Origin of the sequence: Desulfuromonas sp. CSMB_57 (assembly GCF_020194955.2) — a bacterium.
GTDB lineage: Bacteria > Desulfobacterota > Desulfuromonadia > Desulfuromonadales > Syntrophotaleaceae > JAFCIY02.
Window position 1 is genome coordinate 1 of the sequence record NZ_JAFCIY020000055.1, and the last position, 55,285, is coordinate 55,285.

The 55,285-nt window shown below is 62.3% G+C and carries 58 protein-coding genes and 1 tRNA gene (1 of these 59 cut by a window edge); 39 read left to right on the forward strand and 20 right to left on the reverse strand.

Annotation, left to right across the window (positions count from 1 at the left end; genetic code table 11):
* From JQN68_RS13235 to JQN68_RS13300, 14 genes are all read left to right on the forward strand, one after another.
* The coding region (locus JQN68_RS13235) for an ATP-binding protein (protein WP_225073568.1) at positions 1-864 on the forward strand (864 nt) is incomplete at its 5' end.
* 105 nt (positions 865-969) lie between these two features.
* Positions 970-1,308, forward strand: coding sequence for a NifB/NifX family molybdenum-iron cluster-binding protein (locus JQN68_RS13240; protein WP_225073569.1), 339 nt, complete (start codon positions 970-972; stop codon positions 1,306-1,308).
* Positions 1,292-1,723, forward strand: coding sequence for a PaaI family thioesterase (locus JQN68_RS13245; protein WP_225073570.1), 432 nt, complete (start codon positions 1,292-1,294; stop codon positions 1,721-1,723). The genes JQN68_RS13240 and JQN68_RS13245 overlap by 17 nt, the downstream gene beginning before the upstream one ends.
* 2 nt (positions 1,724-1,725) lie before the next feature.
* Positions 1,726-2,559: an MBL fold metallo-hydrolase gene (locus JQN68_RS13250; RefSeq protein ID WP_225073571.1), complete on the forward strand. Its 834-nt coding sequence runs from the start codon at positions 1,726-1,728 to the stop codon at positions 2,557-2,559.
* A 316-nt stretch (positions 2,560-2,875) separates the two neighbouring features.
* Positions 2,876-3,871, forward strand: coding sequence for a 4-hydroxythreonine-4-phosphate dehydrogenase PdxA (gene pdxA / locus JQN68_RS13255; protein WP_225073572.1), 996 nt, complete (start codon positions 2,876-2,878; stop codon positions 3,869-3,871).
* 126 nt (positions 3,872-3,997) lie between these two features.
* A complete protein-coding gene (uvrA, locus tag JQN68_RS13260; protein WP_225073573.1) occupies positions 3,998-6,808 on the forward strand; it encodes an excinuclease ABC subunit UvrA in 2,811 nt (936 codons plus the stop codon).
* A 104-nt stretch (positions 6,809-6,912) separates the two neighbouring features.
* Entirely contained in the window at positions 6,913-8,280 is a 1,368-nt protein-coding gene (locus tag JQN68_RS13265) for a TrkH family potassium uptake protein (protein WP_225073574.1), read from the forward strand.
* A 23-nt stretch (positions 8,281-8,303) separates the two neighbouring features.
* Positions 8,304-8,960: a potassium channel family protein gene (locus JQN68_RS13270; protein WP_225073575.1), complete on the forward strand. Its 657-nt coding sequence runs from the start codon at positions 8,304-8,306 to the stop codon at positions 8,958-8,960.
* Positions 8,961-9,077: 117 nt separating this feature from the next.
* Entirely contained in the window at positions 9,078-9,587 is a 510-nt protein-coding gene (locus JQN68_RS13275) for a rubrerythrin family protein (RefSeq protein WP_225073576.1), read from the forward strand.
* 127 nt (positions 9,588-9,714) lie between these two features.
* A complete protein-coding gene (locus JQN68_RS13280; RefSeq protein WP_225073577.1) occupies positions 9,715-10,047 on the forward strand; it encodes a hypothetical protein in 333 nt (110 codons plus the stop codon).
* Positions 10,048-10,104: 57 nt separating this feature from the next.
* Positions 10,105-10,830 carry a carboxy-S-adenosyl-L-methionine synthase CmoA gene (gene cmoA, locus JQN68_RS13285; protein WP_225073578.1) on the forward strand — a complete coding sequence of 242 codons (726 nt, stop codon included), beginning with the start codon at positions 10,105-10,107 and terminating at the stop codon, positions 10,828-10,830.
* Between the two features lie 8 nt (positions 10,831-10,838).
* Positions 10,839-11,810 (forward strand): tRNA 5-methoxyuridine(34)/uridine 5-oxyacetic acid(34) synthase CmoB, encoded by a 972-nt coding sequence (gene cmoB / locus JQN68_RS13290; RefSeq protein ID WP_225073579.1) that lies wholly within the window; start codon positions 10,839-10,841, stop codon positions 11,808-11,810.
* A 47-nt stretch (positions 11,811-11,857) separates the two neighbouring features.
* Positions 11,858-12,046 carry a 4-oxalocrotonate tautomerase DmpI gene (dmpI, locus tag JQN68_RS13295; protein WP_225073580.1) on the forward strand — a complete coding sequence of 63 codons (189 nt, stop codon included), beginning with the start codon at positions 11,858-11,860 and terminating at the stop codon, positions 12,044-12,046.
* Between the two features lie 192 nt (positions 12,047-12,238).
* Complete coding sequence (locus JQN68_RS13300) at positions 12,239-12,805, forward strand: flavin reductase family protein (RefSeq protein WP_225073581.1); 567 nt, start codon at positions 12,239-12,241, stop codon at positions 12,803-12,805.
* A 45-nt stretch (positions 12,806-12,850) separates the two neighbouring features.
* Here the strand turns inward: JQN68_RS13300 and JQN68_RS13305 are convergent, their stop codons facing one another.
* Positions 12,851-13,279: a gp16 family protein gene (locus JQN68_RS13305; RefSeq protein WP_225073582.1), complete on the reverse strand. Its 429-nt coding sequence runs from the start codon at positions 13,277-13,279 to the stop codon at positions 12,851-12,853.
* A 133-nt stretch (positions 13,280-13,412) separates the two neighbouring features.
* Between JQN68_RS13305 and JQN68_RS13310 the strand changes: the two genes are divergently transcribed.
* Positions 13,413-13,952, forward strand: coding sequence for a THUMP domain-containing protein (locus JQN68_RS13310; RefSeq protein ID WP_225073583.1), 540 nt, complete (start codon positions 13,413-13,415; stop codon positions 13,950-13,952).
* A 12-nt stretch (positions 13,953-13,964) separates the two neighbouring features.
* Here the strand turns inward: JQN68_RS13310 and JQN68_RS13315 are convergent, their stop codons facing one another.
* Entirely contained in the window at positions 13,965-14,840 is an 876-nt protein-coding gene (locus tag JQN68_RS13315; protein WP_225073584.1) for a LysR family transcriptional regulator, read from the reverse strand.
* 137 nt (positions 14,841-14,977) lie between these two features.
* Here JQN68_RS13315 and JQN68_RS13320 point away from each other — a divergent pair, with 137 nt between their 5' ends.
* Positions 14,978-15,292, forward strand: coding sequence for a MoaD/ThiS family protein (locus JQN68_RS13320; RefSeq protein ID WP_225073585.1), 315 nt, complete (start codon positions 14,978-14,980; stop codon positions 15,290-15,292).
* Between the two features lie 223 nt (positions 15,293-15,515).
* On the opposite strand, the gene JQN68_RS13325 is transcribed toward JQN68_RS13320, so the two are convergent.
* Entirely contained in the window at positions 15,516-16,154 is a 639-nt protein-coding gene (locus tag JQN68_RS13325; protein WP_225073586.1) for a DUF3793 family protein, read from the reverse strand.
* 293 nt (positions 16,155-16,447) lie between these two features.
* Between JQN68_RS13325 and JQN68_RS13330 the strand changes: the two genes are divergently transcribed.
* Positions 16,448-16,903 carry a CBS domain-containing protein gene (locus JQN68_RS13330; protein WP_249621241.1) on the forward strand — a complete coding sequence of 152 codons (456 nt, stop codon included), beginning with the start codon at positions 16,448-16,450 and terminating at the stop codon, positions 16,901-16,903.
* Positions 16,904-16,944: 41 nt separating this feature from the next.
* Here the strand turns inward: JQN68_RS13330 and JQN68_RS13335 are convergent, their stop codons facing one another.
* Entirely contained in the window at positions 16,945-17,841 is an 897-nt protein-coding gene (locus JQN68_RS13335; protein ID WP_225073106.1) for a patatin-like phospholipase family protein, read from the reverse strand.
* 170 nt (positions 17,842-18,011) lie between these two features.
* Between JQN68_RS13335 and radC the strand changes: the two genes are divergently transcribed.
* From radC to JQN68_RS13355, 4 genes are all read left to right on the forward strand, one after another.
* Entirely contained in the window at positions 18,012-18,695 is a 684-nt protein-coding gene (radC, locus tag JQN68_RS13340; protein WP_283775545.1) for a RadC family protein, read from the forward strand.
* A 139-nt stretch (positions 18,696-18,834) separates the two neighbouring features.
* Positions 18,835-21,213: a peptidase U32 family protein gene (locus tag JQN68_RS13345; RefSeq protein WP_225073107.1), complete on the forward strand. Its 2,379-nt coding sequence runs from the start codon at positions 18,835-18,837 to the stop codon at positions 21,211-21,213.
* A gap of 136 nt (positions 21,214-21,349) precedes the next feature.
* Positions 21,350-21,550 carry a hypothetical protein gene (locus JQN68_RS13350; protein ID WP_225073108.1) on the forward strand — a complete coding sequence of 67 codons (201 nt, stop codon included), beginning with the start codon at positions 21,350-21,352 and terminating at the stop codon, positions 21,548-21,550.
* Positions 21,551-21,573: 23 nt separating this feature from the next.
* Positions 21,574-21,747, forward strand: a complete 174-nt coding sequence (locus JQN68_RS13355; RefSeq protein WP_225073109.1) for a hypothetical protein — start codon at positions 21,574-21,576, stop codon at positions 21,745-21,747.
* A gap of 75 nt (positions 21,748-21,822) precedes the next feature.
* Here JQN68_RS13355 and JQN68_RS13360 read toward each other — a convergent pair whose 3' ends face one another.
* The 5 genes from JQN68_RS13360 to JQN68_RS13380 all read right to left on the reverse strand — a co-directional run bounded on the left by JQN68_RS13360 (position 21,823) and on the right by JQN68_RS13380 (position 26,822).
* Entirely contained in the window at positions 21,823-23,286 is a 1,464-nt protein-coding gene (locus JQN68_RS13360; protein ID WP_225073110.1) for a B12-binding domain-containing radical SAM protein, read from the reverse strand.
* On the reverse strand, positions 23,283-24,341 hold the full coding sequence (locus JQN68_RS13365) for a nucleotidyltransferase domain-containing protein (RefSeq protein WP_225073111.1): 1,059 nt from the start codon (positions 24,339-24,341) through the stop codon (positions 23,283-23,285). Before JQN68_RS13365 ends, JQN68_RS13360 begins: the two co-directional genes overlap by 4 nt.
* Positions 24,338-25,360 carry a phosphoenolpyruvate carboxykinase (ATP) gene (locus JQN68_RS13370; RefSeq protein WP_225073112.1) on the reverse strand — a complete coding sequence of 341 codons (1,023 nt, stop codon included), beginning with the start codon at positions 25,358-25,360 and terminating at the stop codon, positions 24,338-24,340. The genes JQN68_RS13365 and JQN68_RS13370 overlap by 4 nt, the downstream gene beginning before the upstream one ends.
* Positions 25,361-26,100: 740 nt before the next feature.
* A complete protein-coding gene (locus JQN68_RS13375) occupies positions 26,101-26,541 on the reverse strand; it encodes a lasso peptide biosynthesis protein (protein WP_225073113.1) in 441 nt (146 codons plus the stop codon).
* Complete coding sequence (locus JQN68_RS13380; protein WP_225073114.1) at positions 26,541-26,822, reverse strand: PqqD family protein; 282 nt, start codon at positions 26,820-26,822, stop codon at positions 26,541-26,543. The genes JQN68_RS13375 and JQN68_RS13380 overlap by 1 nt, the downstream gene beginning before the upstream one ends.
* Before the next feature lie 224 nt (positions 26,823-27,046).
* Between JQN68_RS13380 and hemL the strand changes: the two genes are divergently transcribed.
* A complete protein-coding gene (hemL, locus tag JQN68_RS13385; RefSeq protein WP_225073115.1) occupies positions 27,047-28,357 on the forward strand; it encodes a glutamate-1-semialdehyde 2,1-aminomutase in 1,311 nt (436 codons plus the stop codon).
* A 57-nt stretch (positions 28,358-28,414) separates the two neighbouring features.
* On the opposite strand, the gene JQN68_RS13390 is transcribed toward hemL, so the two are convergent.
* From JQN68_RS13390 to JQN68_RS13405, 4 genes are read right to left on the reverse strand one after another with little or no spacing between them, the layout of a single operon-like run.
* Positions 28,415-29,638, reverse strand: a complete 1,224-nt coding sequence (locus tag JQN68_RS13390) for an ABC transporter permease (protein WP_225073116.1) — start codon at positions 29,636-29,638, stop codon at positions 28,415-28,417.
* Between the two features lie 18 nt (positions 29,639-29,656).
* Complete coding sequence (locus tag JQN68_RS13395; RefSeq protein WP_225073117.1) at positions 29,657-30,913, reverse strand: ABC transporter permease; 1,257 nt, start codon at positions 30,911-30,913, stop codon at positions 29,657-29,659.
* Positions 30,888-31,571 (reverse strand): ABC transporter ATP-binding protein, encoded by a 684-nt coding sequence (locus tag JQN68_RS13400; protein ID WP_225073118.1) that lies wholly within the window; start codon positions 31,569-31,571, stop codon positions 30,888-30,890. Before JQN68_RS13400 ends, JQN68_RS13395 begins: the two co-directional genes overlap by 26 nt.
* Positions 31,568-32,851 (reverse strand): efflux RND transporter periplasmic adaptor subunit, encoded by a 1,284-nt coding sequence (locus tag JQN68_RS13405; RefSeq protein WP_225073119.1) that lies wholly within the window; start codon positions 32,849-32,851, stop codon positions 31,568-31,570. The genes JQN68_RS13400 and JQN68_RS13405 overlap by 4 nt, the downstream gene beginning before the upstream one ends.
* Before the next feature lie 261 nt (positions 32,852-33,112).
* Between JQN68_RS13405 and JQN68_RS13410 the strand changes: the two genes are divergently transcribed.
* Positions 33,113-34,648: a capsule assembly Wzi family protein gene (locus JQN68_RS13410; protein ID WP_225073120.1), complete on the forward strand. Its 1,536-nt coding sequence runs from the start codon at positions 33,113-33,115 to the stop codon at positions 34,646-34,648.
* Positions 34,649-34,660: 12 nt separating this feature from the next.
* On the opposite strand, the gene JQN68_RS13415 is transcribed toward JQN68_RS13410, so the two are convergent.
* Complete coding sequence (locus JQN68_RS13415) at positions 34,661-35,752, reverse strand: phospholipase D-like domain-containing protein (RefSeq protein ID WP_249621242.1); 1,092 nt, start codon at positions 35,750-35,752, stop codon at positions 34,661-34,663.
* Between the two features lie 339 nt (positions 35,753-36,091).
* Complete coding sequence (locus JQN68_RS13420) at positions 36,092-37,690, reverse strand: DUF445 family protein (protein WP_225073122.1); 1,599 nt, start codon at positions 37,688-37,690, stop codon at positions 36,092-36,094.
* A 159-nt stretch (positions 37,691-37,849) separates the two neighbouring features.
* Between JQN68_RS13420 and JQN68_RS13425 the strand changes: the two genes are divergently transcribed.
* A complete protein-coding gene (locus JQN68_RS13425; RefSeq protein ID WP_225073123.1) occupies positions 37,850-38,371 on the forward strand; it encodes a GNAT family N-acetyltransferase in 522 nt (173 codons plus the stop codon).
* On the forward strand, positions 38,352-39,521 hold the full coding sequence (locus JQN68_RS13430; RefSeq protein ID WP_225073124.1) for a M20 family metallopeptidase: 1,170 nt from the start codon (positions 38,352-38,354) through the stop codon (positions 39,519-39,521). Before JQN68_RS13425 ends, JQN68_RS13430 begins: the two co-directional genes overlap by 20 nt.
* Here JQN68_RS13430 and JQN68_RS13435 read toward each other — a convergent pair.
* Positions 39,494-40,489 carry a sugar phosphate nucleotidyltransferase gene (locus JQN68_RS13435; RefSeq protein WP_225073125.1) on the reverse strand — a complete coding sequence of 332 codons (996 nt, stop codon included), beginning with the start codon at positions 40,487-40,489 and terminating at the stop codon, positions 39,494-39,496. The two genes, JQN68_RS13430 and JQN68_RS13435, sit on opposite strands and share 28 nt — an antisense overlap.
* Positions 40,490-40,726: 237 nt before the next feature.
* On the opposite strand from JQN68_RS13435, the gene hslO reads away from it, so the two are divergent.
* From hslO to JQN68_RS13455, 4 genes are all read left to right on the forward strand, one after another.
* The gene (hslO, locus tag JQN68_RS13440) at positions 40,727-41,593 is read left to right on the forward strand and encodes an Hsp33 family molecular chaperone HslO (RefSeq protein ID WP_225073126.1); all 867 of its coding nucleotides are present in this window, start codon (positions 40,727-40,729) and stop codon (positions 41,591-41,593) included.
* 121 nt (positions 41,594-41,714) lie between these two features.
* Entirely contained in the window at positions 41,715-43,001 is a 1,287-nt protein-coding gene (locus tag JQN68_RS13445) for a glycosyltransferase (RefSeq protein WP_225073127.1), read from the forward strand.
* Complete coding sequence (locus JQN68_RS13450) at positions 42,998-43,681, forward strand: lysophospholipid acyltransferase family protein (protein WP_225073128.1); 684 nt, start codon at positions 42,998-43,000, stop codon at positions 43,679-43,681. Before JQN68_RS13445 ends, JQN68_RS13450 begins: the two co-directional genes overlap by 4 nt.
* Positions 43,682-43,703: 22 nt before the next feature.
* Positions 43,704-45,353 carry an alpha-keto acid decarboxylase family protein gene (locus tag JQN68_RS13455; protein ID WP_225073129.1) on the forward strand — a complete coding sequence of 550 codons (1,650 nt, stop codon included), beginning with the start codon at positions 43,704-43,706 and terminating at the stop codon, positions 45,351-45,353.
* 206 nt (positions 45,354-45,559) lie between these two features.
* On the opposite strand, the gene JQN68_RS13460 is transcribed toward JQN68_RS13455, so the two are convergent.
* Genes JQN68_RS13460 through JQN68_RS13470 form a run of 3 tightly spaced genes read right to left on the reverse strand, consistent with a single transcriptional unit; the run spans position 45,560 to position 47,230 of the window.
* The gene (locus JQN68_RS13460; protein ID WP_225073130.1) at positions 45,560-46,087 is read right to left on the reverse strand and encodes a DUF6691 family protein; all 528 of its coding nucleotides are present in this window, start codon (positions 46,085-46,087) and stop codon (positions 45,560-45,562) included.
* A 3-nt stretch (positions 46,088-46,090) separates the two neighbouring features.
* Complete coding sequence (locus JQN68_RS13465; protein WP_225073131.1) at positions 46,091-46,606, reverse strand: YeeE/YedE thiosulfate transporter family protein; 516 nt, start codon at positions 46,604-46,606, stop codon at positions 46,091-46,093.
* A 54-nt stretch (positions 46,607-46,660) separates the two neighbouring features.
* The gene (locus tag JQN68_RS13470; protein ID WP_225073132.1) at positions 46,661-47,230 is read right to left on the reverse strand and encodes a thioesterase family protein; all 570 of its coding nucleotides are present in this window, start codon (positions 47,228-47,230) and stop codon (positions 46,661-46,663) included.
* Positions 47,231-47,455: 225 nt separating this feature from the next.
* On the opposite strand from JQN68_RS13470, the gene JQN68_RS13475 reads away from it, so the two are divergent.
* From JQN68_RS13475 to rnk, 7 genes are all read left to right on the forward strand, one after another.
* On the forward strand, positions 47,456-48,343 hold the full coding sequence (locus tag JQN68_RS13475) for a SprT family zinc-dependent metalloprotease (protein WP_225073133.1): 888 nt from the start codon (positions 47,456-47,458) through the stop codon (positions 48,341-48,343).
* Positions 48,344-48,534: 191 nt separating this feature from the next.
* Positions 48,535-48,846, forward strand: a complete 312-nt coding sequence (locus tag JQN68_RS13480) for a cupin domain-containing protein (RefSeq protein ID WP_225073134.1) — start codon at positions 48,535-48,537, stop codon at positions 48,844-48,846.
* A gap of 81 nt (positions 48,847-48,927) precedes the next feature.
* Complete coding sequence (locus tag JQN68_RS13485) at positions 48,928-49,272, forward strand: cupin domain-containing protein (protein WP_225073135.1); 345 nt, start codon at positions 48,928-48,930, stop codon at positions 49,270-49,272.
* 14 nt (positions 49,273-49,286) lie between these two features.
* Positions 49,287-50,477, forward strand: coding sequence for an anaerobic nitric oxide reductase flavorubredoxin (locus JQN68_RS13490; RefSeq protein WP_225073136.1), 1,191 nt, complete (start codon positions 49,287-49,289; stop codon positions 50,475-50,477).
* A 171-nt stretch (positions 50,478-50,648) separates the two neighbouring features.
* The gene (locus JQN68_RS13495; RefSeq protein ID WP_225073137.1) at positions 50,649-51,116 is read left to right on the forward strand and encodes a Fur family transcriptional regulator; all 468 of its coding nucleotides are present in this window, start codon (positions 50,649-50,651) and stop codon (positions 51,114-51,116) included.
* 156 nt (positions 51,117-51,272) lie between these two features.
* Positions 51,273-51,848 carry a rubrerythrin gene (gene rbr, locus JQN68_RS13500; RefSeq protein ID WP_225073138.1) on the forward strand — a complete coding sequence of 192 codons (576 nt, stop codon included), beginning with the start codon at positions 51,273-51,275 and terminating at the stop codon, positions 51,846-51,848.
* Positions 51,849-52,078: 230 nt separating this feature from the next.
* Positions 52,079-52,495, forward strand: a complete 417-nt coding sequence (rnk, locus tag JQN68_RS13505; RefSeq protein ID WP_225073139.1) for a nucleoside diphosphate kinase regulator — start codon at positions 52,079-52,081, stop codon at positions 52,493-52,495.
* 73 nt (positions 52,496-52,568) lie between these two features.
* Here rnk and JQN68_RS13510 read toward each other — a convergent pair.
* Positions 52,569-52,644, reverse strand: a tRNA-Phe gene (locus tag JQN68_RS13510).
* Positions 52,645-52,796: 152 nt separating this feature from the next.
* Between JQN68_RS13510 and JQN68_RS13515 the strand changes: the two genes are divergently transcribed.
* The 3 genes in view from JQN68_RS13515 to JQN68_RS13525 are tightly spaced (at most 24 nt apart) and all read left to right on the forward strand, a layout consistent with a single transcriptional unit that may run on beyond the window.
* Positions 52,797-53,480: a DUF5752 family protein gene (locus tag JQN68_RS13515; protein ID WP_225073140.1), complete on the forward strand. Its 684-nt coding sequence runs from the start codon at positions 52,797-52,799 to the stop codon at positions 53,478-53,480.
* Positions 53,480-54,745 (forward strand): glycosyltransferase, encoded by a 1,266-nt coding sequence (locus JQN68_RS13520; protein WP_249621243.1) that lies wholly within the window; start codon positions 53,480-53,482, stop codon positions 54,743-54,745. The genes JQN68_RS13515 and JQN68_RS13520 overlap by 1 nt, the downstream gene beginning before the upstream one ends.
* A gap of 24 nt (positions 54,746-54,769) precedes the next feature.
* Positions 54,770-55,285: the beginning of an alpha,alpha-trehalose-phosphate synthase (UDP-forming) gene (locus JQN68_RS13525; protein ID WP_225073142.1), read on the forward strand. Its footprint extends 927 nt past the window's final position; 516 of the gene's 1,443 nt are visible here — the first part of the coding sequence; its start codon is at positions 54,770-54,772; its stop codon lies off the right edge, out of view.

Sequence of the window (55,285 nt, forward strand, 5' to 3'; positions counted from 1 at the left end):
TTGGTCATCATCAGCGGCAAGGGCGGCACGGGCAAGACCAGCGTCACGGCCTCCTTCGCCGTCCTGGCCGAGCGACCGGTCATCGCCGACTGTGACGTCGACGCGGCCGATCTGCACCTCATTCTGGCCCCCGGGGTCAGGGAGCGGCACGAATTCCGCGCCGGCCATGAGGCCGTCATCCGTCCGGAACAATGTATCGCCTGCGGGGCCTGTTTGCGGCTGTGCCGTTTCGACGCGGTGCGAACCGAGACCGGGCGCGACGGGGAATTTAGCTTTGCCATCGATCCCGTTGCCTGCGAGGGGTGCGGCGTTTGCGTGCGTTTCTGCCCTGAGCAGGCCATCGATTTTCCTGAGAGAGTTTGCGGCGAGTGGATGGTTTCCGACACCCGATGCGGTCCCATGGTGCATGCCCGTCTGGGCGTGGCGGCGGAAAACTCCGGCAAGCTGGTTTCCACCGTGCGCCAGGAAGCGCGCCGCCTCGCCGAACAGAATGGTCACTCGCTGATTCTCGTTGACGGCCCGCCGGGCATCGGTTGTCCGGTGATCGCTTCGGTAACCGGCGCCAGTCTGGTGCTGGCCGTTACCGAACCGACGGTGTCCGGCGAGCATGACCTGGAGCGGGTCTTGTCCCTGACCCGGCATTTTCGCATCCCCACAGCCGTCTGCGTCAACAAGTGGGACCTCAATCCGCGGATGACGGAAAACATCGAAGCCAAAGCCCGTCAGGCGGGAGCCCGCATCGCCGGGCGCATCCGCTATGACCGTGCCGTCACCCTGGCGCAGATGCAGGAAAAAGCCGTGGTGGAAACGGACGCTCCCTGCGTCGAAGATATTTGCGCCATCTGGAACCGGCTTGAATTGTAAAACAGCCCCTGTCCCGGCCTGTTTCGGCTGCCGACAGGGAAAGGGATCTGCCCGACAGGCCGGGCCCTGACTCCAACCACCTTCACAGCACAAGGAGAACCACTCATGAAAATTGCAATCCCTCTGGCGGACGGCAAACTTTCCCTGCATTTCGGGCACTGCGAATGCTTCGCTCTGGTCGATGTGGATCCGGCCGCTAAAAAAATCGTGCAGCGACAGGACATCGACGCCCCGCCCCATCAGCCCGGCCTGCTGCCGCCCTGGCTGGCCAAACAGGGCGCCACCATGATCATTGCCGGCGGCATGGGACAGCGCGCCCAAGGCATGTTCAACGATCACGGCATTCGGGTGCTGGTCGGCGCACCGGCCGAAACACCGGAGGACCTGGTGACCAGTTTCCTGTCAGGCACCCTGCAAACCGGCGTCAATGTCTGCGATCACTGACACTGCCGAGGGGATGGGAGTCCGCAACGGTCACAGTCAATGCCTGCTGTGCGGCACCCTGAACCCGCGATCCCTAGGATTGGCTTTCCAGCCGCTGCCTAATGGGGAAGTCCGAGCTTCCTTTCAGGCCCAGCCGGAATTGCAGGGCTATGACGGCATCCTGCACGGAGGTGTCATCGCCTCCGTGCTGGATGCGGCCATGACCCACTGCCTGTTTCACCATGGCGTCCAAGGGGTGACGGGCGACTTGCAGGTGCGTTATGTGCGAAGCGTAGCCTGCGATGCGGCGCTGGAAATCCGTGCCCGTCTGCTGCATGCCAGGCCGCCTTTATATCGGCTCAAAGCGGAACTGTGCCGGGATGAACAGATTCTGGCCTGGGCGAAAGCCACCTTCATGCAACGGCGGAGGCCGTGATCATGGCGGCCAAATTACGCCTCACCATTCTGGTCGACAACCTGGCGGCCGCCGGCCTGGCCGCCGAACACGGTCTGGCTTTCTGGATTGAAAACGAAGCCCGGCGACTGCTGTTCGACACCGGCCAGACCGATGCCCTGCAGCACAACGCGCGCCAGCTTGGCATCGACCTGGCCCGCACCGAGACGCTGGTGCTGAGCCATGGCCATTACGACCACACCGGCGGCCTGCCCCTGGTCCTGTCGCAGGCCCGTGATGCCCGGCTTTTCGCCCATCCCGGCATTGTCCAACCGCGCTACAGTATCGAGAAAGAAACGGTACGACCGATCCACATCCGCCGGCCGGCCATGCTGGCCCTCGATCGCCTGCCACCCTCCCGAATTCAATGGGTGACGCAACCGGTCACCCTGACCACAGACATGGGCCTGACCGGACCCATCCCGCGCGAAACCGATTTTGAAGACCCCGGCGGCCCCTTCTTTCTGGATCCGGCCGGCACCCGCCCCGACCCCGTCGACGACGATCTGGCTCTCTGGCTGCGCACCGAACAGGGCCTGGTCATCGTCGCCGGATGCGCCCATGCCGGGCTGGTGAACACCCTGCAGTACATTCAACAACTGAACGACGGGCTGCCGATTCACGCTGTCATCGGCGGCTTTCACCTGGTCAACGCCCACCGCGAGCGGCTGGACCGCACCCTGGCCGCCCTGCAGCAACTCAACCCGGATTTGATAGTGCCCTGCCACTGCACCGGCGAATCCGCCGTGGCACAACTGCGGGACGCCCTGGGGGACCGGGTTACGCCCGGCGCTGCCGGCATGAGCTGGCAGTTCTGAAGTAAATCGTCAGGTGGAAAAATATACTGCAGCCGCGACCGGAGCACCAGCCGCGGCTGTTTTGCTGATTCAGGTTGTCGCCGGCATGGCGCCGGGATTATACTGCCGGATTGAACCTTGACCACGGACGTTCTCCCGGCCCGGAAAGTGTTCCCTATAGGGTCTCGGGGCGCCCACGCCGAGGGTGTCTGGCGCCCGGATGGCGCCGGCCAAGCCCCAGGGATGGGTTCATGCGGCCCTCGGAGTGGGAGGCGCGAGACCCTTCTCCACCGCCGCTGAATAGTTACCCCGGCCCAAGGCCCTGAAGGCAAAAACCATGGAAAAGCCCATCCTTATCACCCAGGGCGATCCCACCGGGGTCGGCCCGGAACTCATCATCAAGGCCTGGCTCGACGGGCAGTTGGACGGGCCCCGACCGGTGGTGGTGGCGGGCGACGCCGCCGTGCTGCAGCGCGCCGCCGACATCTTCGGCGTCGAGTTGGAGTGCCGCTCCGAGTCCAGGGGCTTGGCGGATCACGTGCTCTGTCTTGGCCATCGGCATCTGCCGCTACGCGCCCTGTCCCGCTTGGCGACGGACGAACTGGTCTACGGCCGACCGGACCGAGCCTGTGGCCAGGCCATGATCGACTACATCACCTGGGCCGCCGAGGCCTGTCTGGCCGGGGCAGCGGCGGCCATGGTCACCGGACCCATCAGCAAGGCGGCGATACATGCCGCCGGCTGTCCGGCGCCGGGCCATACGGAGTTGCTGGCACAACTATGCGGCGTCGACAAGGTAGTGATGATGCTGGCCGGCCAACGCCTGCGGGTCTGCCTGGTCACCACCCACCTGGCCCTGGCCGAGGTCCCCGCTGCCCTGACCACGGACGAGATTCTCGTCACGATGCGCATAACCCACCGCGCCCTGCGGCGTTTCTTCGGCCTGGAACGGCCGCGCCTGGCGGTGCTGGCCCTCAATCCCCATGCCGGCGAGGGCGGTCAGTTCGGCGATGAAGAGGCCCGCCTCATCGCGCCGGCCATCGCCGCCGCCCGCGGGGAAGGCATCGCCGCCAGCGGCCCCCACAGCGCCGACACCCTGTTCCATTTCGCCGTGGGCGGTGCTTACGATGCCGTGATCTGCATGTACCACGACCAAGGGTTGATCCCCCTGAAGCTGCTGCATTTCGAGGACGGCGTCAATGTCACCCTGGGGCTGCCCATCATCCGCACCTCGGTGGATCACGGCACCGCCTACGACCTGGCCGGCAGCGGCCGGGCCGGCACCGCCAGCCTGGTGGCGGCCCTGCGCCTGGCGGAGGAAATGGCTACGTAGGGGCGGACCCATGTGTCCGCCCGGCTCAGGCGATCGCCTCAGGCTTGCGGCCCGCAGGCAAACACATGGGTTTGCCCCTACAGGCCCCAACAGGGTTTTACCCCCGAAAGAATCGATGAACGCATCATGAACAAAATCATCATCAAGGGTGCCTGCGAGCACAATCTGAAGGGGATCGACGTCGAGATCCCGCGCGACAAGCTGGTGGTCATTACCGGGGTCTCCGGCTCCGGCAAGAGCACCCTGGCCTTCGATACCCTGTATGCCGAGGGCCAGCGTCGCTACGTGGAAAGCCTCTCGGCCTATGCCCGGCAGTTTCTGGAACAGATGGACAAGCCGGATGTGGAAAGCATCGAGGGCCTGTCGCCGGCCATCTCCATCGAACAGAAAACCACCTCCAAGAACCCCCGCTCGACGGTCGGCACGGTCACCGAAATCTACGACTACCTGCGCCTGCTGTTCGCCCGCGTCGGCCATATCCATTGTCACGCCTGCGGCAAGGAGATCGCCTCCTGGACGGTACAGCAGATGGTCGACCGCATCATGACCCTGCCGGAGCAGAGCAAGTTGCTGCTGCTGGCGCCCATCGTGCGCGGCCGCAAGGGCGAATACCGCAAGGAACTGCGGCAACTGCAGGCCGACGGCTTCGTGCGCATCCGCATCGACGGCGAAATGCGCGAACTGGGCGAGGACATCGTGCTGGACAAAAACCGCCAGCACACCCTGGAGGTGGTGGTCGACCGTTTGGTGATGCGGCCCGGCATCGAGTCGCGCCTGGCCGATTCCCTGGAGACCGCCCTGCGTCTGGCGGGCGGCATCGTCCGGGTCGAAGTGGTCGACGGCGAAAGCCAGTTGTTCTCCGAGCAGCATGCCTGCGCGGACTGCGGCATCTCCTACCCGGAGATTACACCGCGCATGTTTTCTTTCAACAACCCCTACGGCGCCTGCCCGGACTGTTCCGGCCTCGGTACCCGCATGTACTTCGATCCCGAGGAAGTGGTGCCCAATCCGGCCCTGTCCCTGCGGGAAGGGGCCATCGTGCCTTGGGAGACGCGCACCGGCTTCTACTACCACCAGTTGCTGGAAGCTCTGGCCGATCATTACGGCTTCGACATCCGCACCCCTTTCAACCAGCTGCCGGAGCGGCTGCGCCAGATCCTGCTGTACGGTTCCGGCGAGGAACCGGTGCGCTTCTTCTACGACCAGGGCCAGAAACGCCATTTTTACGAAAAACCCTTCGAGGGAGTGATCCCCAACCTGGAGCGGCGCTTTCGCGAAACGGACTCGGACCGGGTGCGGGAAAACCTCGAGCGCTTCATGAACGTCATGCCCTGCCCGACCTGCCACGGCGCCCGGTTGCGCCCCGAATCCCTGTTCGTGCGGGTCGGCGGCCGCAACATCCAGGAGGTCTGCGCCCTGTCCATCCATGAGGCGGAACGCTTCTTCGCCGAACTGCGCCTGCCGGACAAGGAATTCGAAATCGCCCGCCGCATCCTCAAGGAGGTGCGCCAGCGGCTGTCCTTTCTGACCTACGTCGGCCTCGATTACCTGAGCCTGGACCGCGCTTCCGGCACCCTGTCCGGCGGCGAGGGTCAGCGCATCCGACTGGCGACCCAGGTCGGCTCGTCCCTGGTCGGGGTGCTGTACATCCTCGACGAACCGTCCATCGGCCTGCACCAGCGGGACAACCGCCGCCTGCTGGATACCCTTAAACGGCTGCGCGATCTCGGTAACACGGTTCTGGTGGTGGAGCACGACGAAGAGACCATTCTCGAAGCCGACCATGTCATCGACATGGGTCCCGGCGCCGGGGTGCACGGCGGCGAGGTGGTCAGCCAGGGCACGCCGCAGCAGATCCTGGCCGATCCCAACTCCCTTACCGGGCGCTACCTGTCCGGCCAGCTGAGCATCCCCTTGCCGGCGCAGCGCCGCAGCAGCGACCGGACCCTGCGCATCGTCGGTGCGAAGGAGAACAACCTGCAGAATATCGAGGTCAGCATCCCCCTCGGCGTCATGACCTGCGTCACCGGCGTCTCCGGTTCGGGCAAATCGACCCTGATCATCGACACCCTGTTCAAGGCCCTCGCTCAGCGCCTGTACCGCGCCCGGGACAAGGCCGGCAAAGTCGACGCCATCGAAGGCCTGGAGCACCTGGACAAGGTCATCGACATCGATCAGTCGCCCATCGGCCGCACGCCGCGCTCCAATCCGGCCACCTATACCGGGGTGTTCACCGACATCCGCGACCTCTTCGCCCAACTGCCGGAAGCCAAACTGCGCGGTTATGCCCCCGGACGGTTCTCCTTCAACGTCAAGGGCGGTCGCTGCGAGGCCTGCCAGGGCGAGGGCATCCTGCGCATCGAAATGCACTTTCTGCCCGACGTCTATGTGCAGTGCGAGGTCTGCAAGGGCGCCCGCTACAACCGCGAAACCCTGGAGGTCAAATACAAGGGCCACAATATCGCCCAGGTACTGGACATGACCGTCAATCAGGCCCTGGCCTTCATGGAAAACCTGCCGAAAATCCGCAACAAGTTGGAGATGCTGCGCGACGTCGGCCTCGGCTATATCCACCTCGGTCAGAGCGCCACCACCCTCTCCGGCGGCGAGGCGCAGCGCGTCAAGCTGGCCAAGGAACTAGGCAAACGCGCCACCGGGCGCACCATCTACATTCTCGACGAGCCGACCACGGGCCTTCATTTCGCCGACATCCAGCATCTGCTCGGGGTCCTGCAGCGGCTGGTGGAATCCGGCAACACGGTGGTGGTCATCGAACACAATCTGGACGTCATCAAGACCGCCGATCATCTTATCGATCTGGGTCCCGAAGGCGGCAGCCGCGGCGGCACCGTGGTGGTCAGCGGGCCGCCGGAGGAAGTGGCCCGCTGTTCGGCTTCCCATACGGGCCGCTACCTGCGCCCCTATCTGAACCTGTAGCCATGACCTGCTGAATTTTTGGCCTTGCGTCGGCCAGGCCTTGGGACTAGCATCAGGAGCGGTCGCAACTCGATGGCACTCTGTCTTCCCGAATCACGGACATCATGAAACGCATGCTGTTACGCACCCACAACCTGGCTCCCGGCTGGATTCTGATCATCTATTACGGGCTGTCCATCCTGCTGGGCGCGGCCCTCTTGTCTCTGCCCATGGCCGCCCATGGCACCCCGCTGTCCTGGCTGGACGCCCTGTTCACCGCCACCTCGGCCCAATGCGTGACCGGACTGGTCGTCGTCGACACGGGCACCAAGCTGACCCTGTTCGGTCAACTGGTGGTGCTGCTGCTGATCCAGATCGGCGGCCTGGGCATCACCACCTTTTCAGTCTATCTGTTCTTCTACCTGGGCATGGGCGTCGGCATTCGCGACCGCTGGGTGGTCCAGGAAACGCTGCTGCACACTCCGGTGGACTCCCTGCGCGATCTGGTGCACAACATCTTCATCGTGACCCTGACCATCGAGGCCATCGGCGCGGCTCTGCTGGCGCTGGTTTTCGTGCCGGAAATGGGCTTCGCCCAAGGGCTTTACATGGCCGTGTTTCACAGCGTCTCGGCCTTCTGCAACGCCGGTTTCGCCCTGTTCAGCGACAGCCTCATCGGCTACCGTTCCCATCCGCTGGTGAATATCACCATCATGGCGCTCATCATCCTGGGCGGCATCGGCTTTCTGGTCATCAAGGAAGTCATCGACCTGTGGCGCCGGCCCCAGGGGCGGCGCCGCCTGTCCCTGCATTCACGCATGGTGTTTCTGACCAGCGGCGTGCTGATCCTCGGCGGGGCACTGCTCATCGGCCTGCTGGAATCCGGCGGCGCCCTGGCCGGCATGAGCGGCGCCGAAGGTTTCTGGACCGCAATGTTTCAATCGGTCACGGCGCGTACCGCCGGATTCAACACCGTCGATCTGAACCTGCTGCAGATTCCGACCCTGTTTCTAATTATGTTTCTGATGTTTGTCGGCGCCTCGCCCGGTTCCTGCGGCGGCGGCATTAAAACCACCAGCCTGGGCCTGTTCGTAGCCATCCTGCACAGTCGCCTGAAAGGCAACCCCCATACCAATGTCGCGCATCGCACCCTGCCGGATGCCGTCGTCAGCAAGACCCTGACCCTGGTGATGACCGCTCTGATGTTCATGTTCCTGGCCATCTTCGGCCTGCTGGCCGTGCAGTTGCGCGGAGTTCCGGCGGCGACCAGCCAGGGTGGTTTTATCGAGTACGTCTTTGAAGCCATTTCCGCCTTCGGCACCGTCGGACTGTCCCTCGGCGCCACCACCAAACTGCAACCCGCCGGCAAGCTGATCATCATCCTGTTGATGTTCATCGGCCGCGTCGGCCTGCTCACTGTCGCCTTTACCATGATCGGCCGTTCCCGCGGCAACGCGGTGCAATATGCCGAAGAAAACATCATGATCGGCTGACTTCTCTCTACGGAGACATATCCATGAAACGGTTTTGCGTCATCGGCCTGGGCAATTTCGGCTTCCATGTAGCCAAGACTCTCTATCAGGAGGGCCATGAAGTCATCGCCATCGATCTGGACCGGGACAAGATCCAGCGCATCAAAAATTTCACCTCCTATGCGGTCCTCGGCGATGCTTCCAACAAGGAGTTTCTGAAAGGCCAGGGCATCGGCGAAATGGAGGCCGTAATCATATCCACCGGAGAGCGGAGCCACCTCTCCACCCTCATCACCCTGCACCTGCGGGAAATGAGCGTGAAGCGCATCCTGGTCAAGGCCGTCGACGAGGATCACGGCCGCATCCTCGAGAAAGTTGGCGCCACGGATATCATTTTTCCGGAAAAGGACATGGCCATCAAAACCGCCAAGGGGTTGTGCATTTCCAACATCCTGGAATTCATTCCCATCGCCGAGGACTATTCCATCAGCGAGGTGGCGCCGCCCAACCATTTTGTCGGCCACAACCTCATCGACCTGGATCTGCGACGCAAATACAACGTCACGGTCATCGGCATCCGGGATATGCTGACCGGCGAATTCAATACCCTGCCGGATCCGACCCACATCATCAAGGACAGCGATCTGATGGTCATGATCGGCAAGACGGATGACGTGGAAAAAGCCTGCCGACTCAAGTGACGTCGGCGGTTGACATCGCCGCCCAATTTCCTAATATGTTCATATCGATTGTATTTATGGGCAGATGCGCCCAGCACGCCGGAGCCCGTTAACCCCTAACAAGGAGATGAGGGAATTATGTCCGATGTACGCGGTACCAAAACCGAGGCCGATCTGCAGGAATCTTTTGCCGGGGAATCCCAGGCCAATCGCAAATATCTCGCCTTTGCCGAAGCCGCCGACTGTGAAGGCTTCGCCCAGGTGGCCAAGCTGTTCCGCGCCGCGGCGGCAGCGGAAACCATTCATGCCCATGCCCATCTGCGCGCCATGGGCGGCATTGGCAGCACCCTGGAGAACCTCAAGGAGGCGGTCAGCGGCGAAACCCATGAGTTCAAGGAAATGTATCCGCCCATGATCGAGGAAGCCAAGGCCAAGGGCTTCAAGGCCGCCGAGCGCACCCTGGCTTATGCCAACGAGGTGGAAAAAGTGCATGCCGGTCTCTATCAGAAGGCCCTGGACAATCAGGGCAAGATCGAAACCGTCGACTACTATGTCTGCAAGGTCTGTGGCAATACCCTGGAAGGTCCGCCGGAAGGCCCTTGCAGCGTCTGCAAGGCTGCCAAGACGGCCTTTTTCAAAGTGGACTGATTTTCGACCTGCCTGGTAAAATCTTGAGGTAACCACAATCCGACGCAGGCGGTTCCCGGAAGAAGGAATCCGCCTGCGTCGATTGTCTTTGGTCTCTTCTTCATCTGCATGTTTAACGGAACCGATCATGGAAAAATGCCCGCGCTGCAAAGCGGAAAAAAAAGGAAAATACTGGTGCAGCGCCTGCAAGGCGGTGTTTGTTTGCCCGATGCCCAATTGCGGCGCCACCATCTCCAATCCCGATGCCGAGGAATGCCCGCGCTGCGGCCTGCTCTTCGAAGATTACGTCAAACAGCGAAAAATTTACCGTAAGTGCCCGAAATGTAAAAAGAAACAAGGCCTCAACGAACAACGCTGCCAGCACTGCCGGTTCTGGTTCTATTGTCCGACCTGCGGCCACGCCGTAACCAGCACCAGCGCTCTGAGCTGCCCGCGCTGCGGCACCAACCTGCAGCGCTGAGCTGCCGGGCGTTCTCAACCCTTGTCCGCTGTCCGCCCATCCGCGGCCCCATTGCCCATGACCCGAGATGATTTGTTTTCCCGGCCGCAACAGCCGGTACCCCCATTCGAATTCAACGAGGCTGTCGTCCAGGTCTTCGACGACATGATCCATCGTTCGGTGCCCTGCTATCAGGAACTGATATGCCGCCAGGCGCAACTGGCGGCGCACTTCCACCAGCCGGGCACGGTCATCTATGACCTGGGTTGTTCCACGGGAAATCTGCTGCGGGCCCTGCACGCTGCAATGGCCGGGCGCGCCTTCCATCTGGTGGGGGTCGACAATTCGGCAGCCATGCTGGGGGTCTGTCGAGAACGACTGCCGGCCTGCGATCCCCACCAGCAGATCGAACTGCTGGAGGCGGATATTCGGGAAATCGATTTTGCGCCGGCCTCGGTGTTCATTCTCAACCTGACCCTGCAATTCATTCCGCCGCAGGACCGGGATGGGCTGCTGCGACGCATCAGCCAGGCGCTGCGACCGGGAGGCGTGTTGCTGTTGACGGAAAAGGTTCGGCACGAGGATCCCCGCCTGGATGTACTGCAGCAGGATTTCTATGTGCGCTTCAAGGAAGAGAACGGCTATTCGGCCCTGGAGATCAGCCAGAAACGGGCTGCCCTGGAAAAGGTGCTGGTCCCTGAAACCGTGCCCACTCACCAGCAGCGCCTCCGTCAGGCCGGGTTTTCCGGCATTGACATCTGGCTGAAATGGTTCAATTTCGCCGCCTTCATCGGCCTGCGATGACGGTCCTGATGGAAACCCTGCAAAACGCCGCGGCGGCCCTGGGGTCCGGCTCCTGGCAACCGGAGCTGGCGGCCCGCCTCGAACAACGGGGCGCGCAACTGCGGCACCGGGACGGCAACGTGCGGCGGCTGCTGGGGCGCCTGGCCGAGGCGCCGAGGTTGCAACCCAGCCGTCTGGATCTGGCTGCAGGGCGGGTGGTCATCGGGGCGCCGGAGGATCTCGGCGCATGGCCGCAAGCGGCCCTGCATGATCTGCTGATGGCCTTCCGCCCCTGGCGCAAGGGCCCGCTGCGACTGTTCGGCATCGACGTGGACAGCGAATGGCGTTCCGACCTGAAATGGAACCGTTTCAAGGATCATATCGCCCCCCTGGCCGGCCGGCGGATTCTGGACATCGGCAGCAGTTGCGGCTACTATCTGTTTCGGATGGCGGCGCACCAGCCGGACCTGGCTCTGGGCCTGGAACCCTACCCGCCCTTTTTCTGCCAGTACCTGCTGCTGCAGGGCTGGTTGCGGCAGCCTCGGGTCCACTGCCTGCCCCTGAAGCTGGAGGAGCTGCCGGCCATGGACGGCCGTTTCGATACGGTCTTTCACATGGGGGTGCTCTATCATCAACGCTCGCCCCACGATGCCCTGAATCGCTTGGCATCCCTGCTACGTCCCGGTGGCGAGTTGGTGCTGGAAACCCTGGTGCTGGACGGTGAGGACGATTTGGCCCTCTGCCCCCGCAACCGTTACGCCAAGATGGGCAACGTGTTTTTCCTGCCGACGGTGCCCCTGCTCATGACCTGGCTGCAGCGAGCCGGATTTCAGCGGGTGCGCTGTCTCGACAAGAGTTGGACGACGGCCGAAGAGCAGCGTCGCACTCCCTGGATCAACACCGAGTCCCTGGCCGACTTTCTCCATCCGGCCGATGCGCGGCGCACCGTGGAGGGCTACCAAGCCCCCCTGCGGGCGGTGCTGCTGGCCGAGCGGCGCTGACCCGTTTTTCCGGTAATCCCATTGCAACCCGAACCAAGGAGCCCATCATGCCCATCATCACCCTCGGTATTTCCCCCCAGTCGACGGAAGTCAAAGAGCAGCTCATGGCCCGGCTGACCGCCGCCGCCGCCGAGGTCACCGGCATCCCGGCCGAGAAGTTCATCGTCATCATCGATGAAAATTCCAAGGAAAACATCGGTGTCGGCGGGGTGCCCCTGTCGAAGCTGCAGCCCTGAGGACCGTTTTCGCCCTGTTACCGTTCAGCAAACCTGGACAAGGGTCTCGGGGCGTTCAGGCAAAGGGCCGCATGAACCCATCCCTGGGGCTTGGCCGGCGCCATCCGGGCACCAGACACCCTCTGCCTGAACGCCCCGAGACCCATTAGCGCCCCAGTTACTTCACCGAAGTTTTTGCTCAAGGAGGAACCCGTGAAACAGTCCCTGGGAGCCAACACCCTGGCCCAGCCCGCCCCCGTTTGGCTCATCGGCAGTTACGATGCCGCCGGCCGCCCGAACCTGGCGACCATCGCCTGGGGCGGCATCTGCTGCTCCAAGCCGCCCTGCGCCGCCATTGCCCTGCGGCCGGCCACCTACACCCACGGCAACATCCTGCAGCGCAAGGCCTTCACCATCAACATCGCCACCGAGGCTTTCGGCCGCCAGGCCGATTACTGCGGCATCGCCTCGGGTCGGGATACGGACAAGTTCGCCGCCACCGGCTTCACGGCAGTAAAAAGCGAACTGGTAAACGCGCCCTATGTCGAAGAGCTGCCCCTGATCGTCGAATGCCGCCTGGTGCAGACCGTCGAAGTCGGCGGCCACACCCAATTCATCGGTGAAATCGTCGACGTCAAGGCCGACAGCGCCATCCTTTCCGACCAGGGTATTCCCGACATTGAAAAGGTCCGGCCCATGATCTTCACCCCCGTGATCCGCACCTATCACGGCGTCGGCCCCTACCTGGGCCAGGCCTTCCAGATCGGCAAGGAGCTCTGAACACCAGGGGCGGAATCATCGCCCCTGGCTTTTCCATTGCCATCTTCAAACCCGCTCCAGCCACTGCTTCAGGGCTTCGATTACCACCGTGGCCTGGCGGACGTCGAGACGGCGCAGATCGCCGACGCCGGTCATGCGTTTGGCAAAACGCGCCAAGGCGCTCCAGCCGGGGTTGCGCACGGCTCCGCGCCGGTGCAGCTCCAGCCACAGCTCGCGGGCCTTCCAGACCATGGGCGGCAGGGGCCGCTGGGCGGTGCGCGGCAGGCGCGGGCGCCAGCCGAGTTCGCTCAACCGTTCCAGCAATTGCTGCAATTCGGCATCGCTGAGTTGGGCCGCCGACTCCCGGCCTTCGGCCACGGAGCGGACCACCGCCCGGTAATCGGCATCATCGAGCCCGAGTTCCTTCTTGGCGATATGGATCTTGGCCAACGCCCGCCGGCGGAATTCCGGATCCTGGCTGCGCTGTTCGCTCATCAATGACTCCCTTGTCTGGCCCAGTTGCCCAGCGGAACCTCACTACCAGGCAATTCTCCGAGACCAACCGCCTGCTCTCCTTGCCAAACCAGAACCTTTGGCTAAACTCCAACAAAGCAAAGGAGAGTTATCCATGTGGCAATTCAATGTGCTGGTCACCATGGCTCAGGACGGGCGCTACAGTCATATGCTGGCGGAGCTGGCGCCCTGGGGGGAATTCCACAAGACCGAGTTCCATGGCGTGGCCTTGGGGCGAGTCGCAGACCCGGAAGCGTTTCTGGAAACCATCCGCAGCCGTCGCGCGGAATCCCCCGCGGCCTTTCGCAACCTGGGGCGCGTGGTGCCCTTTGTCAGGACCTTCGTCTTCGACCTGGACGATTTTCTGGCCCGGGCCTGCGAAACCATCCGGGATTTTTTACCGCAGCTGGCAGAGCAGTGCTTTCACGTCCGCCTGGAGCGGCGCGGACTGAAAGGCCGCATCGTTTCGCCGGACATTGAACAGGCCCTGGATACCTACATCATCGACGAACTGGCCGATCTGGGCCATGACGCGCGCGTGGATTTCGACTACAGCGATGTGGTCATCGCCATCGAAACCGTCGGCACGCGCTGCGGCATCGGTTTCATCACCCGCGACATGAGCGAACGCTTCCCCTTTGTCCGGGTGGATTGAGGATGTGTCGAATTATCCCTGGTCGCCGGGTGCCAGCCCGTTTCGAAGCAGGCGCAGAAACAGTTCCAAGGCTTCGGGCGGCGCCACCCCGCGGCGTTGCACAAAAAAGATCGGCAGCTGGGCAAATGGGCCGGGCAGGGGATGCAGCGAAACCAGGGAACGATAGGGTTCGCGATCCACAAAGGAGTACGGCAGCACTGTCACGCCCATGCCGGCCGCCACGCAACTGAGGATGGCATCCAGGGTTCCGAACTCGATGACGTTGTCCGGAACGCAACGCGCGGCGGCCAGCCAGTCTTCAAACCGTCGTCGGCAGGAACATCCCTGCCGGTAAACCAGCACCGTGCGACAGTCCTTGGGCTGCAGCCGGCAGTTGGTGGCACAACTGATGGCTACCAGCTCCTCCACCAGGATCTCTTCCCCGACGATGTCGTTGTGATGTACAGGCCCTCCGACCAAGGCCCCTTCGACCGTAAAATCGAGGACCTGACGAACCATTTCGCTGCTGGCACCGGTGGCCAGACGCAATTCCACCTCCGGATAGTGGCGATGGTAACTGGCCAGTATCGCCGGCAGATGCACCGCGGCCGCCGTATCCATGGCCCCCAGACGCAGCAGGCCGCTGGGACATCCCGCCGGCCGGAGTGCGGCCTGGGCTTCCTCCAGCAGACGTTTCACCGAACGGGCGTAGGGCAGCAACTGCAAACCCGCCGCCGTCGGCACCATGCCACGGCGATTGCGGTGAAACAGGACCACGCCCAACTGCTTTTCCAGTTTGCGGATATGCGAAGTGACGTTGGACTGGACGCAATGAAGCTTTTCCGCGGCCCGGGTCACCCCACCTTCTTCAGCGACCGCCAGAAACATGCGCAAAGCCGTCGAATCCATGCTCGCCCCTTAACATCTGTTATTTTGATGGCATGAATCGATTATATTCATTTGACGTGATTTTTCCAAGCCCCTTATAATAGGCAGGTATCGGCCCTATTGGCTCTCTGCCCGCATCCTTACGGAGGTTGTCACCCATGAGCCCGACCCCCAACACCAAGATCCGCATGTTCGGCTTCCTCGACGCCGCCCGCAAAGCCGCCGGCCTGCCCACTCCGACGGAGGTCTATATTCCCCCCGAGGGCGTGGTCGCCGAGGACCTCGCCAGGGAACTGCAATTGCCTTTCGACAAAATCGAGGGCGTGTTCGTCAACCATTTCGTTTATCCCCTGGACAAACTCATCATGCCCGGAGATCGGGTGGGCTTCGTCTCCACCGGGGTGCCCGGCCCGCACCGATACTCCCTCGGCATCCATCGCGCCGGCAAGGAAACGGTCAAAAAACACGACTGATCTTTCCGTTGTGGACAAAAAAATACGCGCTGCTCAGGAGGCCGGGCAGCGCGCCAATTTGGGGATGGGTTTGGTACGGCCGGCACGACCCGCCGACCGTATGGTTGAAGTGTAATAGTCCGGCTGTCCTTTTGCCATGTACCTTTTCGCACAATTGATGGGATACGCCCACAGGGCAGGCTGTGGCTTTGAACAGACTGCCCTGTGGACAGAGCTTTGACTGTCAGGCGCTGGCCGCCCAAGGCTGCGGAAGAGGCTCCCAGCCTAGCCGGCTCTCCATCAGACAACGACAGGGATCGTTCCCATTTTCCAATTCCTGCGCCATGCGTCGCCGGCAGGCGCGATGGCAGGCCGCAAGTTCAAGGCTCCTATCCGGACGACCATATATCTTCCACGGACCGGGACTGCTGAAGGGAATCGCCGCCCAGCCCATGAAGCCTGCCACATCCTTCAGGGGATAACCCAGGAAGATGCCTATTTCATGGGGAAAATCCTCCTGCTCAAAGCGCCGGGACAATAAATCCAGAGCATCCCGGCTGTTGCCGAAGGGCGCATAACCGGCCCGCCTCAGAAAATTCCTGACCCTCCCGCTGCACAACAAGGTCTCCAGCAAATCCGGACGATAAAGATATATCAGCACGCTGCCGGTACCGTGGCGCAGTTCCTCTGCGGCCAAAGGGCTGTTTTTCAGCAACCCGGTTCCGTATCGCCGCCAGAGTCGCAGCAGATTGCGACCGCAGGGATGAACCTTGTCATGAATCGTCACCAGGTTGCCAGGCTTGACCCCTGCCAGGACCTCGGCGGCGTGAAAGGCAATAAAGGCGGAGAGACAGGCACGGTCATCCGCCAGACGGCTCGCCATTCTTGTCCAGAATCCGGGACTGCAGGGACCTTTCATTTTTTGTTTGTCCATGGCCCAACCTTTTTGGTTTTGAATTTCCTTTTCAATATCATGGTTGACAAAAGCCGTCAAGTACCAAGATTTGGATCATGGCCACTGCCTACCCGCCCAGCGATGCCCGGATAAAACCCATCACCATCCGGTTGACGAACGGTGATGGGATGATAACCATTTAAATATGAAAGCAGTGACGCCCTTCCCCCTTGGAGTGGAGGGTGCTGCTGACCATATCCACCTATCCAGGGAGATTCCATATGCGCGTGGGGGAATTGTGCAACCGGGAGGTCGTGGTCGCGGATCGGTCCATGTCGGTACCGGAGGGAGCCCGGCTGATGCGCCAGCATCATGTCGGCGATCTGGTCATTGTTGAGGAACATGGAGAGCGGTGTTTCCCGGTCGGCATCGTCACGGACCGGGATCTGGTGGTGGAAGTCCTGGCCAACAACCTGGCGCCGGAGACCCTGTCCTTGGGCGATATCATGACCTTCGATCTGATCACGGCAAGGGAGGACGATGACCCACTGGACATCATCAAGCGCATGCGGGACAAGGGCATCCGGCGGATGCCGGTGGTGACGGAATCGGGTTGCCTGGTCGGCATCCTCACCATGGACGATGTGCTGGACCTGATTGCCGAGCAACTTGCTGATTTGGTCATCCTGGTCGGCCGGGAACAGCGTCGGGAAGTGGACCGTCAACCCCCGGAGTGACCGACATCCTGGCACGCATCCGCGCGGCATCAGGATGCCCTTCAGCACCCCAGCCAGGCCCAGCGACGTTGGCGCCGCAACAGTCTCTGGATTTCAGCCATTTGGGCTTCGGCTGCGCGACGCCCGCTCGCCACCGCTTCTTCCATCTGCGAAAAATCGGCCCAATGGGCCTGTTCGTTTTCCGGCCGCAGCAGCAAATCCGCGGCCCGCGCCCGCTCGAGTCCCAGCGCCCAACGTGTTATGGAGTCGGCACGCCCGGCGATTTCCAGAGCTCTGCCGGCACCGGAAAAGGGTGGCAGGTCTCCTGAAACGTCCACCCCGACAACCAGGGAGGCACCCTGGCGGCGTGCCGCCGAAACCGGCACCGCGTTGATCCAGCCGCCATCCACCAGGATCTTTTCCCCCTCCACAACCGGTGGCAGCAAACCGGGTATGGCGCAGCTCGCCGCTACCGCACGGCGCAGACTGCCGCGACTCAGCACCGTCTCCTGCCCGGAAACCAGGTCCAAGGCACTGGCGCAAAAGGGGATACGGGTCTGGCTCATGTCCACATCGGGAATCAGCCGAGCAAAATTTTGCTCCGACAGATTATCCCCGAAATAGGATTTCCGGGTCATGACCAAAGAGAGAAACAAACCCTTCCAGGCTAAATGCATCAGACGTTCAAACACGCCCGCGCCATCGTTTTTCCGCTCCATCAGTTGATAAAAGCGGGACTCCTTGAACGCATCGCTGTCCAGATATTCGGCAAAATGTTGCTGCAGGCCGGCGGCTGACGGTTCCATGGCGTAAATGGCCCCGATAATGGCGCCCATGCTGGCACCGGCGATCAGACCGATAGGCACCTTGCAGTCCTCCAAGGCCTGCAAGACCCCGATGTGGGCCAGCCCCCGTGCAGCGCCCCCGCCCAGCGCCAGACCAAGCCTTACCTTCTTCATTGCCGGTCCCTCTCTAAAGTGCCAAGCGCCCGGACTGTTTCAAAAGACCACCACCAAAGCATATCGCCAAGGCCGACCTGCCACAACCGGGCGCCGTCGATTTTCTATGGTTTTAAATAATGAATTATTTTAAAATAATGGCCGCCACACAAACCATTCATGGAGCGATCATGACCCCCATCAAGGATTGGCCCGCGGCCGAACGTCCCCGCGAAAAGCTGCTGCAGCGCGGCGCGGAAGCCCTGAGCGATGCCGAGCTGCTCGGTCTGATTCTGCGCACCGGCGACGCCGGCTCCCGAGCCAGCGCCGTGGATCATGCCCGGCAGCTGCTGGAACGGTTCGGTTCTCTGCGCACCCTGGCCGGCGCCGCCGTCGCCGAGCTGTGCGCAGTGCGCGGTATCGGTCCGGCCAAGGCGGCGGAACTGCTGGCGGTTTTCGAGATCGCGCGGCGCTTCGCCGGCACCGCTTTGCGACCCGGAGATCGCTATAGCACCCCGGCCGAGGTGTATGAGCATTTTCACGAGCGGTTGCGGGATCATAAACGGGAACTGTTTCTGGCACTGCTGCTGGACAGCAAAAACCGTCTGCTGCGGGAGGTGCGCATTTCCGAGGGCAGTCTGACGGCGAGTATCGTCCATCCCCGGGAGGTGTTCGCGCCGGTGGTCCGGGAAGCAGCGGCGGCCGTGTTGTTCGTTCACAACCATCCCTCCGGCGATCCGCAGCCAAGCCGCGAAGATCTGGAGATCACCCGCCGTCTCAAGGAAGCCGGCGATCTCATGGGCGTGCGGGTGCTCGACCATGTGATCATCGGCAGCGAGGGCTACGTCAGCCTGGCCGACCGCGGCCTGCTGTAGTTTTCCGTGGCATCCTTGCACACAGCGCCCCCATGGTTGCCTTGCCGGCCTTGGCCATGCTATGGTGCGATAAATCAATACATTTCGGACCGGGCGCCTACCCGGTCTTTTTTCTTGCAAGACCCGAAAAGAGTCCATCATGTCCGACCCCGCACGCCGACCCGAACTGCTGGCCCCGGCCGGCAGCCTGGAAGCCTTTTTCGCCGCCATGGAAGCCGGCGCCGATGCCGTCTACTGCGGGCTGCAGGAATTTTCCGCCCGCGCCAAGGCGAAAAACCTGACCCTGTCCGAACTGGAAGGCATGCTCAACTATGCCCATGGCCGCCGGCGGCGCATCTATGTCACCGTCAATACCCTGATCAAGGAGGCGGAGCTGCCGCGCCTGGCGGAGGTTCTGGCGGTTCTGGAGGGTCTGGGCGCCGACGGTGTCATCCTGCAGGATCTGGCTGTCTGGCGCCTGGCCCGGCAGCACTTTCCCGGGCTGGCCCTGCACGCATCGACCCAGATGACGGTACATAACAGCGCCGGGGTGCAGATGCTGGAGCGGATGGGCTTTACCCGGGGAGTACTGGCCCGGGAATTGAGCCTCGAGGAAATTGCCGCCATCCGCCGCCGCACGACCCTCGAACTGGAACATTTCGTCCACGGCGCATTGTGCTTCAGCTTTTCCGGCCAGTGCTACTTCTCGTCTTTTCTCGGCGGCAAAAGCGGCAATCGCGGCCGCTGTGCCCAGCCCTGCCGACGCCGCTACCGGCATCGAAACCGGGACGGCTACTATTTTTCTCCCAACGATCTGTCGGCTATCGATCTGCTGCCGGAACTGGCCGCGGCGGGCATCTGCAGTTTAAAAATCGAAGGGCGCATGAAAAGCGCCGAATATGTGGCCAATGTGGTCGGCGCCTACCGCCGGGTGCTGGATACTCCGGTCAAGGAGCGTCCCCAAGCCCTGCAAACGGCCAAGGAAATGCTAAAGCAATCCTTTGGCCGCAAACCGACCAAAGGCTTTTTGACCGGCCCCACCCCAACGGATATCGCCATTCCGGCCCTGCAGGGCGCCACCGGCCGCTTTCTCGGCGAGGTCACCTTCGCCCGCGGTGACCAGCTCAGCTTCAAGACGCGGGATCGTCTGCACCTGGGCGATCGGTTGCGCGTTCAGCCGCAGACCGACCAGGCGGGCAAAGCCTTCACCATCAAGGAACTGCAGGCCGCCCGCAAGCCGGTGAAACTGGTTCAGGCCGGTGCGGTGGTGACGGTGCGCAGCCCCTTTCGGGATGCCTTCCGCGTCGGCGACGCCGTCTTCAAGGTTTCTTCGGAACAGGCTTTTACCCTCAGTGAGGCCGCCTGCCGGCGACGCCTGCAGCAGGCCGAACCGGCCCGCGAGCCCCTGGCCCTGAACGTTGCCCTGGACGACACCACCCTGCGGTTGCAGGCCACCGTCGCCGGCATCACCCTGGAGCGACAATTTTCGGTTCCAATCTACGATGCCACCGACAACCCCCTGAGCGCCGCCACCCTGCAAACGGTTTTCGAGCGCACCGCCGAAGCGCCCTTCCTCCTGCAGGACCTGCATTGCGCGCCGCTGCCGCCGGTGGTCATCCCGCCCAGCAGCCTGAAAGAGGTCCGCCGCACTTTTTATCGGGAACTGCGGCAAAGCCTGGCACAGGCCCGGGAAAGCCGCCGCCGGGCCCATCTGCAGGCCGCCCTCGCGTCCCTGCTGCCGGAATTGCCCCCGCAGGCAACCGCTTCGCCCGCCATCACCGTCGGCCTCGGCAGCCTGCGCGACAGCCATCTGCTGAGCGATGCCGAGGTGGATCGCCTCCTGGTGCCCCTGACCGCCGGCAACCTGCAGCAGGTGCCGCGGCTTGGACAACGTCTGGCCGGCCGCGCCGATGCCGTCGTCTGGGATGTTCCCTTCATCCTCTTCGATGCGGAATGGCAGGCCACCCGGGATGCCGTGCGGCAGCTGGCCGAACGCGGGTTTCACCGCTTCCGCGTCAACAATCTGGGGCACCTGCCCCTGTTCGACGGTCTCCAGGGAATGCGGCTCATGACCGGTTATCGCCTCTTCACCCTCAACAGCCAGGCGGCTTTGGCCTGGGGGGAGTTAGGCCTCGAGGAATTGACCCTCTACATCGAGGATGACCGCGACAACCTGCGGGAATTGCTGGCCCGTCCCATCGGCCTGCCGGCCAGCCTGACGGTCTATGCTCCGGTGCCCCTGATCACCTCCCGCATCGCCCTGCGCGATGTCCGCCCCGATCAGCCGGTGCTCTCCGACCGGGGCGACGCCTACCGGGTGACGCACCAGGGCGGCCTGACCACGGTCACCGCCGAGCACGATTTTTCCCTGATCGGTCGCCTCGACCAGATTGCCAAGCTCGGCTGCGCCAACCTGCTGGTGGAACTCGGCCACCTCGGCCCCTTTTCGCCGCGCGGCAAACAGGTTCTCGACGCCCTGCGGCGCAACACTCCACTGCCCGGCACCTCGACCTTCAATTTCGACAGCGGCCTGGAGTAATCCCCCTCCGGGCCGCCTTCTCCTGCCTTTCCCTGCAGCCTTCAGTCTTCAGCCTATCTAGCTGATTATTAATTTCTGCCTCACCGTCACAAAACAAGGCTCCCGCCAAATGTCGGCGTTTCATCAAGGAGGAGCCATGTCCCGATTCCGTCGCCGCCCCGGCATCATTGAAGCCTATCGCGTTGCTCATCGTACCGTAATCCCGCCCGTGGAAAATGGCTACCAGGGATTATGCATCGTCTATCCGGGCGAATATCTGTGTATCGATGAACAGGGACGGCGATTTCCCTGCCGTCCGGAGCTGTTCGCCCGCCTTTTCGAACCGCTGGACGACTGAGCCAGCCTTACAAGGAGCTTGCCATGCTCGACATCTGCCCCCTTTGCGGACGCACCAAGTGCACTCAGGATTATCCCCCCGCCCCCTGCGCCATCTGCGAGGACGAGTTTGCCCGGGAAGTGTGGCCGCAGCGCCTGGTTCCGCGCCTGCCCAGTCACCAGAGGGAAATTCCCCCGGGCCATGAAATCCGACCTTGATCGGCAGCCACAAAAAAGGGGTCGCCACCCCGGCAACCCCGCACAATTTGGCCCCTTCCGACCGGCGCCCCATCTCTAAAACCGCAGGCGCCAGGCCCGGAGGGGATGCCGGAGACAAAACCGCCGCCATTCCTTCCGCCAGTGGCTTACCAGAGCGGTATCTTCGTTCCCGGCATCGCGCAGCAATTGGCGCAGCACTAACGGCCGGACGAAATATTTCCGGATTCGCCGATAGTTCTCCAGAAACTGCTCCTCCTCCACGGCTGTGGGGTTGAACCCCGGCCGTGGCTGGTCGAGGTAGGCAAAATCCCCCCATTTTAAATTTTTTCGTTGGCCTTCAGTCAGCCCCTCGAACAGAGGCGTACCCGGCAACGGCGCCATGATGGCCGCCGACAAGACCTCAGGGCGAATGGCACGAATGAAGCGCAGATTGTCGGCCATGTCGCGGGCCGTTTCTCCCGGCAGACCAAACATCATGTTGGCATACACCCGCAGCCCGGCGGCGCGGGTCCGGCGGGCCGCAGCCAGGTTCTGGGCCACACTGGTATTCTTGCCAATGGCCTGCAACAACCGGTCGCTAGCCGTTTCAAAGCCGTATTCCACCTGGATGCAGCCGGCTGCCCGCATCTCCCGCAACAGTTCCGGTTGCGCCTGGTCCGCCCGCAGGCAACAGGCCCATTGCAGACGTCGATGCCAGCCGCGTTGTCGAATGGCAAGGCATAAGCGCTGCAGTCGATCCTCGTCGGCGGCAAAGGTCTCGTCCTCGAACAACAGGCCGTCGATGGCATATTCCCCCAGGGCCTGCTCCATCATGGCCAGGATATAGTCCACCGAATGGAACCTCACCCCCGCTCCGGCGGTCAGCGGAGCGGCACAGAAACGGCAGGCATTGGGACAGCCGCGCGAAGTGCGCAGGTTGAGCACCCGCAAGGGCAGCCAGCGAATCAGCCAGCGGCTGCGAGCGGTGTAGTAATCCATGGTACACAGATCCCAAGCCGGCGGCGGCAGCCGATCCAGATCGGCGCAGGCCGGCCTTGGCAGCAGCTTGGCGGGACCAGCCGTGGGCCGCAGCAGCAGACCGGCAATGGACGCAGCGGAGCCCTCTTGGGCCACCTCCAACAGGGTCCATTCCAATTCGCCGACCACCGCCCCGTTCAAATCCGGGCAGGCCGCCAGGGATTCTTCCGGCAGGGCGGTGGCATGGGGCCCGGCCAAAAGCAGCGATGGGCCGGAACCGAGGACCGAACGAACCAGACCGGCCAAACGAAAGGTTTCTGCCGCCGCCGCCGAGGGGGAGAAAAAGACCACCTGCTCCGGAGCGAAGTCCCGCAGTGTGCCACACAGCCGGGCATCGGCCGCGGGCCAATCAAAACCGGTTGCCGCCAGCTCCGCCTGCCGGTCCAGCAGCCCCACCGGGTGCCCATGCCGGCGCAGCAGGGCGGACGCCTGGGCCGCTTCCGTAGGGACGATGGAATACAGAAAAACGCCGCGCGGCCAGGAATCGGCCGGCGGCGTCGGACAAATCAGCAGCACCCTCATGGCGCATCCTCGCCGGGGCTGGAGAGAATCGCCCCCTGATCGTTGGCCGGAAGCCGGACGGGACCACCCCCTTTTAGGTATTGCCGAAAGAGATTTTTGCGCAAACCGTCGCCGCCGCGCGGCGACAATCCCCGCATCACCAAGGGCGGCGACAACAGCCACCGACACCAGAAGGGGGGCGGGGTCAGCCCCAGGCGTCGGCCCACAATAGGCGCTTCCGGGCCCTCGAACAGGGTTGCCACCAGCCAGCAGGCCGTAGCCAGCACCCGGTTGCTGCCGGTGCGTCCGGCCCGCTCGGCCAGCCAGAGAAGGTTCATGGCTTCACCCCGACGCAGCAGTTGCAACAGGTCCACCAGAAATTTGAGGCGATCGAACTGGTGCCCGCTGCCGGCATGCACCGCTGCCAGCAGCAGGCGGCCTTCATGACCAAAGCCCCCGGCATCATCCAGCAAATCGTCCAGAACGACATGAACGCCTCGATGCAGGCTGGGCGAATTGACCAGGTTCCAATGCAGTTCGACGCGCAGGCTGACCCCGGCCACGGCCAATTGATAGACCTCTTCGCCGTAAGCGGCGGCATGCTTGAGGGGGCCGTCGCTGTGCCGGGCGCAACCTTCCTCAAGCAGCACCCGGCCGGCGCGGGCGAAATCCTCCGGCCGCACCAGCAGATCGATATCGGTAAAACTGCGCAGGGCAGGGCGGGGATAGAGCTGGTCCGCGAAATCCGCGCCCTTGAGCAGCAAGGCCGGCAAACCGGCGGCTTCAAGGGCCCGGCACATCCGCAGACCGTAAGCGCGCAGCAACATGCCGCGGGCGGCATCAATGCGCACAACTGGGGCCAAGGCCCGGATTGCCGCATCGCGCCAGCAGACCGGCCAAACCTCTGCGGATGCGCCTTGCAGGTTGGCCAGCACCGTGCCGTGCACCCCATGAAAAAGGGCCCGCCGGCACAGTTCTTCCGCCGACAACCGCGGCACCCAGCCGCTGCCGGCAGGGGGTCTGACCCGCCCCTCGGGATCGCTGAGCGCCAGCAGGACCCGATCGGGGGCGTTCATACCAGGACCTCACCCTCCAACACCGACTGGATCACTTCCGGCAAATCGGCCAGATCCGGCCCCACGGACAGGCCAAAGCAGGGCGTACTTTTGCAGAGTTCGGCCAGGGTTTGAAACATGGCGCCGCCGGGACCCTCTGCCAGGGGTTCGATGACCCGCAGGTTGCCCTGCAGCAGGCGCGGCAGGACGGCAAGGCCCGACAACGGTTGGAGGCGATGCTCTCCCGCGCTGCGGGGTTGCAGCAGAAACAGGGCACGAATCGGATATCGCACCCGCGGATCGGCGCCGGGCAGATCGCGGAACCGCACCCGCCATTCATCGCTGTTCGGCAGCTTGCGGCTGGGCAGGTGACGCAGCTCCGGCAGGAGTTCGAAGGTCTTTTCATGCACCTTGCTGGCGCGCGGCAACCCCCAAAGCTGAAAACAACCGTCCGTTTTGGACAAAAAACCGGCATCGTCGCAGATCAGGGGCCAGCCCTGACGGGCCAGGGCCAGGACCGAAGTGGTCTTGCCGGCGCCGCTGGCGCCAAAGAACATGACGCCATGGCGGCCTCCGGGCAGCACATTGGCCCCCGTATGCAGCAGGTACATGCCGCTGCCAGCCAATAGCTCGGATAACAGGGGGATCAGGGACTGAAAACCCCATATTCCCCACTTGCCCCGCACCACCACGGCCTCCGCGGTCTGTTGCCGCAGGTCATAGCGGGTGACCGCCACATCCTCCAGCAGGTTGACCCGCTGCCCCGTGGGCCGCACCAACAGCCGCATGGGCACCCCGCCTTCCGGGGTCGCGGAGAAGGTCTTCGGATAAGACTGTTCTTCGATATCCGGCAACTGCCCGGCGTACTCCACGGTGCGACCGCGCAACACAAAAGCCCCTTCATCAGCGTTGAGGGAAGGATGATGCGCAACACGAAAAAATCCATCCAACAGCGTTTCCACGGCCTGAAGCAGGCCCTGGTCCTCACTTTCGACCCGGAGCGACTGAGAATGAAGCGAAAAATATCGGGTTTCGAGCATGACAACACACGGCAAGAGAAGAGCGGTAATTGAAACAAAGCCGGTCCGTGCCCAGCTACGGCACGGACCGGCCTTGGATCAACGAAAAGTATTCGTCCTCGATAAGTGCTATCGATCGTCGCCGGAAACAATCATGCTGCCCCCGGCAGTGACTTCCTGCAGAGTTTCACCCGGATGGAGCAGGGGCGGTTGATAACTCTGTTTTTGCGACGCTTGCTTTTCCATGGGCAGCTCCTTTTAAAAGATGTCGACAAAGTCAGCTGGGCAGCGGCTCGCCCGAGGTAATCATTGCCATTTCGGTGATGGCCTCCAGCAATTCCTGCCTTTCCAGACAGGGCGCCTGGTAGGCTTGTTTCTTGGTTTGGTTTTCCATGCTAACCCTCCCATTAATTATTTCGACATTTCTCCGGACACAATGGGTTGAGTACCCTCCACCACCTCCGCCAGGAGGTCCAGAGTCGTCAACGCCGGCGTCTGATAATCCCGTTTGGTCTGCTGCGCACTCATTTTTTCCCTCCTTGCTTATGCTTATTCGATTATCACACCGGAGACACTCTCGGAAATTTCCGTTATTTCGGCGAGAGTTTCCTGCTTTTCCAGTTCCGGCGCCTGATAATCCTGTTTGCTTTCCTGCATAATCTCCCTCCCTGAAAAAGAACTTGAATTTTCCACTCCCAGCTCAAAACTACCTGCTTTCAATCCGCAAGATCCGATGGAACAACGCTGAAATGACCGATTGTTCAGCCCCGCACAAACATTGTTCTGAATTCCGTCTCATTGTCAACACTAAATTGCACAAAAGTCCGCATGCGCGTACCGGGCAGGGACGGCGCCGTGATGTTTTCACCGTTCACCGTGACCCAGCAGTGGGCGTGGAGACGTCGGGGATCCATGCTGGGCGGCGCGATGGCAAAATGCATCAGTACCGGCCGGCCGGCCAAGCGCAGAAAGTGACCCATGGTCAGTCCCAGACGATAGCAGGCTCGGCGCTTCATCCAGCGCGGGCGGCGCAGGGCGGCATGTACCAGTACCGAGAGGGTTGCAACCGGCACACGCCGGTAGGGTTGCCATTTGGGACCGGCAATCAGCAATCGCACCAACCGCGGAAGAGACAACCAACGATCCAGCAAAGGTATGGCGAGGGTCACCAGGCGGATATGGAGGCGCAGCAACAAATGCATCAGCCACACCGGATCAGAGCAGCTTCCACCAGCCTGGAAGACAAGTGCCGCAAATCCTGCTCGAGTCGGTCCCGTTCCACCTCGAACTCGGCATGCACGGCATCCACCAGTTCGGAAAATGAACGCCGGCCATCCATCAGCTCCAGAAATCGCCGGGTGGTAAGATTACAGGTAAACAATTGGCCGGTGGTCAGCTGCAGGATGACGGCCGGCTCATTTTCGCCCATGTCCTGCCAGGTCACATCCGGTTGCAGCTGCAGAATCGCTGTGTTGGAAATCATGGTTTACCTCATAAAAGATGCGTTTGCCTGGCATGGACATGCAGCAATCCAGGCCAAGCCAGGCTTGAGAACCTTGGATTGGGCCAGCATAATGTATCGACCGGCCAATGGCAACCGAAACAGTGTTATGGGTGGCGGGTCCTGCTTGACAGTCCAAGGCAGCTGTGTTACGCAGAAACAAGGATTTTCCGCAGGTTGGCTGCGCTACCGGACAGGGGGTGATCATGATCCAGCAACAATCGGCCAAGCTTTTCGCCAAAGCCCAACAGGTCATTCCCGGCGGGGTCAACAGCCCGGTCCGCGCCTTCAAGGCCGTCGGCCGCCAGCCGATCTTCATCGAACGGGCGGAAGGCTGCCGGTTGTACGATGCCGACGGCAATGCCTATATCGATTATGTCGGCTCCTGGGGGCCGATGATACTCGGGCACGGCCATCCCCAAGTGGTGGCGGCTCTGCGGGCCGCCGTCGGCCGCGGCACCTCCTTCGGTGCCCCGACGGCCCTGGAAACGGAATTGGCCGAACTGGTCTGCGCCGCCTATCCCAACATCGAACGGATCCGCATGGTATCGTCCGGCACCGAGGCGACCATGAGCGCCATCCGCCTGGCCCGCGGTTACACCGGCCGGGACAAGATCCTCAAATTCGAGGGCTGTTATCACGGCCATGCCGACAGCCTGCTGGTGAAAGCCGGCAGCGGCGCCGCAACCTTCGGCGTACCAAGTTCTCCGGGAGTACCGGCGGACTGCGCCCGCCATACTTTGACGGCGCCCTTTAACGATCTGGAGCTGGTCCGGGAACTGGTCGCCGCCGAGAGCCGCGCCATCGCCGCCATCATCGTCGAGCCGGTGGCCGGCAACATGGGCTGCGTGCCGCCCGAGCCGGGTTTCCTCGAGGGCCTGCGGCAGCTCTGCGACGAGCAGGGCATGGTGCTGATCATGGATGAAGTCATGACCGGATTCCGCCTCGGCTTGGGCGGCGCCCAGCAACGCTATGGGGTGCAGGGCGACCTGGTCTGCCTGGGCAAGATCCTGGGAGGCGGGCTGCCCGTCGGCGCCTTCGGCGGCCGCCGGGAGATCATGAGCCTGTTGGCCCCGGAAGGACCGGTCTATCAGGCTGGAACCCTGTCCGGGAATCCCCTGGCCATGAGCGCCGGACTGGCGACACTGCAGTTGCTGCAGGAGGAGGGCGTCTACCGGCAACTTGAGGAAAGCAGTGCCTATCTGGCCGAAGGCCTGCGGCAGGCCGCTGCCGGCACCCCCCACGCAACCTGTCTGCAGCGCGTCGGCAGCATGTTCTGTTGCTATTTCCAGCCCGGGCCGGTAGCCAACTTCGCCGAGGCCTGCGCCAGCGACACTCCGGCTTTCGCTGCCTTTTTCCGGCTCATGCTGGCGCAGGGCATCTACCTCGCGCCGTCCCAGTTCGAAGCCGGCTTCGTCGGTCTGGCCCATGACCGCGAAGCCCTGGATCGGACCATCGAAGCTGCCGCCAAGGCCTTCGCATGCATTGAAAGCCAGACCGCCGAAACCACCGGCTGAGGGCGGCATGAACCAACAGTTTTTCTTCAGCCTTCGGACTTCCGCCTTCAGCCTGCCTTATTCACTTTTCAGCACATCGAGAATTTCCACCTGCGCCGCCTGCCAGGCCGGGTAGGCACCGGCCGTCATGCCCAGCAAAGCGGATCCTGCCAGCGCCCCTAGAACCAGCCAGACATCCAGGACCATGGGCAGTTTGGCGAAATGACAGACCACCCCCACCAACAGCAGGGCCAAAATGACGCCCAGCAGGCCGCCCAGAGACGCCATCAGCGAGGCTTCCAGCAGAAACTGGCGCAGTATATCCCGCCGCCGGGCTCCCACCGCCCGCCGTACGCCGATTTCCAGCCGCCGGGCCCGCACCAACAACACCATGATGGACAAAATGCCCAGACCGCCCACGGCAAAGGAGATGGTGGAACTGATCTGGCCCAGGGTCCGCACCAGGGCCAGGGCCTGCTGCTGCAACTGAATGGTGTCGGCAGCGGTGAGCAGGCTGAAATCATCCTCCTGTCCGGGACCAATGTGGTGCCGCCGCCGCAAGATGACGGTCGCCGACTCCTTGACCGCCTCGATATCGGCGTTGCCGGCCAGTTGCAGATAGACGCCGGTAATCCAGGTCTGGTTGGCCATGCGCCGCAGATAGGTCGAGAGGGGCACGAAGACCTGCTCGTCCTGATCGGCGCCGGCGATGTCGGCACCCTTCTCTTCCATCACCCCGACCACCCGCAATACAGAACGCCCGATGAGCACCTGCTGGCCCAGGGCACGGGACGGGCTGCCGAACAGGCGTGCGGCGATGTTCGCCCCGAGTACGCAGACCAAGGCCCGTTGCGCCTCATCCTCCCACATCAGGAAGCGTCCAAGTTGGGGACGGAAATTTCGCACGGTGCTGTAAACCGGTAGGGTGGCCACCACCTGGCAGGTGATTTGCGTACGGCCGAACCGGATTGGCCGGGCGGCACTGACGAAGGGCGCCGCCAATCGGGCCGAAGGCAACCCGTCCTGTAAAGCCCGGGCGTCCTGCAGAGTAAAAGTGGTCGCCTCCTGGCGGACGCGACCCGCCGGACTGGAGGGACGAAAGGCAACCTGCCCGGTACGAGCCATGAACAGGTTGCTGCCGAGCTTGGCGGTTTCCTGCTCTGCCTTGAGCAGCATGGCGCGGGAGATGTGCTGGACCCCGGTCAGGGCCAGGGCGCCCAGCAATACGCCAACCATGGCCAGCAGGGTGCGCAGCCGATGGGCCTGCAGGGACGCCAGAGCAACTTTCAGACTGAACCACATGCCGGCACCTCTGCTCCTTTATCGGCCGCTGTTTTTGAGAACGTCCATGGGGGCCAGAGAGGCCGCCTGGCGGGCCGGCCGCAGGGCAAACAGAAGACCGATGGCCAGGGCCGCGGATACGGACCAGAAAAACACCTTCCAGGAAAAATGGATCTCCAGTATTCCCAAGCGCGCCAGCAACTGGCCGAAACCTATCCCACCGACCATGCCCAGCAGTGCACCGACCAGCGTCAGGCCGATGGCCTCCAGCAGGATTTGCGAGAGAATCGCGCCGCGTTTGGCTCCCAGAGCCTTTTTCAGGCCCAATTCCAGGCGTCGTTCGTCGATACTCAGATAAAACAGGTTGGCCAGTACAAAACCACCGACCACCATGCTTACCAAAGCGGTGACACCGAGGAAAACCACCAGCCCGCCCTTGAACATGGCCAGAAACTTGAGAATTTCGTCCGCCGTCAGAATGGTAAAATCATCCGGATCCGTCGGGCCGAGTCGATGCAGATGCCGCAACAGACTACGCAGGTTGGCCACATGCTGCGGCATGTTTTCGGGCGAGTGGAATTTGATGCGCAACGCGCGAAAGTACTGCCGATCAAGGTTGAAGCTTCGCGTCAGGGTGGTGATGGGCAGAATGACGCGCTCATCCACCGCACCGCCACCCCCCGATACCCCCCGGTAACTGAGGCGGCCGACGATCTGTACCGGCATGCGTTCCAGCAGAACGGTATGGCCGACGGGGGACTGATCCCCGAACAGCTCTCTTGCCGGCGTATCGCCGATGAGCATCACCTTGGCGCTTTGGGCCAGATCCTCGGCGGTCAGATCCCGCCCCTCGCTCAACGGCCAGTTCCAAGCCCGGGCGTAACCGTCCGTGGAGCCGATGGCGATAGGCAAACGGATGACCCGATGGCGATGACGCAGGGTCAGGTTGGTTCTGGCCCGCATCGGCACCACCAGGTAGACCCCGGGAAGGGAACGCCGGATGGCTTCGGCGTCCTGATAGGAGAGAGTCAGGGTGCGCTGTCCGACCGCCCGGGTTTCGATGTTGCCGCCGAACACCAGCACCGCGTCGGGACCGAACATGGCCACCATCTCCCGGGCCTTGCGATCGGCCCCATCCACCGCCGCAACGATCACCGTCAGTGAAGCGATGCCCAGAGCAATGGCGGCGATGACGAACAGGCTGCGCAGACGATAGGCCCACAGCGCCCGGCCGGCCATGCCGGCGATGCGCCCGGCCAGGCGCCAGGCTTTAACCTTCGCGTAGTTGCCCGTCATGCAGCAGTATCTCCCGTTGCGCGTGGCTGGCGGTGGCGGCATCGTGGGTGACCAGCACCAGCGTGCGCCCCTGCTGATGGATATCGCCGAGCAGCTGCAGGATTTCGGCGCTGGTGGTCGAGTCCAGCTGTCCCGTAGGCTCGTCGGCCAGCAGCACCTCGGGATCGTTGATCAATGCCCGGGCCAGAGCCACCCGCTGTTGCTGACCACCGGAAAGTTGTCCGGGGCGGAAGGTCATGCGGTCGGACAGGCCAACCTGATCCAGCAGCTCCTCACCCCGCTGTCGCAACCTGCGGCCGGTCTGCGGCCCGTACAGGCCGGGCAGGACGACATTTTCCAGGGCGGTGATATAGGGCACCAGGTAAAAGGTCTGAAAGATGAAGCCGAACATCTGGTTGCGCAGCTCGCTCAACCGATCATCGGGCAACCGGGCCACATCCTCGCCCTGCAACAGGTAGCGGCCCGCCGTCGGCCGATCCAACAAACCCAGGATGTGCATCAGGGTCGACTTGCCGGAGCCGGAGGTGCCGCGCAGGGCAATAAATTCACCGGCCGCCACCTCCAGAGAGATGCCCTTCAGCACCTCGACACGCAATTCGCCCTGCTGGAAATGCCGCGTTATCTCCTGCAACCGGATGAGGATCGGGGAGGCATTCATCGCGGTCCCCGTCCGCCACCGCCACCGGCACCGCTGCCGGGTCGCGGTCCGCCGCCCGCAGCGGCGCGGGCCGAACCCAGTTCCACCTGGGTGGCGACCCGCTGGCCCTCTGCCAGGCCGCCCAGAATTTCACTGTATTGGAGCCCGGTCAGGCCCAACTCGGGCTGCAGTTCCCGGACGGCACCCGCCGCATCGACGGCGAACACCACCTGCCGTCCGTCCACCCACTTCAGAGCCATGTTGGGCAGGCGCAGTACCTGGGCCTTCTCCGCCACCACGATCTGCACCTGAGTGGTCATCTCCGGCCGCAGCCACTGGGCCTGCTCATCATCGATGGCCACCAGGGCCCGATAGTAGACAATGTTGTCGCGAATCTCCGGTTCCGGATAGATTTCCGCTACGGTCCCCGGGAAAATCCGGCCGGGATAGGCGTCCACCCGGAACTCGACGGCCTGGCCGTGGCGTACCCGTCCGATGTCCGTTTCGTCGACGTAGATCCACATCTCCAGGCGCGAGGGATCGAGCACCGTGATCAGGTTGGCCACCTGCAGCCCGGCGACGATGGTTTCGCCCTCCTGGGCGGTAACCTGACTGACGACACCGGCGATGGGACTATGGATCAGGGTATAGGAGGCCCGCACCCGCAATGCTGCCAGGCCGGCGCGAGCCTGCTCCAGGACCTGCTCCGCCTTGCGCGCCTGGTCGAGGTACTCCCGGCGTTCGCGCTCCAGAGCGGCCTGCAGGGCGGCCTGGCGGCGTTGTTCCACTTCGGCCCGTTGCCGGGTGTTCTCCAATTCATCCCGCGACACCACGCCGCTGTCGGCCAAGGCGGTTATGCGCAGCAGATTTCCGGCCTGGTAACGAGCCTGAGCCTCGGCCAGGGCCAGGTTGGCTTCGGCTTCCCGAATCCGCAGAGGGTAAACCTGTCGGATTCGAGACAACTCCGTTTCCGCCCCCTGCAGCGCGGCTTCCGCCTCCCGCACCTGGGCACCGATCTCGCGATTGTCGATGCGGGCCACCAACTGCTCCTTACGCACTTCATCGCCAACCTTGACCAACATCCGGTCGATGGTTCCCGTGGCCCGAGCACCGATTTTGACAATCGCCCCAACCTGGGCCTTGACAATGCCGGTCTGCTCCAGGACCTGGCGTACGGTGCCCCGGGAAACAACTTCCGTGGCCAGCACCCGAATTTGGTCATCGCTGCGATACCAGCGCCAGGCAAAAAACACGGCCGTCGCCAGCACCAGCGCAACACCGACAAGAATCATCCGCTTCATGACCCCCCCTGACCCGCAACCAAGTTTCAATCCTCCCTCAACGGCTTCAGCATAGCCTCATGCAGGAATTTCGGCAAGCCGTCACCACCTAGTCAACGGCCGCCGCAACCGGCCGCCAATCATAACCAAGAAACATTGACCGCATTCCATTTGCAATTCATCATCATTTGTGCTAGACAGGCGCCATATCTTGTCCTATTCCATTCCATGACTCATCCTGGCTTGCCGGGATACCCTGCCAAACAATGGAGGATTGTGGCCATGTTCCGTCCATGGGCCCTCGTGCTGTTGGTGCCGATTTTGCTGTTATCCTTCACCCCGGTCCTGGCCGCGCCAAGTCCGGCCATTCCCCTCTCCAGTTGGGTTTATCCGGCCCTCGACAAACTGACCGGCCTGGGGCTCATCGAATCCTCCCTGCAAGGCAACCGACCTTTTTCCCGCGCGGAAGCAGCGCGTCAAACCGACGAAGCGACGCAACGCAGTCGCGACGCGCAAGTTGCCCCCGTTGCTAGGGAACTGTTAGCCCGACTCCAACAGGAATTCCACCATGAATTAGGGGAGTTGCAGAACCCCGAGACACCCGCGGCAAGTTATTTCAAGCCGATTCGGGAGATGCGTCTGGACTACCTGTATCGGGAGGGCGCCGATTCACCCTATCCTCAAACCAATGCTTCACAATTTGCCCTGCTCACCAATCGCGACGGTCTCGACTACCGTACCGGACACAACAGCGAACTGACCCTGGTCGGCGATGCCCGCTGGGGCCGCTGGTTGTCGGTCGACTGGCGCCCCCTGGTACGCCTTCAGGAAGGTGATGGTGCCAGTCTGCGATTTCGGCAGGGAGTCGTCGCACTGGGACTAGGCCCGGTACAGCTGAGCGCCGGCCGACAGCCGCTCTGGTGGGGCCAGGGACGGCACGGCAGCCTGGTCCTCAGCAACAACGCCGACCCGCTGGACCTGGTCCGGCTGCACAACCCGTCACCGGTGGAACTGCCCTGGATTCTCAAGTATCTGGGACCTTTCCAGTTCGATATGTTCGCCGCCCGCCTGGATAATGATCGGGAGGTGCCGCGACCCTGGTTCGGTGGCTTGCGCATCGGCTTCAAGCCCTGGCACTGGCTGGAATTGGGCATGCATCGCACGGTCATGTTCGGCGGCAAAGGCCGACCGGATATCGGTTTCGACGACTTTTTGACCATCATCGGCGGCCAGAACCTCAGCGGCGACGACGATACCAGCAATTCCCTGGCCGCCTTGGATTTTCGGCTGAAGCTGCCCTTTTTGTGGAACGCCGAGCTGTATGGAGAATATGGCGGCGAGGACGAAGCCAAAGCACTGGGCATCCTCCCCTTTGTGAGCAAAACCGCTTACCTGGCCGGGATTTATCTGCCGCAAATCGAGCCGAGCGGCCGGTTGGGGCTGCGCCTCGAATACACGGACACCAACCGCAACAACGCCTGGTACCGGCACGGCATCTATAGGTCCGGATATACCTACGAGAAGAAAATCCTGGGACACCATCTCGGGGGTACGGGCCGCGGCTATTTTGCCGAATTGAGCGCCTACCTCAATGAAGGGCTCAGCCTGAGCCTGTCCTTCCATCACGCCGACCGCACCCCGCCGGGCCTGCCGTCGGAAAGGCATTACCAACCCGCCCTGGAACTGTCCTGGCAATATGCGCCGGAAATGCTTTTACGACTGCGGTACGCCTGCGACCGGGTGCACAATTTCGCTTTCCAGGACAACGACTCCCGCACCCTGCACCTGGCCGAAGCAGGCCTGGCCTGGAGTTGGTGAGGGGGGAATCCATCACAAGGGCTCGTCGGAACCGGTTCGCTGCCTTACCTGGGAACTGATCCAGGCCAGCAGAGCCTGTACCCGGCCCCAAAACCATTCAGGCCAGCGGCGGTGCCAGGGCCGCCGCAGCCAGTCGGCCAGGTCGATTTCCAGGCTCCGGGCGAAATCCTCCTGCAGCATGGTTTCGACCTGCTCGGCCAAATCCGGATCCTGGGCTTCCTGATTGGCCTCCAGGTTCCAGCGGTAGTTCCAGGCATCGGCATTGCTGGAACCGAGGCTGACCCAGTCGTCGCACAACAACAGCTTCAAATGGGAAAAACGCGGCTGATACTCGAAAATCCGCACCCCGTGACGCAGCAGGCTCTGGTAATACCGGCGCCCCATGTGGCGCACCGAGGGGTGATCGGTGAACGGCCCCGGCAGCAACAGGCGGACGTCACAACCGCGTCGGGCCCCCATTCGCAACGCCCGCGCCAATTTCCAGGACGGCATGAAATAGGCGGTCGCCAGCCAGACCCGTTGCCGGGCTTTGCGAACTTCCCGAACATAGGAGCGCATGATTTCCGAACGCGCCACGGCCAGGGGCTGAGCCGCCACCCGACCCAGGCCACCGCCCACGTATTCCGGCGTCGAACACGGTGCGCAGGCGGCCAGAGGGAAGGGGGCCCAGCGGTTCCAGATGCGGGCAAAGAGGGCATGCCAATCGGCCACGCAGGGACCGCGGATCTCCAGCATGGTGTCATGCCACCAGGTCTCCGGTCGTAGATCAGGGTCGAAATCGTCCGTCAGGCCGGCACCGCCGGTAAAAGCCACCTCGCCGTCGACCACCAGCAGCTTGCGATGATCCCGAAACAGATTGCGCCCCCAGCGGGCCAGTCTCAGGGGATTGTAAAACGCCAGATCCACACCACTGCTGCACAAGCGTTCCCGATCGCCCTTCTGCAACCCCATCGCCCCATAGGCATCGAGCAGGAGGCAAACCCGCACGCCACGCTGCGCTGCTGCCGCCAGCAGCAAAATGAACCGCTCCATCAAGGCGCCCGACTCGCACAGGTAGAACTCCAACAACACATAACGCCGGGCGTTGGCGATGGCACGTTCCATGGCCGGAAAAAACCCATGGCCATCGATCCACAGCCGATACCGGTGCCCGGACCTGGTTGGAAAACGGTAAGCGCGGTGTTTTTTCATCCCTCCGCAGTCCTGTTGGAAAATCGACGAGTAACTGTTCGGCCAAGGGTCTCAGGGCATCCATGCCGAGGGTGTCTGCGTCCGGCTGCCGCCAGGCAAGCCCCAGGGATGGATTCATGCGGCCCTCGACCTGGGGGCGCGGGACCCTTCTCCGCGACCGCCGACCAGTTGCATCGAGGCTAACCGATCCGGGCGGCGCGACCCTCCCGGCTTTCAGATTATAACCGACCTGGCCCGGATCGGCTTCCCCCTTTACAGCCAGAGCAGCAGCAACAGATTGACCAGACCGATCAGCCCCCCAAGCAGGGCTCCGAACAGGTTGATATACTTGAATTGTTCCTGCATGATGCCCAGCAGCAGCCCCTCGACCTCGAGGATATCGAGACCATTGACCTTATCCTCAACCATGGATCGCACATCCAGGGATTCAACCAGGGCCGGGACCTCCTTACGCAGCAACTCCGTCAGTTGTTGACCGAGCGCCTCTTCCAACTCGGCCCGCGCCTCACTGGACATGCGCGCCGACAGCCTGCCCAAGGGCCGCCGGTAAAGCCATTCCTGGGCCAGCACGGCCAATTCTGCCTCCACCACTGCCCGAGCCGTTGGAGAGCACAGCACAGCCAGCAGGCGCTCTGCCAGGGCCGCCTGGCCCCGCTCCAAGCCACCCTCCGGCAGTCCGGCCGCCAGCAACTCGCCCAGGGTCCGACCGCGAACACTGGTCAGCAATTGATCCAGTACAGCATCCGCCAACCGCCCTCCTGCGTCCCCCCGCACCAGGACCACCACCCGGGCCCGCAAGGCCCGCTTCACCCGGGCAATCCGGCCGTAGGGGACTCGGGCCAGCAAATCACGCACCGGCCGGTCCAAAAGACCTTCCAGGCGCTGCCGCAGCAACTCGGCAATCTGCTGCCTTGTCTGCTCCTCTGCAAGAAATGCGGACAGTTGTTCGGCTCCCCGATCCAGCAGACCGGGCAGATGACGGCTGATGGTCTCCGGTTTCAGAAAGCTGCTCACCAGACCGGACAAACCGCCCAGGGAGGCGATGAATTTCTGAATCGCTTCCTGTGCCCGTCGCAGCAGCCCTTCGCGGATCTCAGGTTGCTGGAGCATGGCCACCAACCGTTCCAGCAGAGCCGGTAGCTCGGCCTCAAGTCGATCCAGCAGCCCGGCGACCAGCTCCGCCGGCAGCCAGTCACGCAGACTGGCATCGGAATCGAGCCATTGGCTGAGCTGTTCATCGAGCATGTGGGCTGCGGCCCGGCCCGTGGCCGCGGACTGGATCCATTCCTTGGCCAGCCGCCGCAGATGATTTTCTACCAGCAGACGTTGCTGCGGGGGGAGCAAGCCGGCCACATCCCGAGACAGCAGCCGTTCACCCCGCTCCTGCAGCCAGCAACGCAGGCGCTGGGCGAAAACCGGGCTTTCCAGATAAAGAAACAATTCCCGGCTCAGTTGCCAACGCAAACGTTCCGCCAATTCATCAAAGCGGACCCGGAAACGTTCCGGCACCAACTCCGCCGCCGGTCCCAACTCGCGATGCAACAGGGCATCGAGCCGATCCGCCACCGCCATGCGCAATTCACGGCGAAAGGCGTCCCGTTCCAGAGCCCGCCCCACCTCCTCGCCGGTCACCAGATGGCTGCCGACCATCTCCCCGATGCGCATCGCCAATTCGCCCCGCTTGGACGGAATGATGCCCGGGGTCAAGGGCAGGCGCCACTTCCAGATATACCAGGGCCGTAAAGGGCGAAACAGCATGCGAATGGCAATGGTGTTGGTCACGTAACCGATAATGGCGCCGAGCAGGGGCGGAGCCAGCCAGGACAGAACCCGAACCAGGGCAGGAGTCATAATTCTTTCTCTTTCTTCAGCGACGATAAAAATCCGGGTCCGCCTGGCAAACGAGCGGCTCCGGTCATGATAACGATTCCATCCACTCCGGGCAAGGGCGGCAAGCGTTTTGATTTGCTATACTTTTCAGGAACCCTGTGCCCTTGGAAAGGAATTCCCATGAACCAGGCGTCAACAACCCGGAGCGGCAGGTTACGCATTCGGGAAATGACCATCGACGATCTGTCCGAGGTGTTTCATATCGGCGAGGAGATCTTTACCGCCGATCTGTTTCCGACTCTGTATCGCACCTGGGATGAATACGAAATCACCACCCTGTTCAATTCCGACAGCGAACTGTGTCTGGTCGGTGAGATCGACGACCGCATCGTCGGCTTTGCCCTCGGCACGACGGTGGAAAAACATCGCTCGCCTTGGAAATACGGCTACCTGGTCTGGCTCGGGGTCAGTCCGACGGTGCAGAAGGGCCGCATCGGCGTGCGGTTGTTTCGTGACTTGAAAAGGCGCATGCGCGAGCAGGGAGTGCGCATGATCATCATCGACACCGCCGCCAACAATCAACCGGCCCTGGCCTTTTTTCGCAAGCAGGGATTCGGCAATCCTCAGCAGCATGTCTACATGACCCTCAACCTGACCCGCAAACGCAAGCAAGGGAGCCGCCATGATGAGCCTGTGGCGTGATCTGCGTCGTCACCTCCAACCTGAACGTCTGCGTCGCCTGTTGCACGCTATGGTTGAAATCTATTCGCCTTCGGGCAAGGAGGGCGATATCCAGCTGTTCCTGGAGACCATCCTGCGGCAGGGGGGATGGCAGGTGTTGCGGGAAGTGGTCGACGAGGAGCGGTTCAACCTGCGTTGCGTGCCAACCGGGACCGAGCCCGATTTCTACCTGGTCGGTCATGTCGATACGGTGCCGGATTGGGAACTGCAGGAGCAGGGCCCGGTGGAAAGGAACGGGATGCTGCACGGCCTCGGCGCCGCCGATATGAAGGCCGGTTGTGCGGCCATGGTGGAAGCCTTTCTGGTGCTGGCCGAGCATTTCCCGGCAGAACGGCGACCCGCCGCGGGATTGTTGCTGGTGGTGGGAGAGGAGGAGGACGGGGCCGGCAGCACCGCCTTTCTGGAACAACGCCGCCCCGCCTGGGTGGTCATCGGCGAACCGACCGGATTGACCGCCTGCTGCGCCCATTACGGCTACCTGGAGGCGGTTCTGACCACCCGCGGCCGCCGCAGCCACGCCTCCTTGCCGGAACACGGCCACAATGCCGTGGAAGCCATGCTGCGTACCCTGCTGTACCTGGGCCGTGCACCCTTGCTGCGACGGGCCGATCACGGCCTGGTCTATTCCATACGCGAAATGAACTCCTCCCGGGCGGGCTTCGTCATCCCCGACCGTTGCGAAACCTGGATCGATCTGCATCTGCCGCCGCACATGTCCCCCGCGGAACCCATCAATGCTCTGCGGCGGCGCCTGGCGGCGGCCGGCCGGCAGCTGTCTGAACTGGACCTGGAGATCGCCTTTCCCTGGTCCAGTCAGGGTTATGATCTGGGCATCGATCACTGGCCGGCCCATTGTCTGCGCGAAGTGTTGCCCGAGCTGTCACGACCGGTCCGGTTCGGAGCCTTTCGCTCCCATTCCGACGGCAACCTGTTCTTTGAGCAGGGCTGCCGGCCCCTGCTGCTGGGCCCCGGTGCCCTGGAAACGGCCCACACTCCTGAAGAACAGGTCCCGCTGCAGGAGGTGACGGATGCTGCCGCACTGTACCTGGCCCTGTGCCTGGCGGCGCCGGTCAAGGACGAGGCTCAGCCCTCCATCTCAATGAGGGAATGATCGCCGACATTCATGCGGCGCGGAGTACCGGTGAGCCGCACGGCCTGACCCAGAATGCTGTCGCGCAGATTCATGGCGCGCAACTGGCAATCGGCGTTGATGATGGAGTCGCTGACGATGCAATTTTCGATGACCGTCCCCGGCGCCACCGAAACGTTGGGACCGATGATACATGACCGTACCGTGACCCCTTCGGCAATATGGACCGGCGGCAGCACCACCGTGTCGATCAGTTCGCCGCGACACAGGTGCCGCTCCTTGAGGAGGAAACGGTTGGTTTCCAGTAGGGTTTCCGGCTTGCCGCAATCAAGCCAGGCATCGATTTCCGGCGCCCGGAAGCAAAACCCCTCGCCAACCATGCGCATGAATACCGCCGGCAGATAGAATTCGCCCTTGACCGTTTCCCCGGCGTTGATGGTCTGTTCCAGGTATTTCATGAAGCCTTTGGCGTCCTTGAGATAATACAGGCCGACCTGGGCCAGGCGCGAAATGGGCGTGTCCGGCTTTTCAACCATGTCGACGATAAAACCGTCCTGCACCACGTTGACGCCGAAACGCTGGTAGTCCTCCACCTCCTTGGAGTAAATCAACCCGTCGCAGCCGGCCACCAGTTCCGGGATCCGCGTCAGGTCGGTAACGAAAATGGTGTCATTGAACACCACCAGGACATCGTCGCCCGGCTCGATGCGGGGTGCGGCCAGGGACACGGCGTGGGCCGGACCGAGGCGTTCGTGCTGGACGATATAACTGCAGCGCAGATCGGGAAAACAACGCTGCATGAAACGCTCAATCTGTTCGCCGTTGTCGTCGGTGATGAAGATCAGCTCATCGGCAGCCAGCACTTTCAGGCGCTCGATGATGTGCTCCAGGACCGTCTTGCCTGCTACCTGCACCAGGGATTTGGCCCGGGTATGGGTGTGGGGGCGTAAGCGGGTCCCTTTACCGGCCACCGGCAGAATGATTTTCATGACTCCTCCATAAGTGCAATTGGTGTCTTGTCACAAACGCGCCATTTCCGCTAGTATCCGTCCGGCACTTCCCGAAAAACCGGCTTTGCAAAGCGGTTGCAGCGCTGCCCGGGAAAGTTCCCGGCGGGGCTGGGGCGAAGAACCGCAGCGGTGCGGTTTCGTGCAAGACTATAGCGACAAACCGGCCGCCGGGCAAGCTGTCCCTGGCCATTAACCATTACCACAGGATTCCATGGCATGAAGGATCATCTGATTCGCATCACGACCGTCGACGGCACCTGGCGGGCCACCGCCGCCGTCACCACCGCCTTGGTTGAGGAAATCCGCCGCCGCCAGGACAGCGACCCCATCGCCACCATGGCCATCGGCCGCCTGGCGACCGGAGCCGCCCTGTTGGGCAGCCTGCTCAAGGATGACCAACGCCTGGCCATCATGGTCGAAGGCAACGGTCCCCTGCAAAAACTGCACGCCGAGACCGATGCCCGCGGCCGGGTCCGGGGTGCATTGAAAGTGCCCCGGATTCCCCTGGCCGAAACCATGACCCAGCTTTCCGTCGCCGAGGCTGTGGGGCGAGCGGGCTTTTTGCATGTCGTCAAGGATCTGGGCCTGAAGGAACCCTATCGGGGCATGGTCCAACTGGTCAGCAGCGAAATCGCCGAGGACCTGGCCTATTACCTGACCACCTCGGAGCAGATCCCCTCCTCCGTGGCCTTGGGCGTCGCCCTGCAGGAAGACGGCCGGGTCGGCGTTGCCGGCGGCTTCCTGATTCAGGCCCTGCCGCCGGTGGATGAGAGCGCCGTGGCGCTGTTGGAGGATCGTCTGCGGCAACTGCCCTCGACCACGACCCTGCTGCGCGAGGGCCTCGGGCCCCGCCAAATCCTGGAGCAACTGTTTGCCGGCCTGCCGTTTCATGACCATGGCGAAACCGCTCTGTCCTTTCACTGCGGTTGCCACCGCCGACAGATCCTGCAGTTACTGCGGGCCCTTGGACGTCAAGAACTGGAAGACATCCTGGCGAGCGGCGAGGCACCGGTGGTGACCTGCGAATATTGCGGCGAACGCTATCCCGTAACCCGGGAAGAACTGGCCGCCCTGCTGCATTAAACAAACGCCCCGACCGCCCCTGCTGGTCGAAAGACAAAAACCGGTTACAATGAAACAGAACTCCGCCAGCGACAGGAAGGCGGCATGATCTGCTCCCCGACCGGAATGAATACGACCGCAGATGCGAATCTTGATGGTGACCAATACCTTCACACCCCATGTCGGCGGCGTGGCGCGCAGCGTCCAGGGCTTTCGCGACGCCCTGTGCCGGGCGGGCCACGAGGTCATGGTGGCTGCCCCGGAGTTCGACGGCGCCCCCGTCGACGAACCGGGAGTGGTGCGATTTCCAGCCTGGAAGCATTTCCACCACAGTGATTTTTCCATTCCCATGCCGGTCCCCGGTCGCCTGGCCAGGCACGTGCGGGCTTTCGCCCCCGATCTGGTCCACTCCCATCACCCCTTTCTGCTCGGTCACACCGCCTTGCGTATCGCCGCCCAGCACGGTCTGCCGGTAGTCTTCACCCACCACACCATGTATGAGCGCTACACCCACTACCTGCCGCTGGATTCCCGACGCCTGCAGCGATTCGCCGTGGAGTTGGCGGTCGGGTACTGCAACCTGTGCGATGCGGTGGTGGCACCAAGCTGTACCGTAGCCGAATGCCTGCGGGAACGGGGAGTAAAAACCCCGCTCCGGGTCATCCCCACCGGGGTCGAAGTGGACCACTTTCAGGCCGGTAACGGCAACCGTTTTCGCCAGAGCTGCCAGATTCCGCAGGACGCCCTGCTGCTCGGCTACCTGGGTCGTCTGTCCGCCGAAAAGAACCTCGGGTTCCTCTCCCGCACCGTCAGCCGATTCCTGCAGAACCGGCCCGATGCCCACTGGCTGGTCGCCGGTCAAGGTCCGGCCAGGGAGATTGTCCAGGCCGCCTGCGCGGCTGCCGGGGTCGGAGCACGGCTGCATCTGGCCGGCGTGCTGCAAAAAGAGGAATTGGCCGATGCCTACCGCGCCATGGATGCTTTCGTGTTTGCATCCCAGAGCGAAACCCAGGGCATGGTGCTGGCCGAAGCCATGGCCGCCGGCACACCGGTAGTGGCCGTCGATGCGCCAGGGGTTCGGGATATCGTCCGGGACGGGCGCAACGGCCGCCTCCTGGCCACCGAAAATGAAGAGGAATTCATAGCCGCCCTGGCCTGGCTGGCCGAACTGCCGGCCGCCGAACGTATGCGCCTGGCCGAACAGGCCGCCGCCACCGCCCGCCGGTTTTCCATGGCCCGCAGTGTCGCCAAACTGCTCCATCTCTATGGCCTGGTGCTGGACCAGGCCCCCCGTTCCACGGGCAATGGCGCCTGGCGAAAAACGGCCAAACGCCTTGAGGAAGAATGGAAAATTCTCTACAACATCGCCCAGGCGGTCAACGAAGCACTACGCAGTGCCGCGCTATCCGGACCGAAAAGCGCGCCATGACCCGCAGCCCTGTATGGCAACGCTCAGCGGCGGATATCCTGACCAGTCTCCTGGGCACCCTGGTCTATCTGCTGTTACGGCTTTGGAGCGGAACCTGGCGCCGGAGCCTGCAGGGCATGGAGCAGCTGAAAACCTTGCAGCGGCAAAACCGACGAACCCTGGTGTTGTTCTGGCACGGCAGTTATTTACCGCTATTTGTCCTGATGCAAGAGCAACGCGCCTGTGCTCTGACCAATCGCTCCTGGCGGGGCCGGATCATCGCCGCCACCGCCCGGCGCTTCGGCTACGACGCTCTGCAACTGCCGGAGGAGCAGGGCAAGGAATTCCTGCGCGCCCTGCGCCAGGCCCTCCATGAACACACCCTTTGGGGGATCGCCGCCGACGGCCCCCTCGGCCCCTATCACCAGATCAAGCCGCGGACAGTCGAACTCGCCGCCCATTTCGGCTTTACCCTGCTGCCTGTTGAAGTAGCCGCCAATCGCTGCTGGCGCCTGAAGAAACGCTGGGACGGCATGGTTCTGCCGCTGCCCTTTGCACGCGTTGCCCTGGCCGTCGGCCCGCCTCTACAGTTGCCGAAGCGTCTCGATGAAGCACAAGCCGCACAATGGGCCCAGCAGGCAGCGGCCGCCCTGGCGGACTGCGGGCAACGGGCCCGCCGCCTGTTGGCCGCACCCCGGTAATAACCCGATCACGGAGGCTGCCATGACCCTGTCAACCACCGTCAGCCAGTATCTCATCCGTCGTCTTTTGGAGTACGGCGTCGAACATGTTTTCGGCGTGCCGGGCGACTACTTTCTGAACTTCTGCCACCAACTGGAAGAAAGCCCTCTGCAGTTCATCAATACCAGCGACGAACAGGGGGCCGGCTTCGCCGCCGATGCCTACGCCCGGCTGCGCGGCATGGGCGTGGTCTGCGTGACCTATTGCGTCGGTGGACTGAAACTGGCTAATACCACCGCCCAGGCCTATGCCGAAAAATCGCCGGTGGTGGTGATCAGCGGCGCGCCGGGACTCAACGAGCGGCTCCGCGATCCCCTGCTGCATCACAAGGTCCGGGATTTCGCCACCCAGTTGCGCATCTTCCGGGAGTTGACCGCAGCCGCCACCGATCTGACCGACGTGGACAACGGTTGCTGCGAAATCGACCGGGTGCTGGACACCGCCTGGCGCTGCAAGCGGCCGGTCTACATCGAACTGCCCCGGGATTTGACGGAGTGCTCCTGCCAGACCCCCTGCCGTCCACGGCTGCAGCCCGCTGCCGGCGATGGGGCGCAGTTGGCGGAAGCCCTGGACGAAATCCAAAATCGCCTGAGCCGGGCCCGACGGCCCGTCATTCTGGCCGGCATCGAGGTGCAGCGTTACGGCCTGCAGGAGGCGCTCCTGGATCTTCTAAAACGCACCGGGCTGCCCTTCGCCACCACCCTGCTGGCCAAATCCGTACTACCGGAGGATCATCCGCAGTTCATCGGGCTCTATGAAGGGGCGCTGGGCGCGGACCGGGTCCGGCAGCAGATCGAAGACAGCGACTGCCTGCTGCTCCTCGGCGCATTCCTGACCGACATCAACCTGGGCATCTTTACCGCGCGCCTCGACCCGTCCCGTACCATCTACGCCACCAGCGAACGCACCACCGTCGGCCATCACGCCTATCCCGAAGTCTATCTCCCGGATCTGTTGGACTCCCTGCGGAAAGCCAAGCTGACCGTTCCGCCGATACCGGCCGCCACGCAGCGTCCGGCGGCAGCCCCCTGGGCCGTTTCTGAAAAGCCCATCACCATCGCCCGGCTCATGGTCTGCCTGGAATCGTTTCTGGCCGCCGATACCGTTCTGCTCGCCGACCCGGGCGAGGCCCTGTTTGCCGCCGCCGATCTGACCATCCGCCATCCCGGCGCCTTTCTGGCCCCGGCCTACTATACCTCCATGGGCTTTGCCGTGCCGGGGGCCATCGGTGCCCAGCTGGCACGTCCCGACCTGCGTCCGGTGGTGCTGGTCGGCGACGGCGCCTTCCAGATGACCGGCATGGAACTGGCCACCGCCGCCCGCTTCGGTCTGACCCCCATCGTCATCGTCCTCAACAACTGCGGCTACAGCACTGAACGCCCGATGCTGGACGGCGCCTTCAACGACATCCCGGCGTGGCGCTTCAGTCGGCTGCCGGAGTTTCTCGGCAGCGGGCGCAGTTTTGATATTCACACCGAGAGCCAATTGGAGGCGGCCCTGAAACAGGCCATGGAGGACCAGAGCACCTGGGCTCTGCTGGAAATCCATCTGCATCCGGACGATCGTTCGCCGGCCCTGCAACGCTTGACGGAAGCGCTGGCCAAGCGGGTGCGGGGCCGCGACCAGGCCTGAAACCACACGGGGCGCTGTCTTGGACAGCGCCCCGCGGTTTGCACAAATCCATAGCTTTCCGCAACGATTCAGCACCCGTGAAAAAGAGTCTCGCACCCCCATGCCGAGGGTGTCTGGCGCCCGGATGGCGCCAGCCAAGCCCCAGGGATGGGTTCATGCGGCCCTCGGCGTGGGGGCGCGAGACTCTTTACTGAACCCCTTTACCCTCATAACCCTTTTTTCTCAAACCAGCGAAACAGCGCCAGAGCGCCGAGACCGAAGATAACCACCAGCAGCCAATGGTTGACGCCGAGCACCTGCGGCAGGGTGATCTTGCCATAGTCGCCCCAAGTAAGGAGGGTGCGGGTCAACAGCGGATACACTTCCGCAAACAGGCCGGCGCCCGCCACCATGCCGGCGATGGCCCACAGGGCATCCCAGCGCCCCTCGCCAAGGGCGCCCAGGGAGGTGCCCGGGCAATACCCGACCAGACCCCAGCCGATGCCGAAGATCAGTCCGCCGACAATATTGGCGCCGAGGATGGTCGGCTTGATGGACAGCTTAACCAATTCCTGGTCGTAGAGCAGGAAGAGCCCCACCATGCCGACCACTACCGTGGAAAGCATGAATTTGACGATGGTCATGTCCTGCAGTCGCAAGGCGGCAAGCTGTTTGTCGTAGCGCAACACCCGGCCTTTCTGCAGCAGAAAACCGAACAGCAATCCCGTCACCAATCCGCTCAGCAGCAGTTTCATATGTCACCTTCCGCGGTAAATGAGCCGGGCCATCAGCAGGCCACCGGCAAAAAAGCAGACCAGAGAAATGTAGCCGCTGACCGCCAACTGCATGGTGCCGCTGAGACCATGGCCGCTCGGACAACCGTCCGCGAGCCGGGCCCCGAAAATCAGCACCACCCCGCCGCAAAAAGCGGCGACGGCCCGCAGAGCGCGGCTGTTGGCGCCAAAACGCTCCTGCCACATGTCCGGCAGGGCCTGCCAGCGAAAGCTGCGGGAGGTGACGGCGGAGAGCAGAGCGCCGAGCAGAATCCCGACCAGGAACATCCACTGCCAGTCGATTTTCGGGGTCGTCTTGACGAAATACTCCAATTGTGCCACCCGTTCCGGCATGAACAGGCGTTCGATGAGTCCGGCCGCCCGCACAAAAGTGGTGGAGGCACCGAAAAACATGCCGCTATACCACGCCGACAGCACACTCACCAAACCGGCCAGACCGCCGGCCAGGTAGGGGTTCCAACCTCCGTCCCGCTGTTGCATGAATCCCGCTCCTTTCTGAATGTTGCAAAAGTTCGCAGCGCCTCTCATGGCGCATCAGACAGCTGTACTGGCTGCTCCGACCGGCACGCTGTCCCGAAAATGGTCGCGCTTGTCCTCGAGCAGTCGCTGCCAGGCGCGAATCGCCTCCGGCAAGGGCGGCGATTTCTGCGGGCCGCCGGCCAGAGCCGCCACGACCGACGGAGCCACCACCCCGTCGCGGCCCAAAAACGCCGCCCGTCCCAGGGAAACGGCATGCAACGTGCCGGGGGATTCGAACCGATGCTCGAGATAGAGGTATTTTTCATCCCAACCAAGGACCCGAAGGGATATGCTAAAACGCTGCAGGGGAGCCAGCGGCCGGATGAAAGTGATCTCCACCGCATTGAGGACCGGCTGCCAGCGACGACGCAGCAGTTCGCGCAACAGCCCGGTGCGGCCCAGATGATAGATCCGCACCGGATCCATGAGACTGAAATAACGGCCGTTGGTCAGGTGCAGGTTGGCATCGCAGTCCAGCGGCCAGGCCCGAAAGGGCAGGGACACCTCATCGGTGATTGTGAGCCGGGCCCCCCTGGTTCGCCAGAGGCGCAGCAACATGAGCAGCAACCTGAAATAAAGATTCACGTTCTCTCTACCTGCAAAAGAATGTTAAGTTCGCCCGGGACTCCGGGGTGGCAAAAGCAACCCCGGGCTCAGGATATCCGGCCTCATGGCGAAATTCAAGGGTGCCGAATGGATGGATTAACAGCCTGACTGCTTCGGGCGTCTTGGAACTGGATCATTTTATCCTATTTTGCCATGATAGTTCTTTACCGGGCTTTTTATCATTCCAGGCTGGGAGCCGTCGTCGTGCCGAAACCATCCAAATCCGCACCCTTAGCCGTCGGGAATCGCGTTCAGCTCACCCACCAGGGACGTGCCGTATCCGGCGTGGTAGCCCACATCGGCACCCGGGGAGCGTTTATTCTCTGCGATGACCGACAGTGGTTGCAGGTTCCTCTGGCCGCCTTGGACAGCGCTCAAGCACCCCTATCGGGCAAGGCGCCGGCCGCTCCGCTGATGCCTGCGGCCACGTCAGATGTGCCGGTTTTCCGCGTCAGCGAGTCCGTAGCTTTTGACTTTCGGGGCCGGCCTGTCGAGGGTCGAATCACCCGGCTCAATCCCAAGCGCGCCTTGGTCCTGGGCGAAGACGGACGGGAATTTCAGGTGCCCTATAGCCGGCTCAGCCGTCCGGCCGGCGCAAATGAGGTGCTGCCAACTCAAGACGACCCACTGGCCGCTGTCACCGACCAGGCGCAGGAACTGCTGCGGCAACACGGCCTGCCCGACTGGCGGTTTCGGTTCGACCACGGCAGCCGCCGTGCCGGCTGCTGTCGTTTCGACCGCAAGGAGATTTCCCTGGCCCGGCAGTTTGCCCTGGTCGCTCCGGCGGAAGAAATCCGCGACACCCTGCTGCATGAAATCGCCCATGCCCTGGTCGGCAAGAAGCATAACCACGACGCCGTCTGGCGGGCCAAGGCCATGGCCATCGGCGGGACCGGCCGTCGTTGTCATTCCCTGCGTTTTGCGCCGCCGCGCTACATTGTCTTCTGCACCCGGGGGTGCTGGATCGCCACCGCCGAGCGCTGGCGTCGCAATGTGATCTGCCGCCGTTGTCATGGCGACATCCACTATCAGACTTATACCGAAGAACGCTGGCGGCAGCTCAAACCCGACGGGCCCCAAACTCCCTCCTGAATTTCTCGGCAACAGTTCAAGGTTGCCACCGGTGCCGCAAAGCAACTTGTCCGTAAATAATCCCCGAATTGATCTCCATCAAGCTTCCGTTCCTCTCTTCCCGCTATAGTTTCACCATCCGCAGTCAAAAGTCACCCTGTCCCGGGGGCACCCACAAGGAAATGTTTTCCCATCAGGGAGGATCGTGAATCATGCAAATCATCGAACTGCTCAAAGCCGCGACCATCGACGTGCCCTTCGAAGCCCGCAAGCTCGTCACCCTGCCGGGACTGGAGCTGGTGCACATGGTGCTGGAGACGGGTCAGAGCGTACCCGCCCATGCTCTGCCCATTACTGTTCTGTTCTACGTGCTGTCCGGCACCGGCACCCTAGAGGTGGACGCCCGCACCGAAACCGTGGGTTCCGATACTCTGGCCCTCGTTCCGGCCCACGCCCAGCGCGGCTGGACCAACCACGGCAGCACCCCCTTGCGCCTGCTGGTGGTCAAGCAGATGGCCTCTTAGGGGCGCCTAACGCGCGCCCGGCGTGCTTCGCAGTGGCGAATTTCAATGCGCCTTCCACGACAAAAATCGAAAGGATCTGCTATGATTAAGGTCACATCCATGGCCCGCCTTGAACCTCAGGCCAACCCACACCAGGTCAAGGCGCACAAACTCTATGATACCGAACATGCCCAGGCCATGCACCTGGACCTGGCACCCGGCCAGTCCCTTAAAAAGCACATCACACCGGTGGATGTCTTCTTCTATGTGCTGGAGGGAACCGGGGTGGTGGAAATTGGCGACGAACAGGAAACCGTCACCGCCGACAGCCTGGTGGACAGCCCGGCTCACATTGCCCATTGCTGGCATAACCGCAGCGATGGCCCCCTGCGCATCCTGGTGGTGAAGGTGCCGAGGCCGACGGCGCCGACCAAGTTCATAACCTGAAAGGAGCAGGCCCCATGAGCATTCCGATTACCGAAAGCGTCACCTGGGTAGGCAAGATCGACTGGGAATTACGCAAATTCCATGGTGAGGAATATTCGACCCATCGGGGCTCAACCTACAATTCATACCTGGTGCGCGACCAGAAAACAGCCCTCATCGACACGGTCTGGGCCCCCTTCGCCAAGGAATTTGTGGATCGCCTGTTCGAAGTGGTGCGTCCGGAGGACATCGATTTCGTCATCGCCAATCATGCGGAATCGGACCATAGCGGCGCCCTGCCGGAACTGATGCGCCATCTGCCGGGCAAGCCCATCTACTGCACCGCCAACGGCATCAAGTCTCTGCGCGGCCACTATCATCAGGATTGGAATTTCCAGCCGGTCAAGACCGGCGATCGCCTGTCCCTCGGCAACCGCGAACTGATCTTCGTCGAAGCGCCCATGCTGCACTGGCCGGACAGCATGTTCTGCTATCTGACCGGCGAAGAAATCCTGTTCTCCAACGATGCTTTCGGTCAACATCTCGCCGCCGAGGAGCCTTTCAATGACCGCGTCGATCCCTGCGAGCTTTGGGCCGAGTGCATCAAATACTACGCCAACATCCTCACGCCCTTCAGCCCGCTGGTGAAAAAGAAGATCGAAGAATTCGTCAGCCTGAAGCTGCCCCTGAAGATGATCTGCACCAGCCACGGCGTCATCTGGCGCGACAATCCCCTGCAGATCGTCGAGCAATACCTGGCCTGGGCAGAAGCCTACCAGGAAAACCAGGTGACCATTCTCTACGACACCATGTGGAACGCCACCCGGATCATGGCTGAAACCATCGCCGCCGGCCTGCGCCAGGCGGCACCGGATTTGACCGTGAAAATCTTCAACTGCGCACGCTCGGACAAAAACGATCTGATTACCGAGGTGTTCCGTTCCAAGGCGATTCTGCTCGGCTCGCCGACCATCAACCAGGGCATTCTCTCGGCCGTGGCCGGGCTCCTTGAGGAGATGCGCGGCCTGCGCTTCCGCAACAAGCGGGCCGCGGCCTTCGGTTCCTTTGGCTGGAGCGGTGAGTGTGTGAAGCTGCTGACGGAGAAATTGGCTGAAGCCGGTTTCGAAACGGTGGAGGAGGGTCTGCGTCTGTCCTGGCAGCCGGACGGGGAAGGGCTGGAGCAGTGCCGCAGCTTCGGCCAAAATTTCGCAGCCAAGATCCGGTGAATTGCAGTTGTCGCCAGCGCCCCTTTGTCCGCCATACCGGCCCCATGGTGAACCTTGTCCTGGGGCCGGACGTCTATTCAGGCAGCCTTCGTGCAAATGGTTGAGCCAAGGCCTTGACATGGGCAGTTAAAGAACTATATTCGCAGATAGGAATTATTATCAAGAGGTCCCATGACCAAATCGATGTCATCTGATTATTCCGACTCGCATCTGCTTCGAGCCCTGCGCGAGGCCTGTCGGATATCGGGGATGCGGTTGACGCCCCAGCGATTGGAAGTGTATCGGGAGTTGGCGCGGTCCGAAGATCATCCTTCCGCGGAAGAATTACATCAGAGGTTGCTCGAGCGCATGCCCTCCCTGTCCCTGGATACGGTATATCGCACCCTGGCAACCTTTGCCCGCCATGGTCTGATTCACAAGCTGGATACGGCTGAAAGCCAGGGACGGTTCGAAGTGGCGGACGACACCCACCACCACTTGGTCTGCAGTCGCTGCAAGGAAATCATGGACTTTCACTGGCCCGGCTTCGATCAGTCCGGGGTTCCGGAAGAAATCGCTCACTGGGGCCGGATAGAAAGAAAGAACGCCGTGATTTATGGTATCTGCAACAAATGCCTGAAGAAGGATCGGACCGGCTGACCTGGGAAGCGAAGCGATTCCTCGTTTATCTCCCCGAAACAGGTTTCTAGGCTTGACCCATTGCCGGCATCTATTGAACGTGGGCTTGCTCACCCTGTTAAGCCCAATGTCCCATCCAACGCCCGCAAGGGCCTATTATGACAAGGAGCATGGATCGTGAAGAGCGTCAAAGGCACCGAAACCGAAAAGAATCTTCTGAAATCCTTTTCCGGCGAAAGCCAGGCCCGCAATCGCTACACCTATTTTTCTTCCGTGGCACGTAAAGAGGGCTTCGTGCAGATCGCTGATATCTTTGATGAAACCTCCGCCCAGGAAAAAGAGCATGCCAAGCGCTTCTTCAAATTCCTGGAAGGCGGCGACCTGGAAATCACCGCCTGTTTCCCGGCCGGCAAGATCGGCACCACGGCGGAAAACCTGTTGGCTGCGGCCATGGGCGAACATGAAGAACATACGGATCTGTATCCGGCCTTCGCCGCCGTGGCCGACCAGGAAGGCTTCGCCGAAATCGCCGCCGTTTGGCGCGCCATTTCGGTGGCGGAGAAACAGCACGAAAAGCGTTACCGCGACCTGCTGGCCAACATCGAAAGCAATCGCGTATTCGAGCGCTCCGATAAGGCAGTCTGGCGTTGCCGCAACTGCGGCTACCTGCATGAAAATCACAAGGCCCCCGAACTCTGCCCGGCCTGTGCCCATCCCAAAGCCCACTTCGAACTGCTGGGCGAAAACTGGTAAGGCAGCGTTTGATGCAACACGACTGATTGCCTTTCATATAACAGCAGAGGGCCGCCTGTCCGTCGGGCTGCCCTCTGTGCCATGCTCCATTTGACAATTTCCGCCCTTACGGTTAGAGTCCAACTACCAGCTGGATTGTCTCCCTTCCGATCAGCGACCGGTTCATTTCGGTACTGCTCGGGAGGGTTTCGTTTTTTGCGCAATCAGCAAGATTGCCAAGGAGGCCGACCATGGAACAGAAGCAGGTTTTCCTCACCGAATACGATCACGACCGACTGCTCGAACTGATCGAATCCGCCAAGGAATATTATGCCCGGGATCAAGACTACCTTGAGCAACTTGAAGAGGATCTCAGCCGCTGTCGATTGGTGGATTCCAGATCCATTCCCGCCGACGTCGTGACCATGAATTCCCGGGTCAGAATCAGGGATCTGGACACCGACAAGGAGATGGAGGTCACCCTGGTTTTTCCCCAAAAAGCCAACCTGGAGGCGGGCCGCCTGTCCATTCTGTCCCCCATCGGTGCGGCCATCCTGGGCGGGGTTCAGGGGCAGGTGGTGCAGCGCAAGGTCCGCTCCGGCATCAAGCAGATCCGCATCGAGGCGATCCTCTACCAACCGGAAGCAGCCGGCAACTTCGATCTTTAACAATTCACGGATAGGCTGGAAAAAGAAAAAGGGGGTCGTCCTCGTGCAGAAGACAACCCCCTTCTTATTTTTATGGTGCCCAGAGCCGGAATCGAACCAGCGACACGTGGATTTTCAGTCCACTGCTCTACCGACTGAGCTATCTGGGCAAGTCGAAATCCGTTTATAAAGAATTCACTCCGACCTGTCAAGCAAAAAACCCGCACCTTGACATCCCCGCCCCGGCCTGCCTTTGCCACATTGAATTGTCGTGTTATTATTGACAGTATATGTGCCCGACAAATTAAAAGGAATTTCCAAAATGTCCGATTCCCACCCAGCACCAGACGCAGCCACGCCCTTTGCCCTCCGGGACTGCGCTCTGATCACCCTTTCCACCGGCTTTCGTGCTCAGAACCTGCGGGAGTTCAGGGAAGGGCTGACGCAGGTTCCGGTGGACAGCATCGCTCATCATTTCTGGGGGCGCCTGCTGCAACCTCTGTTTGACGAACCGGAATACAGCAATGATTTCGCCTCCTGGGCCTATCGGGGCCTGCATGACAAACCCCTGGCAGAACGGCTGAGCATGATTTTGCCCACCGACTTTGATTGCGAGGAGGATTTGCGCCAGGAACTGCTCGAGGTGGTGGAAGAACGCCTGGATGAAAGCGAGCTGATACCCTGGGCACGGGCCGACCAGTGGTTTTATTTCCTGCGTTCTCAACTCATTTCCTTCGATAGTGGCATGGAACTGGAAGATCCGCGGGATCTCGCCGCCTGCCTGCCAAATTTGTCCACGGGAAGCATCTACTACCACTTTATCGATGCCCGCAACCGTACTGCCGAGCGCTGCGACGATTTCAGCGCCTGGCTGATGAGTTGCGGCGCCCCCTTTGAGGAATTGGCGCGTCGGCTGGGCGATTTCGATCCCTATTTTTCCTCCCTGCGCGAAATTCGTCGAACCATCGCCCGCATTGCCCAGGATTTTTTCGAGGAGCTGGCCTGATGGAACAGCCGAAGCACGGGACAAATGCCGACTTCCTCGGACGCTATGCAACCGCGGCCGGAACGGGAGTCATTCACCACCTGCAGCAGCTGGCCGAACCTTTGAAGGGCGCCCGGGTCATCCACGTCAATTCAACCCGCGAAGGCGGGGGCGTCGCGGAAATTCTGCAGAAACTGCTGCCCCTGAAACAGGCTCTCGGCATGGATGCCCGCTGGGAAGTCATCAGTGGGTCACCCGCCTTTTACGAATGCACCAAGAGCTTTCACAATGCCCTGCAAGGCACCCAGACCAGCATTACCGACTCCCTGCTGGAAACCTATCGGCAGACCAACGCCGATACGGCGGAGAGACTGCGCCCTGTCCTTGAGGAAGCGGATTTTGTTTTCATTCACGATCCCCAGCCGGCCGCACTGCTGGCGCACCTGCCCACGCGCCGGGGCAAATGGATATGGCGCTGCCACATCGACGCCAGCCGGCCCTATCGCCCGGTGTGGAAATATCTGAAAAAATGGGTCACTCCCTATGACGCCAGCATCTTTTCCCTGCCGGAGTTCGCACAACCGCTGCCGCATCCGCAATACATTATCGCGCCGAGCATCGATCCCTTAAGTGAAAAGAACCGCGATCTGCCCGCGGCCGAAGTCGACAACATTTATGAGCGGTTCGGATTGGACCCCGATCTGCCCATCATTCTTCAGGTTTCGCGTTATGATCGTTTCAAGGATCCCGTCGGCGTGATTCGCGCCTTCAAGCTGGCGGCACGGCTGACCCCCATGCAACTGGTGCTGGCCGGAGGGGAGGCAACGGACGATCCGGAAGGAGCCGCGGTGCTTCATGAAGTCCGGCAGGCGGCCGGCGATGATCCCCGCATCCATGTGCTGCTGTTGCCTTCCGACGCTCACCGCGCCATCAATGCCCTGCAACGGGCTGCCACCATCGTCGTGCAGAAATCCCTGCGGGAAGGCTTCGGCCTGACGGTGACGGAGGGCATGTGGAAGGGCAAGCCGGTCATCGGCGGTGATACGGGGGGCATTCGTCTGCAGGTTTTTGACCAGTATACCGGTTTTCTGGTGCGGACTCCGGAAGGCGCCGCCCTGCGCATCCGCTACCTGCTGCAACGGCGGCGTCTGCTGGAGGAGATGGGCCAACGGGCCAAGCGGTTCGTCGCGGAAAACTTTCTCATCACCCGCCACCTGCGGGAATACCTGACCCTGCAGCTCAGCCTGCAGCAGACCGCGCAACAGCGCATGATGGTCGGACACTGACGATTCTCGCAAGGAGCATTCGCCATGACGGTTTCACAGCCCAAACGCCTGATAATCGTTTCCAACCGGCTGCCTGCAGTTTTCAGACAGGAAGGTGAGGACTGGACCCTGCAACCGGGCAGCGGTGGCCTGATCACCGCTTTGGCGCCCATCATGCAGCGCAGCCAGGGCCTGTGGATCGGCTGGCCGGGTTGCGGACCCCAAGCCGAACTGGGGCCGCTGCTGAAACAATTCCGGGAAGAGCAGGGCTATCAGCTGCTGCCGGTTCCCCTTTGCGAAGAAGATGTGGAACGCTATTACCGCGGCTTCGCCAACGAGGTTTTGTGGCCCCTGTTCCACGATTTGTTGGGCTATTGCCGCTTCGATCGCCAGAACTGGGAAGCCTATGGCTCGGTCAACCGCAAGTTTGCATCGGCCATCGCCGCCATCGCCGCCCCGGATGATTTTATCTGGGTGCATGATTACCAACTGCTCCTGGTCGGCGACGATTTGCGCCAGATGGGTGTCAAGCAGCGACTGGCCTTCTTTCTGCATATCCCC

Excerpts from the sequence above, each read along its gene's own strand:
- JQN68_RS13380 (WP_225073114.1), bottom strand. The coding sequence starts at position 26,822 with ATGATTTCCAACACAGCGATTCTGCAGCTGCAACCGGATGTGACCTGG.
- hslO (WP_225073126.1), top strand. The coding sequence starts at position 40,727 with ATGAAGGATCATCTGATTCGCATCACGACCGTCGACGGCACCTGGCGG.
- JQN68_RS13485 (WP_225073135.1), top strand. The coding sequence starts at position 48,928 with ATGATTAAGGTCACATCCATGGCCCGCCTTGAACCTCAGGCCAACCCA.
- JQN68_RS13395 (WP_225073117.1), bottom strand. The coding sequence starts at position 30,913 with ATGACGGGCAACTACGCGAAGGTTAAAGCCTGGCGCCTGGCCGGGCGC.
- JQN68_RS13515 (WP_225073140.1), top strand. The coding sequence starts at position 52,797 with ATGTCCGATTCCCACCCAGCACCAGACGCAGCCACGCCCTTTGCCCTC.
- radC (WP_283775545.1), top strand. The coding sequence starts at position 18,012 with ATGACCCCCATCAAGGATTGGCCCGCGGCCGAACGTCCCCGCGAAAAG.
- dmpI (WP_225073580.1), top strand. The coding sequence starts at position 11,858 with ATGCCCATCATCACCCTCGGTATTTCCCCCCAGTCGACGGAAGTCAAA.
- JQN68_RS13350 (WP_225073108.1), top strand. The coding sequence starts at position 21,350 with ATGTCCCGATTCCGTCGCCGCCCCGGCATCATTGAAGCCTATCGCGTT.
- hemL (WP_225073115.1), top strand. The coding sequence starts at position 27,047 with ATGATCCAGCAACAATCGGCCAAGCTTTTCGCCAAAGCCCAACAGGTC.
- JQN68_RS13305 (WP_225073582.1), bottom strand. The coding sequence starts at position 13,279 with ATGAGCGAACAGCGCAGCCAGGATCCGGAATTCCGCCGGCGGGCGTTG.
- JQN68_RS13240 (WP_225073569.1), top strand. The coding sequence starts at position 970 with ATGAAAATTGCAATCCCTCTGGCGGACGGCAAACTTTCCCTGCATTTC.
- JQN68_RS13360 (WP_225073110.1), bottom strand. The coding sequence starts at position 23,286 with ATGAGGGTGCTGCTGATTTGTCCGACGCCGCCGGCCGATTCCTGGCCG.
- JQN68_RS13450 (WP_225073128.1), top strand. The coding sequence starts at position 42,998 with ATGACCCGCAGCCCTGTATGGCAACGCTCAGCGGCGGATATCCTGACC.
- JQN68_RS13490 (WP_225073136.1), top strand. The coding sequence starts at position 49,287 with ATGAGCATTCCGATTACCGAAAGCGTCACCTGGGTAGGCAAGATCGAC.
- JQN68_RS13430 (WP_225073124.1), top strand. The coding sequence starts at position 38,352 with ATGATGAGCCTGTGGCGTGATCTGCGTCGTCACCTCCAACCTGAACGT.
- JQN68_RS13480 (WP_225073134.1), top strand. The coding sequence starts at position 48,535 with ATGCAAATCATCGAACTGCTCAAAGCCGCGACCATCGACGTGCCCTTC.
- JQN68_RS13455 (WP_225073129.1), top strand. The coding sequence starts at position 43,704 with ATGACCCTGTCAACCACCGTCAGCCAGTATCTCATCCGTCGTCTTTTG.
- JQN68_RS13520 (WP_249621243.1), top strand. The coding sequence starts at position 53,480 with ATGGAACAGCCGAAGCACGGGACAAATGCCGACTTCCTCGGACGCTAT.
- JQN68_RS13435 (WP_225073125.1), bottom strand. The coding sequence starts at position 40,489 with ATGAAAATCATTCTGCCGGTGGCCGGTAAAGGGACCCGCTTACGCCCC.
- JQN68_RS13335 (WP_225073106.1), bottom strand. The coding sequence starts at position 17,841 with ATGAAGAAGGTAAGGCTTGGTCTGGCGCTGGGCGGGGGCGCTGCACGG.
- JQN68_RS13310 (WP_225073583.1), top strand. The coding sequence starts at position 13,413 with ATGTGGCAATTCAATGTGCTGGTCACCATGGCTCAGGACGGGCGCTAC.
- uvrA (WP_225073573.1), top strand. The coding sequence starts at position 3,998 with ATGAACAAAATCATCATCAAGGGTGCCTGCGAGCACAATCTGAAGGGG.
- JQN68_RS13495 (WP_225073137.1), top strand. The coding sequence starts at position 50,649 with ATGACCAAATCGATGTCATCTGATTATTCCGACTCGCATCTGCTTCGA.
- rnk (WP_225073139.1), top strand. The coding sequence starts at position 52,079 with ATGGAACAGAAGCAGGTTTTCCTCACCGAATACGATCACGACCGACTG.
- JQN68_RS13245 (WP_225073570.1), top strand. The coding sequence starts at position 1,292 with ATGTCTGCGATCACTGACACTGCCGAGGGGATGGGAGTCCGCAACGGT.
- cmoB (WP_225073579.1), top strand. The coding sequence starts at position 10,839 with ATGGAAACCCTGCAAAACGCCGCGGCGGCCCTGGGGTCCGGCTCCTGG.
- JQN68_RS13370 (WP_225073112.1), bottom strand. The coding sequence starts at position 25,360 with ATGCTCGAAACCCGATATTTTTCGCTTCATTCTCAGTCGCTCCGGGTC.
- JQN68_RS13345 (WP_225073107.1), top strand. The coding sequence starts at position 18,835 with ATGTCCGACCCCGCACGCCGACCCGAACTGCTGGCCCCGGCCGGCAGC.
- JQN68_RS13375 (WP_225073113.1), bottom strand. The coding sequence starts at position 26,541 with ATGCATTTGTTGCTGCGCCTCCATATCCGCCTGGTGACCCTCGCCATA.
- JQN68_RS13280 (WP_225073577.1), top strand. The coding sequence starts at position 9,715 with ATGGAAAAATGCCCGCGCTGCAAAGCGGAAAAAAAAGGAAAATACTGG.
- JQN68_RS13425 (WP_225073123.1), top strand. The coding sequence starts at position 37,850 with ATGAACCAGGCGTCAACAACCCGGAGCGGCAGGTTACGCATTCGGGAA.
- JQN68_RS13420 (WP_225073122.1), bottom strand. The coding sequence starts at position 37,690 with ATGACTCCTGCCCTGGTTCGGGTTCTGTCCTGGCTGGCTCCGCCCCTG.
- JQN68_RS13250 (WP_225073571.1), top strand. The coding sequence starts at position 1,726 with ATGGCGGCCAAATTACGCCTCACCATTCTGGTCGACAACCTGGCGGCC.
- JQN68_RS13390 (WP_225073116.1), bottom strand. The coding sequence starts at position 29,638 with ATGTGGTTCAGTCTGAAAGTTGCTCTGGCGTCCCTGCAGGCCCATCGG.
- JQN68_RS13405 (WP_225073119.1), bottom strand. The coding sequence starts at position 32,851 with ATGAAGCGGATGATTCTTGTCGGTGTTGCGCTGGTGCTGGCGACGGCC.
- JQN68_RS13275 (WP_225073576.1), top strand. The coding sequence starts at position 9,078 with ATGTCCGATGTACGCGGTACCAAAACCGAGGCCGATCTGCAGGAATCT.
- JQN68_RS13415 (WP_249621242.1), bottom strand. The coding sequence starts at position 35,752 with ATGGAACGTGCCATCGCCAACGCCCGGCGTTATGTGTTGTTGGAGTTC.
- JQN68_RS13330 (WP_249621241.1), top strand. The coding sequence starts at position 16,448 with ATGCGCGTGGGGGAATTGTGCAACCGGGAGGTCGTGGTCGCGGATCGG.
- JQN68_RS13265 (WP_225073574.1), top strand. The coding sequence starts at position 6,913 with ATGAAACGCATGCTGTTACGCACCCACAACCTGGCTCCCGGCTGGATT.
- JQN68_RS13465 (WP_225073131.1), bottom strand. The coding sequence starts at position 46,606 with ATGCAACAGCGGGACGGAGGTTGGAACCCCTACCTGGCCGGCGGTCTG.
- cmoA (WP_225073578.1), top strand. The coding sequence starts at position 10,105 with ATGACCCGAGATGATTTGTTTTCCCGGCCGCAACAGCCGGTACCCCCA.
- JQN68_RS13270 (WP_225073575.1), top strand. The coding sequence starts at position 8,304 with ATGAAACGGTTTTGCGTCATCGGCCTGGGCAATTTCGGCTTCCATGTA.
- JQN68_RS13400 (WP_225073118.1), bottom strand. The coding sequence starts at position 31,571 with ATGAATGCCTCCCCGATCCTCATCCGGTTGCAGGAGATAACGCGGCAT.
- JQN68_RS13445 (WP_225073127.1), top strand. The coding sequence starts at position 41,715 with ATGCGAATCTTGATGGTGACCAATACCTTCACACCCCATGTCGGCGGC.
- JQN68_RS13315 (WP_225073584.1), bottom strand. The coding sequence starts at position 14,840 with ATGGATTCGACGGCTTTGCGCATGTTTCTGGCGGTCGCTGAAGAAGGT.
- JQN68_RS13325 (WP_225073586.1), bottom strand. The coding sequence starts at position 16,154 with ATGGCGAGCCGTCTGGCGGATGACCGTGCCTGTCTCTCCGCCTTTATT.
- JQN68_RS13365 (WP_225073111.1), bottom strand. The coding sequence starts at position 24,341 with ATGAACGCCCCCGATCGGGTCCTGCTGGCGCTCAGCGATCCCGAGGGG.
- JQN68_RS13320 (WP_225073585.1), top strand. The coding sequence starts at position 14,978 with ATGAGCCCGACCCCCAACACCAAGATCCGCATGTTCGGCTTCCTCGAC.
- JQN68_RS13460 (WP_225073130.1), bottom strand. The coding sequence starts at position 46,087 with ATGAAACTGCTGCTGAGCGGATTGGTGACGGGATTGCTGTTCGGTTTT.
- JQN68_RS13410 (WP_225073120.1), top strand. The coding sequence starts at position 33,113 with ATGTTCCGTCCATGGGCCCTCGTGCTGTTGGTGCCGATTTTGCTGTTA.
- JQN68_RS13355 (WP_225073109.1), top strand. The coding sequence starts at position 21,574 with ATGCTCGACATCTGCCCCCTTTGCGGACGCACCAAGTGCACTCAGGAT.
- pdxA (WP_225073572.1), top strand. The coding sequence starts at position 2,876 with ATGGAAAAGCCCATCCTTATCACCCAGGGCGATCCCACCGGGGTCGGC.